Annotated in this window: 47 protein-coding genes, 2 tRNA genes, 2 rRNA genes and 1 riboswitch (2 of these 52 running past the window's edge); of the genes, 30 read left to right on the forward strand and 21 right to left on the reverse strand. The window is 62.9% G+C overall.

Annotated features, from left to right (window positions below; all coding sequences use genetic code 11):
• From YUO_RS0115965 to YUO_RS0115980, 4 genes are all read right to left on the reverse strand, one after another.
• Positions 1–508: the beginning of a DUF2855 family protein gene (locus YUO_RS0115965; protein ID WP_028348176.1), read on the reverse strand. 590 nt of this gene lie to the left of the window's left edge; only the first 508 of its 1,098 coding nucleotides appear in the window; the start codon lies at positions 506–508; its stop codon lies off the left edge, out of view.
• Between the two features lie 196 nt (positions 509–704).
• Positions 705–2,237, reverse strand: a complete 1,533-nt coding sequence (locus YUO_RS0115970; protein ID WP_028348177.1) for an acyl-CoA synthetase — start codon at positions 2,235–2,237, stop codon at positions 705–707.
• A 30-nt stretch (positions 2,238–2,267) separates the two neighbouring features.
• Positions 2,268–3,455 carry an ABC transporter substrate-binding protein gene (locus YUO_RS0115975; protein WP_028348178.1) on the reverse strand — a complete coding sequence of 396 codons (1,188 nt, stop codon included), beginning with the start codon at positions 3,453–3,455 and terminating at the stop codon, positions 2,268–2,270.
• A 52-nt stretch (positions 3,456–3,507) separates the two neighbouring features.
• Complete coding sequence (locus YUO_RS0115980; protein WP_028348179.1) at positions 3,508–4,482, reverse strand: NAD(P)H-dependent flavin oxidoreductase; 975 nt, start codon at positions 4,480–4,482, stop codon at positions 3,508–3,510.
• 211 nt (positions 4,483–4,693) lie between these two features.
• Between YUO_RS0115980 and YUO_RS0115985 the strand changes: the two genes are divergently transcribed.
• Complete coding sequence (locus YUO_RS0115985; protein WP_028348180.1) at positions 4,694–5,581, forward strand: LysR family transcriptional regulator; 888 nt, start codon at positions 4,694–4,696, stop codon at positions 5,579–5,581.
• Here the strand turns inward: YUO_RS0115985 and YUO_RS40880 are convergent.
• Positions 5,538–6,230, reverse strand: coding sequence for a DNA-3-methyladenine glycosylase family protein (locus YUO_RS40880; protein WP_035726796.1), 693 nt, complete (start codon positions 6,228–6,230; stop codon positions 5,538–5,540). The two genes, YUO_RS0115985 and YUO_RS40880, sit on opposite strands and share 44 nt — an antisense overlap.
• A gap of 110 nt (positions 6,231–6,340) precedes the next feature.
• On the opposite strand from YUO_RS40880, the gene YUO_RS0115995 reads away from it, so the two are divergent.
• The 3 genes from YUO_RS0115995 to YUO_RS0116005 all read left to right on the forward strand — a co-directional run bounded on the left by YUO_RS0115995 (position 6,341) and on the right by YUO_RS0116005 (position 9,446).
• On the forward strand, positions 6,341–7,222 hold the full coding sequence (locus YUO_RS0115995) for a nucleotidyltransferase domain-containing protein (RefSeq protein WP_235782724.1): 882 nt from the start codon (positions 6,341–6,343) through the stop codon (positions 7,220–7,222).
• The gene (gene gluQRS / locus YUO_RS0116000) at positions 7,222–8,106 is read left to right on the forward strand and encodes a tRNA glutamyl-Q(34) synthetase GluQRS (RefSeq protein ID WP_028348182.1); all 885 of its coding nucleotides are present in this window, start codon (positions 7,222–7,224) and stop codon (positions 8,104–8,106) included. Before YUO_RS0115995 ends, gluQRS begins: the two co-directional genes overlap by 1 nt.
• 83 nt (positions 8,107–8,189) lie before the next feature.
• The gene (locus YUO_RS0116005; protein WP_028348183.1) at positions 8,190–9,446 is read left to right on the forward strand and encodes an ATP-binding protein; all 1,257 of its coding nucleotides are present in this window, start codon (positions 8,190–8,192) and stop codon (positions 9,444–9,446) included.
• On the opposite strand, the gene YUO_RS0116010 is transcribed toward YUO_RS0116005, so the two are convergent.
• Positions 9,370–10,230 carry a YihY/virulence factor BrkB family protein gene (locus tag YUO_RS0116010; protein WP_430649543.1) on the reverse strand — a complete coding sequence of 287 codons (861 nt, stop codon included), beginning with the start codon at positions 10,228–10,230 and terminating at the stop codon, positions 9,370–9,372. The two genes, YUO_RS0116005 and YUO_RS0116010, sit on opposite strands and share 77 nt — an antisense overlap.
• 178 nt (positions 10,231–10,408) lie before the next feature.
• Here YUO_RS0116010 and YUO_RS0116015 point away from each other — a divergent pair, with 178 nt between their 5' ends.
• From YUO_RS0116015 to YUO_RS0116040, 6 genes are all read left to right on the forward strand, one after another.
• The gene (locus YUO_RS0116015) at positions 10,409–10,603 is read left to right on the forward strand and encodes a twin transmembrane helix small protein (RefSeq protein ID WP_028348185.1); all 195 of its coding nucleotides are present in this window, start codon (positions 10,409–10,411) and stop codon (positions 10,601–10,603) included.
• Positions 10,604–10,625: 22 nt separating this feature from the next.
• Positions 10,626–11,198 carry a cob(I)yrinic acid a,c-diamide adenosyltransferase gene (locus YUO_RS0116020; RefSeq protein WP_028348186.1) on the forward strand — a complete coding sequence of 191 codons (573 nt, stop codon included), beginning with the start codon at positions 10,626–10,628 and terminating at the stop codon, positions 11,196–11,198.
• A gap of 138 nt (positions 11,199–11,336) precedes the next feature.
• Entirely contained in the window at positions 11,337–12,086 is a 750-nt protein-coding gene (locus YUO_RS0116025) for an electron transfer flavoprotein subunit beta/FixA family protein (protein ID WP_028348187.1), read from the forward strand.
• Positions 12,086–13,030 carry an electron transfer flavoprotein subunit alpha/FixB family protein gene (locus tag YUO_RS0116030; protein ID WP_028348188.1) on the forward strand — a complete coding sequence of 315 codons (945 nt, stop codon included), beginning with the start codon at positions 12,086–12,088 and terminating at the stop codon, positions 13,028–13,030. The genes YUO_RS0116025 and YUO_RS0116030 overlap by 1 nt, the downstream gene beginning before the upstream one ends.
• Positions 13,031–13,181: 151 nt before the next feature.
• Positions 13,182–14,063, forward strand: a complete 882-nt coding sequence (locus tag YUO_RS0116035) for a 3-hydroxybutyryl-CoA dehydrogenase (RefSeq protein ID WP_028348189.1) — start codon at positions 13,182–13,184, stop codon at positions 14,061–14,063.
• A 224-nt stretch (positions 14,064–14,287) separates the two neighbouring features.
• Positions 14,288–14,476 carry a putative motility protein gene (locus YUO_RS0116040; protein WP_028348190.1) on the forward strand — a complete coding sequence of 63 codons (189 nt, stop codon included), beginning with the start codon at positions 14,288–14,290 and terminating at the stop codon, positions 14,474–14,476.
• Between the two features lie 175 nt (positions 14,477–14,651).
• On the opposite strand, the gene tlpA is transcribed toward YUO_RS0116040, so the two are convergent.
• Positions 14,652–15,329, reverse strand: coding sequence for a thiol:disulfide interchange protein TlpA (gene tlpA / locus YUO_RS0116045; protein WP_430649542.1), 678 nt, complete (start codon positions 15,327–15,329; stop codon positions 14,652–14,654).
• 123 nt (positions 15,330–15,452) lie between these two features.
• Here tlpA and argH point away from each other — a divergent pair, with 123 nt between their 5' ends.
• The 3 genes from argH (at position 15,453) to lysA (ending at position 18,509) form a co-directional block, all read left to right on the forward strand.
• Positions 15,453–16,850, forward strand: a complete 1,398-nt coding sequence (gene argH, locus YUO_RS0116050) for an argininosuccinate lyase (protein ID WP_028348192.1) — start codon at positions 15,453–15,455, stop codon at positions 16,848–16,850.
• Positions 16,851–16,972: 122 nt separating this feature from the next.
• Positions 16,973–17,236, forward strand: a complete 264-nt coding sequence (gene lptM / locus YUO_RS0116055) for an LPS translocon maturation chaperone LptM (protein ID WP_028348193.1) — start codon at positions 16,973–16,975, stop codon at positions 17,234–17,236.
• Between the two features lie 7 nt (positions 17,237–17,243).
• Positions 17,244–18,509 (forward strand): diaminopimelate decarboxylase, encoded by a 1,266-nt coding sequence (gene lysA, locus YUO_RS0116060; RefSeq protein WP_028348194.1) that lies wholly within the window; start codon positions 17,244–17,246, stop codon positions 18,507–18,509.
• Between the two features lie 160 nt (positions 18,510–18,669).
• On the opposite strand, the gene YUO_RS0116065 is transcribed toward lysA, so the two are convergent.
• On the reverse strand, positions 18,670–19,581 hold the full coding sequence (locus tag YUO_RS0116065; protein WP_028348195.1) for an NAD(P)-dependent oxidoreductase: 912 nt from the start codon (positions 19,579–19,581) through the stop codon (positions 18,670–18,672).
• Between the two features lie 137 nt (positions 19,582–19,718).
• On the reverse strand, positions 19,719–20,099 hold the full coding sequence (locus YUO_RS0116070) for a carboxymuconolactone decarboxylase family protein (protein ID WP_028348196.1): 381 nt from the start codon (positions 20,097–20,099) through the stop codon (positions 19,719–19,721).
• Positions 20,100–20,268: 169 nt separating this feature from the next.
• On the opposite strand from YUO_RS0116070, the gene YUO_RS0116075 reads away from it, so the two are divergent.
• Entirely contained in the window at positions 20,269–22,908 is a 2,640-nt protein-coding gene (locus YUO_RS0116075) for a TIGR02302 family protein (protein WP_028348197.1), read from the forward strand.
• 102 nt (positions 22,909–23,010) lie between these two features.
• On the opposite strand, the gene YUO_RS0116080 is transcribed toward YUO_RS0116075, so the two are convergent.
• Both YUO_RS0116080 and YUO_RS0116085 read right to left on the reverse strand, forming a co-directional pair.
• Positions 23,011–23,388 carry a response regulator gene (locus tag YUO_RS0116080; RefSeq protein ID WP_028348198.1) on the reverse strand — a complete coding sequence of 126 codons (378 nt, stop codon included), beginning with the start codon at positions 23,386–23,388 and terminating at the stop codon, positions 23,011–23,013.
• A gap of 38 nt (positions 23,389–23,426) precedes the next feature.
• Positions 23,427–24,320: an MJ0042-type zinc finger domain-containing protein gene (locus YUO_RS0116085; protein ID WP_028348199.1), complete on the reverse strand. Its 894-nt coding sequence runs from the start codon at positions 24,318–24,320 to the stop codon at positions 23,427–23,429.
• A gap of 252 nt (positions 24,321–24,572) precedes the next feature.
• On the opposite strand from YUO_RS0116085, the gene ftsE reads away from it, so the two are divergent.
• The 4 genes from ftsE to YUO_RS0116105 all read left to right on the forward strand — a co-directional run bounded on the left by ftsE (position 24,573) and on the right by YUO_RS0116105 (position 27,928).
• Positions 24,573–25,232, forward strand: a complete 660-nt coding sequence (gene ftsE, locus YUO_RS0116090) for a cell division ATP-binding protein FtsE (RefSeq protein WP_028348200.1) — start codon at positions 24,573–24,575, stop codon at positions 25,230–25,232.
• Complete coding sequence (locus tag YUO_RS0116095) at positions 25,225–26,196, forward strand: cell division protein FtsX (RefSeq protein WP_028348201.1); 972 nt, start codon at positions 25,225–25,227, stop codon at positions 26,194–26,196. The genes ftsE and YUO_RS0116095 overlap by 8 nt, the downstream gene beginning before the upstream one ends.
• 116 nt (positions 26,197–26,312) lie before the next feature.
• Positions 26,313–27,026, forward strand: a complete 714-nt coding sequence (locus YUO_RS0116100; RefSeq protein ID WP_028348202.1) for a YdcF family protein — start codon at positions 26,313–26,315, stop codon at positions 27,024–27,026.
• 149 nt (positions 27,027–27,175) lie between these two features.
• Positions 27,176–27,928 carry a sulfite exporter TauE/SafE family protein gene (locus YUO_RS0116105; RefSeq protein WP_028348203.1) on the forward strand — a complete coding sequence of 251 codons (753 nt, stop codon included), beginning with the start codon at positions 27,176–27,178 and terminating at the stop codon, positions 27,926–27,928.
• A 129-nt stretch (positions 27,929–28,057) separates the two neighbouring features.
• On the opposite strand, the gene YUO_RS0116110 is transcribed toward YUO_RS0116105, so the two are convergent.
• Positions 28,058–28,657 (reverse strand): gamma-glutamylcyclotransferase, encoded by a 600-nt coding sequence (locus YUO_RS0116110; RefSeq protein ID WP_028348204.1) that lies wholly within the window; start codon positions 28,655–28,657, stop codon positions 28,058–28,060.
• A 111-nt stretch (positions 28,658–28,768) separates the two neighbouring features.
• Between YUO_RS0116110 and YUO_RS0116115 the strand changes: the two genes are divergently transcribed.
• The gene (locus YUO_RS0116115; RefSeq protein ID WP_028348205.1) at positions 28,769–29,956 is read left to right on the forward strand and encodes a DUF2125 domain-containing protein; all 1,188 of its coding nucleotides are present in this window, start codon (positions 28,769–28,771) and stop codon (positions 29,954–29,956) included.
• 126 nt (positions 29,957–30,082) lie between these two features.
• Here the strand turns inward: YUO_RS0116115 and YUO_RS0116120 are convergent, their stop codons facing one another.
• Genes YUO_RS0116120 through YUO_RS0116130 form a run of 3 tightly spaced genes read right to left on the reverse strand, consistent with a single transcriptional unit; the run spans position 30,083 to position 32,996 of the window.
• A complete protein-coding gene (locus tag YUO_RS0116120) occupies positions 30,083–31,024 on the reverse strand; it encodes a prephenate/arogenate dehydrogenase family protein (RefSeq protein WP_028348206.1) in 942 nt (313 codons plus the stop codon).
• Positions 31,021–32,118 (reverse strand): histidinol-phosphate transaminase, encoded by a 1,098-nt coding sequence (gene hisC / locus YUO_RS0116125; protein ID WP_028348207.1) that lies wholly within the window; start codon positions 32,116–32,118, stop codon positions 31,021–31,023. The genes YUO_RS0116120 and hisC overlap by 4 nt, the downstream gene beginning before the upstream one ends.
• Positions 32,119–32,147: 29 nt before the next feature.
• Entirely contained in the window at positions 32,148–32,996 is an 849-nt protein-coding gene (locus YUO_RS0116130; RefSeq protein WP_028348208.1) for a chorismate mutase, read from the reverse strand.
• Positions 32,997–33,180: 184 nt separating this feature from the next.
• Positions 33,181–33,260: riboswitch (SAM riboswitch) on the forward strand.
• Between the two features lie 82 nt (positions 33,261–33,342).
• Here YUO_RS0116130 and metX point away from each other — a divergent pair.
• Both metX and metW read left to right on the forward strand, forming a co-directional pair.
• Positions 33,343–34,545 (forward strand): homoserine O-acetyltransferase MetX, encoded by a 1,203-nt coding sequence (gene metX / locus YUO_RS0116135; RefSeq protein ID WP_028348209.1) that lies wholly within the window; start codon positions 33,343–33,345, stop codon positions 34,543–34,545.
• Position 34,546: 1 nt separating this feature from the next.
• Complete coding sequence (gene metW, locus YUO_RS0116140; RefSeq protein WP_028348210.1) at positions 34,547–35,215, forward strand: methionine biosynthesis protein MetW; 669 nt, start codon at positions 34,547–34,549, stop codon at positions 35,213–35,215.
• 353 nt (positions 35,216–35,568) lie between these two features.
• Here metW and YUO_RS0116145 read toward each other — a convergent pair whose 3' ends face one another.
• Positions 35,569–36,438, reverse strand: coding sequence for an alpha/beta fold hydrolase (locus YUO_RS0116145; RefSeq protein WP_028348211.1), 870 nt, complete (start codon positions 36,436–36,438; stop codon positions 35,569–35,571).
• Between the two features lie 475 nt (positions 36,439–36,913).
• Here YUO_RS0116145 and YUO_RS0116150 point away from each other — a divergent pair, with 475 nt between their 5' ends.
• Entirely contained in the window at positions 36,914–37,558 is a 645-nt protein-coding gene (locus tag YUO_RS0116150; RefSeq protein WP_083754598.1) for a TIGR02594 family protein, read from the forward strand.
• Positions 37,559–37,736: 178 nt separating this feature from the next.
• On the opposite strand, the gene YUO_RS0116155 is transcribed toward YUO_RS0116150, so the two are convergent.
• Positions 37,737–38,012 carry a hypothetical protein gene (locus YUO_RS0116155; protein ID WP_035726798.1) on the reverse strand — a complete coding sequence of 92 codons (276 nt, stop codon included), beginning with the start codon at positions 38,010–38,012 and terminating at the stop codon, positions 37,737–37,739.
• Positions 38,013–38,967: 955 nt separating this feature from the next.
• On the opposite strand from YUO_RS0116155, the gene YUO_RS0116160 reads away from it, so the two are divergent.
• Both YUO_RS0116160 and fsrB read left to right on the forward strand, forming a co-directional pair.
• Positions 38,968–41,211 (forward strand): TonB-dependent siderophore receptor, encoded by a 2,244-nt coding sequence (locus YUO_RS0116160; protein WP_235782738.1) that lies wholly within the window; start codon positions 38,968–38,970, stop codon positions 41,209–41,211.
• Between the two features lie 96 nt (positions 41,212–41,307).
• Positions 41,308–42,600 (forward strand): siderophore utilization protein FsrB, encoded by a 1,293-nt coding sequence (fsrB, locus tag YUO_RS0116165; RefSeq protein ID WP_028348215.1) that lies wholly within the window; start codon positions 41,308–41,310, stop codon positions 42,598–42,600.
• Between the two features lie 382 nt (positions 42,601–42,982).
• On the opposite strand, the gene YUO_RS0116170 is transcribed toward fsrB, so the two are convergent.
• Positions 42,983–43,768 carry an MOSC domain-containing protein gene (locus YUO_RS0116170; protein WP_028348216.1) on the reverse strand — a complete coding sequence of 262 codons (786 nt, stop codon included), beginning with the start codon at positions 43,766–43,768 and terminating at the stop codon, positions 42,983–42,985.
• 324 nt (positions 43,769–44,092) lie between these two features.
• Between YUO_RS0116170 and clpB the strand changes: the two genes are divergently transcribed.
• Positions 44,093–46,732, forward strand: a complete 2,640-nt coding sequence (clpB, locus tag YUO_RS0116175; RefSeq protein ID WP_028348217.1) for an ATP-dependent chaperone ClpB — start codon at positions 44,093–44,095, stop codon at positions 46,730–46,732.
• Between the two features lie 70 nt (positions 46,733–46,802).
• On the opposite strand, the gene YUO_RS0116180 is transcribed toward clpB, so the two are convergent.
• Both YUO_RS0116180 and YUO_RS0116185 read right to left on the reverse strand, forming a co-directional pair.
• Positions 46,803–47,066: a hypothetical protein gene (locus YUO_RS0116180; protein WP_028348218.1), complete on the reverse strand. Its 264-nt coding sequence runs from the start codon at positions 47,064–47,066 to the stop codon at positions 46,803–46,805.
• A 77-nt stretch (positions 47,067–47,143) separates the two neighbouring features.
• Positions 47,144–47,503 (reverse strand): SPW repeat protein, encoded by a 360-nt coding sequence (locus YUO_RS0116185; protein ID WP_028348219.1) that lies wholly within the window; start codon positions 47,501–47,503, stop codon positions 47,144–47,146.
• Positions 47,504–47,690: 187 nt separating this feature from the next.
• Here YUO_RS0116185 and YUO_RS0116190 point away from each other — a divergent pair, with 187 nt between their 5' ends.
• Positions 47,691–48,101 carry a hypothetical protein gene (locus tag YUO_RS0116190; protein WP_028348220.1) on the forward strand — a complete coding sequence of 137 codons (411 nt, stop codon included), beginning with the start codon at positions 47,691–47,693 and terminating at the stop codon, positions 48,099–48,101.
• A 58-nt stretch (positions 48,102–48,159) separates the two neighbouring features.
• Here YUO_RS0116190 and YUO_RS0116195 read toward each other — a convergent pair whose 3' ends face one another.
• Positions 48,160–50,229 carry a M23 family metallopeptidase gene (locus tag YUO_RS0116195; RefSeq protein ID WP_028348221.1) on the reverse strand — a complete coding sequence of 690 codons (2,070 nt, stop codon included), beginning with the start codon at positions 50,227–50,229 and terminating at the stop codon, positions 48,160–48,162.
• Between the two features lie 840 nt (positions 50,230–51,069).
• Between YUO_RS0116195 and YUO_RS0116200 the strand changes: the two genes are divergently transcribed.
• The 4 genes from YUO_RS0116200 to YUO_RS0116215 form a co-directional block, all read left to right on the forward strand.
• Positions 51,070–52,558, forward strand: a 16S ribosomal RNA gene (locus tag YUO_RS0116200).
• A gap of 227 nt (positions 52,559–52,785) precedes the next feature.
• Positions 52,786–52,862, forward strand: a tRNA-Ile gene (locus YUO_RS0116205).
• A 108-nt stretch (positions 52,863–52,970) separates the two neighbouring features.
• Positions 52,971–53,046, forward strand: a tRNA-Ala gene (locus YUO_RS0116210).
• A gap of 384 nt (positions 53,047–53,430) precedes the next feature.
• Positions 53,431–54,410, forward strand: a 23S ribosomal RNA gene (locus tag YUO_RS0116215) (it continues 1,864 nt past the right edge of the window).
• Together the 16S and 23S rRNA genes with 2 tRNA genes alongside form the textbook arrangement of a ribosomal RNA operon.

The raw sequence follows: 54,410 nt of genomic DNA on the forward strand, positions 1-54,410 counted from the left end.
TCTCGGCGAGAAAGTCATCAACCAGGAACGACAGCATGAACAAGGGGCGCAGCAGCGCCTGATAGTCGCCTTGCCTGCCTGCGAACGCCGGATCGCCGCTGACGCGTGCATAGGCATTATAGACCGGCGCCACGCCCTGCCGGTGTGCGGCGGCATCGCGTAAGGCTCGCTTGGAGACGTCGGCAGCCTCGATCACGAGATGCGTCGACATCGGGAAGTAGCCGAACAGTATTTCGCCTGCGGCAATGCCGGGATGCTTCGAGGCGATCACCTCGCCAAACCCCCATACCGGAACGTTGCCGAAACCTTCGGGCGCCGGAAACAACTGCCAGTATTTTAGATGATCGCCGAGCACGGCATAAGTGATGTTGTTGGCGGTGAAGGCGAAGCGCGTCACCTTTACCAGCAGCGTCTCGTCAGGCAGCGCGGCCGCATCAGGCAGTTGCGTCTCGATGGTCTTGCATTGCTGCAGATCGTTCCGGGCGACGACGAAGTCGGTGGATAGCATTGTTTCGATCCCTGCGCTTCACATGCAGCGATCTTTGCGCCGACCGATGACCGTTTTGCAACAGTCATGATGTTTAAAACGGTGTTTGGAATCTCGTCGAAATCTCACCCCGTCATTCCGGGGCGACGCATAGCGTCGAACCCGGAATCTCGAGATTCCGGGTTCGCGTCTGCGACGCGCCCCGGAATGACGAACCTTAACCAGTCGCGCAGAGTTTTCCCTCCGCATACAGATCGCGCAGCTTGCGCTTAAAAATCTTGCCGGTGGCTTCGCGCGGCATGGCGTCCATGAACTGGATGTCCTTGGGCACCTTGAAGTTGGCGAGACGTCCGCGCAAAAATTCCTGCACGGCGGCCGGGGACAGCGACGCATTCGCTTCCGGCTCGATGCACGCAAAAAGCCGCTCGCCGAATTCGTCGTCGGGAACGCCGAATACCGCGCAGTCGCGCACGCCGTCCATGCCGATCAGCGCGTTCTCGATTTCGGCGGGATAGATGTTGACGCCGCCCGAGATCACCATATCGCGCTTGCGGTCGCACAGGAACAAATAGCCGTCTGCGTCGAGATAGCCGACGTCGCCGACGCTGACGAGGCCGTCGCGGCCGGCTTCGGCGCGGGCCCCGGCCTTGCCGTGGTAGTCGAAATCCGGCACGGACATTTGCCGCATGAAGATTTCGCCGGGCTCGCCAACGCCACACGGCTGGCCGTCGGGGCGGAAGATTTTCACGACGCCGCCTTCGATGGCGCGGCCGACGGTGCCGGGTTTTGCCAGCGCTTCTTCGGCCGAATGCCACACCGGGATGCCGGTTTCGGTCGAGCCGAAATATTCGTTGATGACCGGTCCCCACCAACCGATCATGGCACGCTTGACCTGCGACGGGCAGGGCGCGGCCCCATGCACGATGAAGCGCAGCGAGGACAGATCGTAACGACGCTTCACCTCATCCGGCAGGCGCAGCAGGCGGACGAACATCGTCGGCACCATGTGCATGTGGGTAACCCGATGACGCTCGATCAGTTGCAGCATGTCTTCGGGATCGAAGCGCGGTTCGAGCACGATTTGGCAACCGCTGCGGAATGCCAGCATGCCGTAAGAGTTCGGCGCCGAATGGTACATCGGCCCGTTCATCAGGACGACCTGGTCTTCGTTCGGCTTGACGCCATAGGCGATGCCGCCGACCCGCGCCGAAGCCGCAGCCTGTTCCGGCGTCATCGGCTTGCGGCGCACGCCTTTCGGCAGGCCGGTGGTGCCCGACGTATAGAACATCGGCGCGCTACCGATCGGCGATTCCTGCGAGGGCGCATGCGTGTCGCGCCAGCGGTCCCAGTCGGTCACGCCGTCGGGGACTCTCGTCAGTACGGGCGCGACGTTGAAGGCGGCCGCGATTTCCGGCGGCGTCGCCACCACCAGGAGCCGCACGTCGGCGGGCAGGCCGTCTCTGATCTGCGGCAGCAGGTCGGCATGGCAGACCAGGATTTTGGCGCCGCTGTCGGCGAGGATGTAGGCGACTTCCTCGGCCTTCAAATGCCAGTTGATCGGCACCACCGGGCTGCCCAGCGCGGCTGCGCCGCCCGAGACTTCGAAGAACGCAAAATCGTTGCGCAGCATCATGCCGACGGGCACGCCGCCACTGACGCCGAGCGCCTTGAAGCCCGTTGCCGCCCGCGCGATGCGGGCGTGTATGTCAGGGTAGCTGATCTGGCGTTCGCCGCTGATGATCGATGTCATGTTCTCTCCCGGGCTAACCGGACGCGCCGCTTAGCGGTCGTCCAGAATTTCACCGAAGCCGACCCAGCTCTTGCCGTCGAAGCGGCGCAGCCGTAATTGCTGGAACGGCAGGTAGTCATCGGCAGCGGTCGTTACCGTGATGCCCGGCAATAGCAGTGGAAGCGGCACATCACGCAACGAGGCGGCCTGCTTCATGATGTTCTCGCGGCTGAAATCGTCCTTGCAGGCCATCAGAACTTTCACCATCAGGTTCGCATAGTGATAGCCGGCGGCGTAGTTCGAATTGGAGAGGTCCGCATTCGGCAAATATTGCTTCATGAACGCGAAATACTCTTTCACGCCGGGGTCATTGGCCCATTGAACGTCCATCGTGTCCTTCTGGTTACTGGACGAGATCAGGCCGACGGCGTTCTCCAGCCCGGCCGGCTCCAGGAACGAGATCGATGACGCCGAGGTCGGCACAAAAAACAGATCCGGCTTCCAATTGATCTCGGCGACGCCCTTGATCATCTGCGAGGTGAACTTGCCGAGCACGACACCAAACATCACGTTGGCGCCCGAGGCCTTCAGTGTCGCAAGCTGCGAGCTGATGGTTGGCGCGCTGGTCTCGTAGGTTGCCTCCGACACGATCATGTTCGCGGCCTTGTCGCCGAGTGCCCGCTTGAATCCGGCGACGTAGTCGCGGCCGAAATCGTCGTTCTGCGACAGGATGGCGATCTTGGCGTCGGGCTTGGTCTGCAGGACATGCTTGGCGTAGACGACGCCTTCGGACTGATAGGTCGCCATTCCCGGCATGGTCCACGGAAAATTCTTCGGGTCGGCCCATTTGGTTGCGCCGCTCAGCACGAACAGCTGCGGCACCTTCTTGCTATTGAGGTAGCGATGCACGGCGTTGTTGGTGGCGGTGCCGAGCGAGCCGAAGGTCAGCAGCACCTCTTCCTGCTCGACGAGCTTTCGGGTCTGCTCGACCGTCTTGGGCGGCGAGTACGCGTCATCAAGGCTGAAGAACTTGATCTTGCGGCCGTTGATGCCGCCCTCGGCGTTGATCTTCTCAAAATAGGCTTCCTGCGCCCGGCCGATGATGCCGAAGCCGGATGCCGGGCCGCTATAGGGCAGCGTCTGGCCGATGCGGATTTCACCCTTGTCACCTTCGGCGAGAGCCGTGGTGCTTCCCAGCAACGCGAGCGCGATAGTCAACACAGGTCGCGACAGTCTCATGGTTCCCATCCCTCTGTTTATTTGATTGTCTTGTCGTTGAATTCGGCGCGTCTTAGGCGCGCGCTCGTTTTAGAAACTCCTCGCTGGCGTCGGCGAATTCGCATCTGAGCCGCTCCACCAACTCTGCGACCGGCGGCGCGTCGGCGATCTGGCCGATGCCCTGGCCGGAGCCCCAGATGTCGCGCCACGCCTTGGCCTTGGTATTGCCGCCGGAGCCGAAATTCATCTTCGACTTGTCGCTTTGCGGCAGATTGGCGGGATCGAGCCCCGCGGCCACGATCGACGGGCCGAGATAATTGCCGTGCACGCCGGTGAACAGGTTGGAATAGACGATGTCATGCGCGGCGTGGTCGATCAGCGCGGCTTTGTAGGCCGGATCGGCATTGGCCTCCTGTGTTGCGATGAAGCGCGTGCCCATGTAGGCCATGTCGGCGCCAAGCGCGAGCGCGGACGCGATGCCCCAGCCATCCGAGATCGCACCCGACAGCAGTACAGTGCCCTTGAACCACTGCTTCACTTCGCGCAGCAGCGCGAACGGCGACAGCGTGCCGGCATGGCCGCCGGCGCCGGCGCAGACCAGGATTAGGCCGTCGACGCCATGTTCGGCCGCCTTCCGCGCATGCTTGACGTTGATCACGTCGTGGAACACGACGCCGCCATAGGAATGCGCGGCCTCGACGATTTCGATCGGCGGGCGCAGCGAGGTGATGATGATCGGGACCTGGTGCTTCACGCAGGTCTCCATGTCCTTCATCAGCCGGTCGTTGGACGAATGGCAGATCTGGTTGACCGCGTAGGGCGCGACCTTCTTCTCTGGATGCAGCGCCTTGTACTCGCCCAGCTCGTTCTCGATTCGGCTCAGCCATTCGTCGAGCTTTTCGACCGGTCGCGCGTTCAGCGCCGGAAACGAGCCGACAATCCCGGCCTTGCACTGGGCGATCACGAGCTCGGGCCCGGACACGATGAACAAGGGTGAGCCGACCACCGGCAGTTCGAGCGAATTGGCAAGCGAAGCAGGCAACGGCATTCGGTCTCTCCCTTGCAACGCCCAGCCGGGACCTAAAATCCGGACTGCGTCGATGATGTTGATTGAGAGCGCCGTACCGCGGGCGGAGCCGCCGGCCGGGCGCTGTTGTTGCCGTCTACTATAAGGCTGGACGGCCGCCGCCATCCGTTCAATATTGAACAGATGCTCATCCAGTTATGAACAAGGCCGATCTGAAATCGCGGGAGCACCGATGGACTGGGACCTGTGCAAGACCTTCGTCGCCGTGGCCGAGACCGGCAGCTTCGCGGCGGCCGCGCGCCGGTTGCGCTCCAGTCATCCGACGGTCGGGCGTAAGATTGCCGAACTGGAAGGTCAACTCGGCATTCCCCTCTTCGCCCGGTCCAACGAGGGTCTTTCGCTGACTTCGCACGGCCAGAAATTTCGCGAGCATGTCGATGCGATGGCCGCGGCGGCGTTGCGCGCCGAAGCCGCGGTATCGGCGACCGGTGCGCAGGCGCGCGGCGTGGTCAAGCTGTCGATCGGCGCCACGCTCGCCTCGCACTGGTTGATGCCGCGGCTCGGGCCGTTCCTGCGCCAGCACGACCATATTCAGCTCGAGATCATTACCCATCCGTATCCGGCGAGCGTCCGCCGCCGCGAGGCCGATGTCGTGCTGCGCCCCGTCGATAGCGGCGAGGAGAACTTGATCGGCCGCAAGATCGGCCGGCTCGGCACCGGCTTCTACGCCTCACGCGACTATGCCGCGCGGCGGCGCCTGCCCGAGCGGCGCGACGAATGGAAGGGCCACAGCGTCATCGGCTTCGCCGACCGGCTGTCGAACGAGCGGCTGGCGCGCTGGAGCGATGCGATCACGCGGCAGGGCTCGATGGTGATGCGCTGTTCCTCTCAAGGCGACATGCTCGCCGCCGCACGCGCCGGTCTCGGAATTTCGACGCTGTCCTGCTTCGTCGCCGCCGCCTATCCGGAACTCGTCCGCGTCGCCCCGCAAAAACTCGTCAGCGTGGCCGATATCTGGCTGCTGGCGCATCCCGATCTCGTCGACCTCCCGGCCGTGCGCGCCGTGATCGACTTTGTTACCGCTTCCGCGCGGGAGGATCGGGTGAGGTTGCGGGGATGAGTTTGTCGGGAAGCACGCCTTCGCGTTTCTTCAGCACGCGATAATAGCTCCACCACAGATGCGCCGCCGCGCCGCGCAGGGGACGCCACGGTTCGGCCAGCGGCGCCATCTGCTTGACGGTCGGGCGCGTCTTTAGGCCAAGCCCGATCTTCACGGCCTCCTGCACCGCGAGGTCGCCGGCCGGCCAGGCGTCGCCATGGCCGAGGCAGAACAGCAAATAGATGTCGGCGGTCCACGGGCCGATGCCGGGCAGCGCGGTCAGCGTGTGGTGGGCGGCATCCGCATCCTCTTCCCCCAGCACCTCGAGATTAAGCCGCTCGGCGGCCAGTTCGCGCGCGATGTGTTTGAGGGTCTTGATCTTGGCGGCCGACAGCCCGAGCCGGCCGAGGCGGTCGGCGCGGGTCTTGCGGATCACCTCGTGATCGAACGGATCGAACGCCGCCGTCAGCCGCGCCCAGATCGCTCCGGCGCTGGCGATAGACAATTGCTGGCCGCAGACGATGCCAGCAAGCCCCGCGAACCCCGGCTCGCGCTGCCGCAGCGCCGGCATGCCCGTCAACTCAAAAATCGGCTTGAGCCTTGGGTCTTGCTTGACCAATGCATGGACGGCGTCTTCGAGATCGGACTGGCTGTTGAGGTGGACGGTCATTTCGGAATCTTCTTAGTCATGGCGGGGCATGGTAATCTGGCTTGTGCAGACTGCGAATAGCCGTCTGCGGTTTTCGGCTGTCGATATCTTTCTGCCTCGGCGGACAGGTCATGGCCCGCTTTCGAGTTGGAAAGATGAGTTTGAGAAGCATGCCGCCCGAGATGGATGGCGAGAAGGTCGCGCTGATCGATACGCTGCTCGACCGTGTCGCCAGCGAGCATAACGTATTCTTGCCGCTGGCCATCGAAAGCGGAAGCCGTGCATGGGGCTTTTCTTCGCCTGATAGCGACTACGACTGTCGTTTCGTTTTCGTGAGGCGTATTGCAGAACACATCACCCCTTGGCCTCCACGGGACGTGATCGAGTTCCCGCCCGAAGATGACCTTGACGCGAACGGGTGGGACCTTGGCAAGGCGCTCCGGCTGTTGCTGAAGGGCAATGCGGTGATTGTGGAGTGGCTGCGGTCGCCCGTGATATATCGCGGGCAGGCCTGGTTTCGGGACGGCTTCCTGGAGTTCGCGCGGCATACCGCGACCCGGGAGGCTATAGGTCGCCACTACCTTCATCTCGGAGAGCGCCAGAGGCGGGTCTACTTTGGTGATGGGACAAGCGTGGCGCAGAAGAAGATCTTCTATGCCTTGCGTCCAGCGGCGACCTTGCGCTGGCTGCGCATGCGACCGCGCGAAGCTATCGCACCAATGCACTTTCCCACACTCATGGAGGAATGTGATCCGCCGGCGGACTTGAGCAGGGAGGTTGCCGAACTTATGGACCGCAAGCTTGTGACGCGCGAGCTTGGGGCAGCTCCACTGCCTCCCGTCGTTGCGAGCTTCATCGATTCGGAATTCCAATTGGCGAGGGCATTATTTGAGGGCGGTCGCGCGCGGGCGCCCGACGAAGTCGTCGCGGAGGCCGAACGATTCTACCGAGCTGTCGTCGAACGCCTGGAGCGCGAGGGCGACGGCAGTCCGGTTATGACGAGACCCGTGTAATGCCGCCACCCGTTTTCCGATTTGCCCCCAGCCCGAACGGCTACCTCCATCTCGGCCACGCCTATTCGGCGCTCCTGAATTTCGACCTCGCGCGCGAGCGCGGTGGGCGGTTTCTGCTGCGGATCGAGGATATCGACGCGACGCGTTGCCGGCCGGAATTCGAGGCGGCGATCTATGAAGACCTCGCCTGGCTCGGGATATCCTGGGAAACGCCGGTGCGGCGGCAATCGGAGCATTTTGCGCGCTATCGTGAAGCGGTCGAAAAATTGGCAGGTTTAGGTCTGATCTATCCGAGCTTCGAGAGCCGCGCGGAAATCGCCCGTCTCGTCGCGCAGCGCGAGGCCGGCGCGCCCTGGCCGCGGGATCCCGATGGGGCGCCGGTCTATCCGGGCGTCGCGAAATCGCTGCCGCCGGACCGGCGCCAAGAGTTGATCGCGCAAGGCGTGCCTTACGCGCTGCGGCTAGACATGCAGGCAGCGCTCGCGCGCACGAAGGAACTGGCCTGGCAGGAAGAGGGTGCAGGGCCCGGCGGCGAGACCGGCGTCGTCGCCGCGCGCCCTGAAGCGTGGGGTGACGTCATCCTGGCGCGCAAGGAGACGCCGACCAGCTATCATCTCTCCGTCGTGATCGACGACGCCCTGCAGGGCGTGACCGACGTTGTACGGGGCAGGGACCTGTTCTGGTCGACGAGCGTCCACCTGGTGTTGCAGCGGTTGCTCGGTATCCCGCAACCGGTGTATCGGCATCACCGCCTCATCGAGGATGCGTCGGGACACAAGCTATCGAAATCGACACAAGCCACGGCCTTGCGCGAATTGCGTGGGCAAGGTGTCACCCCTGCGGGTATTCGCAGCCTCGTCGGCTTGTCCCGACGATTCCTGTAGTACCACTGCGGGTTGTTGAAAACGTCTCCGTGACACCGGCCGCCATCGCGTGTCATGCTGGTCGCGGCAGAGGAAGGGGGACCATGGCGGCAAAGCGGCGCTCACCAGGCACCACGGGAACAGTCAAGAAGCGGCGAGCGAAAAAGCGCGTATCCGGCGCCGCGGTCAAAAAACGCGCCACGCGCAAGTCCGCCATCGCTGCGCCCGGCATGGTCGAGAGCGCGCTGGCGGCCTTTGCGCACGAGGTCCGCACGCCGCTGACCGGCATTCTCGCGATCAGCAATCTGCTCGCGACCTCGGACCTCGACGAACGCGAACGGCGCTGGGTCGATACCATCAAGGCCGGCGCGGAACATCTGGCGAGCCTTGCGACCCTGTTCGTCGACGCCGCGCGCAGCGGCGGCCCCGGGCTCGAGGTGCGGCAGGACTTCTTCGACCTGCATACGCTCGCCCGCAATGCCGGCGATTCGCTGACCGGGCGCGCCGCGGCCAAGGGCCTGGAGTCGTCGGTCGATATTTCCGAAAAGCTTCCAGGGTTTGCAATCGGCGATCCCGTCCGCCTGCGCGCCGCGCTGGAGAACCTGATCGACAATGCGGTAAAATTCACTGAACAGGGCAGTGTTGGGCTGCAGGTCACGCCGGTGCGGGGTCCGAAGGGCAAGGTCGCCGTTTCATTCGCGATCTCCGACAGCGGGATCGGCCTTGCGCTGAACGAAATCAAGCGCTTGTTCCGGCCGTTCTCACAGGCCAATGTCTCCATTGCATCGCGCTTCGGCGGCGCCGGTCTCGGATTGTCGTCGGTCAAGCAACTGGCACGTGCCATGGGCGGCGACATCATCGTGACGCAACGCCGGGGCGGCGGCACCACCTTTATCCTCAACGTCGTGATGTCGCCCGCCAAGGACGCCGTGACGGCGGCGTCCGGTGCCGAAGGCGAGGTATCGATCAGTTCGCCTCGGCCGTTGCGCCTGCTCAGCGTCGAAGACAATCCGTTCGGCCGCGTCGTGCTCAACACGATCCTGACCGAACTCGGTCATCAGACCGACTTCATCGGCCAGGGCGAGGCGGCGCCCGAGCGGCTTGCGCAAGGCGCATTCGATGCGGTGTTGATGGACATGGTCCTGCCGGGTATCGACGGTGTCGAGGCGATCAGGCGCATTCGCGCGCTGGAGCCGCCGCTCGGCCGCATTCCGATCATCGGCATATCAGGCCGCAGCGAAGACGAGGCGGCGTCGCGCGCCGCCGGCGCCGAGATCTTTCTGGTCAAGCCTGTGAGCCCGCGCGCCCTGGCGACTGCGCTGCATGCAGCGACATCCCCTTCGGCAACCGCGATTTCATGATGGCTGCGTTCAGTTCGCCGCCGAAGACGAAAATCGCCGAAATGAAATACAGAAACACCAGCGCGATGATGACCGAGGCAAGCCCCGCATACATCGTCACATAGTTGCTGGCGAAGCGCGCCAGATATTGGCCGAACACGACGCCCGAGATCAACGATCCCACCATCGTGAAGACGATGCCCGGAAGGATCTGCAGAAAACTCCGCCGGCCACACGGCAGCCAGGCATGCAGCACGAACAGCGCTACCGTCATCGCGGTGATCGTGATGCCGTAACGGGCGAAGGTGAGAAGGCCTTCGTTGGACTCGACGAAGAACGGAATGTGGCGGCGCGCCGTCTCCAGGATCAGCGGACCGAGCACGATCAGGAACGCCATCAAGAGCGACGTGACGGCGGCGACCAGCGTATAGCCGATCGATTCCAGCCGCAGCCAGTACCACGCCCGCGGCTCGACCACCGAATAGGCGCGGTTCAGCGCGACCCGCAGCGCCTCGACGCCGTTGGAGGCGAAATAGACCGCCAGCACCGCGCCGACGGTCAGGATGTCGCCGCGCGTCGTCGTCAGCACGTCGTGGATTTCGCCTGAGAGCGCGTCGGCGACCTGTTGTGGCCAGGTTTGCAGCAACAGTCCGACGGCCCCATCGGCCAGTTCCTTGGAGCCGAAAAAGCCAGCCAGCGACGTCAGCACGATCAGGAACGGAAATAGCGCCATCAACGTGGACAGCGCGATGTGGCTCGCGATCGCCCAGCCGTCATCGGCGAGGAACGTATAAAACGCCTCCATGACGACGAGGTAGACGTAGCGAATGAGCTTCACATCTCACCTCGATCGGGGTATTGCGGTCCGGTCCTAAGCCGGGGCTAGCATCTGATATTATTGGGTTAAAAGCCAGATCGTCGAGCGGTAGTGCGAGAGTTGTGATCGTGTGGAAGTCGGCGCCGCACGGTGTTATGTACCGCCGATGACATCCTTTCTGAGTTCGATTGTTCTCCCCATCGCGCTTGCGGCCGTGGCTATCGTGCTGTTGCTCGGCCTCGTCAACATGATGCGGGGCGGCTCGCCGAACCGCTCCCAGAGCCTGATGCGGCTTCGGGTGCTGCTGCAGTTCATTGCCATCGTCATCACCATGGTCGTGGTGTGGGCGTTGGGTAGATAAGGGCAGGAAAGGGGAAGCGGCTATGGTCGTGCTCAACCGCATCTATACGAAGACTGGCGATGACGGCACCACGGCGCTCGGCAGCGGCGAGCGCCGCCCGAAATACGATCTGCGCATTAGCGCCTACGGCACCGTCGATGAAACCAACGCCGCCATCGGCGTGGTGAGGCTGCATCTCGGCGATGCCCGCGAACTCGATGCGATGCTCGGCCGGATCCAAAACGATTTGTTCGATCTCGGGGCCGACCTTGCGGTGCCACAGCGCGACGGCAAGGCCGAGCGGCTCCGGATGCTGTCGAGCCAGGTCGAGCGGCTCGAGCGCGACATCGACGCGCTGAACGATCATCTCGCGCCCCTGACCTCGTTCGTGCTGCCCGGCGGCACCCCCGCTGCCGCATACCTGCACCTCGCCCGTACCATATGCCGCAGGGCGGAACGGATCATGGTGGAACTCGCCGCGCGGCCGGAGGAGCCGGTGAGCGCGGCCGCCATTCAGTATATGAACCGCCTGTCCGATTTCCTGTTCGTGGCCAGTCGCGCAATGAACGATAATGGGGCCGGAGACGTGTTGTGGGTGCCGGGTCAGAACCGTTAAGGTAGGCCCTGAAGGCAGGGCCTTCCGGGGCCGATTTTTGGCTTTCGCGCGTTGACCGCCGATAGCGGGACCTTTAGGTTCCGCGCCCAAGCTAATAACAAGCTGATCAAACCCCAGAATTCAAGCGAAAGAGGATCGATGAAGGTTCTTGTGCCGGTAAAGCGGGTGGTCGATTTCAACGTCAAGGTCCGCGTCAAGAGCGACGGAACCGGCGTGGAACTCGCTAACGTGAAGATGTCGATGAATCCGTTCGACGAAATCGCTGTCGAGGAAGCGTTGCGGCTGAAGGAAGCCGGCAAGGCGACTGAAGTCGTGGTGGTGTCGATCGGCCCGGCGCAGGCCTCGGAGACGATCCGGACCGGTCTCGCCATGGGCGCCGACCGCGGCATCCTCGTCAAGGCCGAAGGCAATGTGGAGCCGCTGGCGGTCGCGAAGCTTCTCAAAGCAGTAGCGGATGCCGAGAAGCCCGGCCTCGTCATTCTCGGCAAGCAGGCGATCGACGACGATTCGAACCAGACCGGCCAGATGCTGGCCGCGCTGCTCGGGTGGCCGCAGGCGACGTTTGCCTCCAAGCTCGAAGTTGAAGGCTCCGACTTCAAGGTCACGCGCGAGGTCGACGGCGGCCTGCAGACCGTGAAGCTGAAGGGACCGGCGATCGTCACCACCGACCTGCGGCTGAACGAGCCGCGTTATGCGTCGCTGCCCAACATCATGAAGGCGAAGAAGAAGCCGATCGACGACAAGAGCGCCGCCGATTACGGCGTCGATCTCACGCCGCATCTCGAAGTGCTCAAGACGGCGGAACCGCCCGGCCGCAAGGGTGGCGTCAAGGTTAAGGACGTCGCTGAGCTTGTTTCCAAACTCAAGACCGAAGCCGGGGTTCTCTGATGACGACGCTATTGATTGCCGAACACGACAACGCGTCGATCAAGGATGCGACCAACAAGACGCTGACGGCAGCCGCTGCGCTCGGCGCCGATGTGCACGTGCTGGTCGCCGGCGCGAACGCCAAGGGTGCGGCCGATGCCGCAGCCAAGCTTGCCGGCGTCAAGAAGGTGCTGCTCGCGGACAATGCCGCCTATGCCCATGATCTCGCCGAGCCGCTGGCCGCGCTGATCGTGTCGCTGGCCTCCGGTTACGATGCTCTCGTCGCGCCTGCGACATCGCGCTTCAAGAACGTGATGCCGCGCGTCGCAGCTCTGCTCGACGTGATGCAGGTGTCCGAGATCATCAAGGTGGTTTCGCCCGATACCTTCGAGCGGCCGATCTATGCCGGCAACGCGATCCAGACGGTGAAGTCCAAGGACGCCAAGAAGGTCATCACGGTGCGGACTTCGACCTTTGCCGCGGCGGGTGAGGGCGGCAGTGCGCCGGTGGAGGACGTCGCCGCTGCGGCCGATCCGGGCCTTTCCAGCTTCATCGGCGAAGAGGTGGCGAAGAGCGACCGTCCGGAACTGACCTCAGCAAAGATCATCGTTTCCGGCGGCCGCGCCATGCAGAGCCGCGAGAACTTTGCCAAATATATCGAGCCGCTCGCCGACAAGCTCAGCGCCGGCGTCGGCGCCTCGCGCGCCGCGGTCGATGCCGGCTATGCGCCCAACGACTGGCAGGTCGGTCAGACCGGCAAGGTGGTCGCTCCGGAACTATATGTCGCAATCGGTATCTCCGGCGCGATCCAGCATCTCGCCGGCATGAAGGATTCCAAGGTGATCGTTGCGATCAACAAGGATGAAGACGCGCCGATCTTCCAGGTTGCCGATTACGGCCTGGTCGCTGACCTCTATCAGGCGGTTCCTGAACTGACCGATGCGCTCGGCAAGCTCGGAAAGTAACCACAGCGATAAACAGCGGCCGGATGCGTAACATCCGGCCGGTGTTTTATGCTAAAGCGAAGTAGATTTGCGGCTTCGCATTAATATAGCGTGCCAAAACGGGACCAGGACGAACAGGCGCGATGTGCGCGCCGTTCCGGTGGATGACAAGATGGCGGTGACAATCAAGAAGGTCGGCGTGATCGGCTCGGGCCAGATGGGCCACGGGATTGCGCATGTGGCGGCGCTCGCCGGCTTGGACGTGGTGCTCAACGACGTCTCCGACGAACGGCTGAAATCGGCGATGGCGACCATCAACGGTCATTTGTCGCGCCAAGTTGCCAAGCAGATCATCACCGAGGACGCGCGCAAGAAGGCGCTGGAGCGGATTTCCTCCACCGAGACGCTCGACGGGCTTTCGGATTGCGACCTCGTAATCGAGACCGCGGTCGAAAAGGAAGAGGTCAAGCGCAAGATCTTTCACGAACTCTGCGCAGTATTGAAGCCGGAAGCGATCGTCGCCACCAACTCCTCGTCGATCTCGATCACCCGGCTCGCCGCCTCGACCGATCGTCCCGAGCGCTTCATCGGCATTCACTTCATGAATCCGGTGCCGCAGATGGAACTGGTCGAGCTGATCCGCGGCATCGCCACCGACGATTTGACGTTCGACACCGCCAAGGAATTCGTCACGAAACTCGGCAAGCAGATCGCGGTGTCCGAAGATTTCCCGGCCTTCATCGTCAACCGCATCCTGCTGCCGATGATCAACGAGGCGATCTACACGCTCTATGAAGGCGTCGGCAACGTCGAGGCGATCGACGCCGCCATGAAGCTCGGCGCGCACCATCCGATGGGGCCGCTGGAACTGGCCGATTTCATCGGGCTCGATACCTGTCTGTCGATCATGCAGGTGCTGCATGAGGGGCTGGCGGATTCAAAATACCGGCCGTGCCCGCTACTCGTGAAATATGTCGAGGCCGGCTGGCTCGGCCGCAAAACACAGCGTGGTTTCTACGACTACCGCGGCGACAAGCCGGTCCCGACGCGCTAGGCGTCATCGCGTCTTCTTAGGATGGGTAGAGCGCAGCGAAACCCATCACGCTTCCGCGCACGAATTGATGGGTATCGCTTCGCTCCACCCATCCTACGAATTCCGGACGCGCGCAGCGTGTCACCTGACGTGTATTCGCGCGCCCGCCCAACTTTTCTTCGATCGCCAAGCATTCATTAACCGGTGCCGGGGTACGGTGCCCTCAGGTTTGAGGAGTGCTGCGTATGGATATGATGGCTATGGTTTCGAGCATGCTCGCGATGCAGGCAGCGGGCACGCAGCAGCAGATTCAGACCTCGATCATCAAGCAGAATGCGGACGCCGAGAAGGCCGCAGTCCAGACGCTGCTCGGCACGCCCTCGACCGCCAATCTTGCCCCGGGCGTCGGCGGCAACCTCAATATCGCGGCCTAAGCTCGCCCCCGACGCAACTGTTAAACCCTCATGGTGAGGAGGCGCTTTAGCGCCGTCTCGAACCATGTGGCCCCGCTAGTGCCATTCATCCTTCGAGACGCCGCTGACGCGGCTCCTCAGGATGAGGTCTGACGGGTCAGACCGGGAGCAACGCCTCCGCCACTGCGTGGCCCCGCTAACTCCCCGCCTTCATCGGCTGCATCGCGCCCTTGATCAGCTTGATCGCGTCCTCGCTGGCCCATTCGGCGGGGCCGGCAAGGGTGGCGATCTCGCAGCCCTGGGCGTCCACCAGCACTGAAGTGGGCATGCCCAGCGCCTTGCCTACACCCTTAAGATCCTGAAAGACCTTGGCTTTTGGGTCGGCGAAATAGCCGAGCCGGGTCAGATTGGCCTCTTTCAGGAAGTTCTTCGGCTTCTCGGGGTCGCGGGTGTCGATGTTGATGGCGACCACCTCGAAATCCTTGCCGCCGAGCTTGGCCTGCAGGTGCTCCAGCGCCGGCATTTCCTTGCGACAAGGCACGCACCAGGTGGCCCACAGGTTCACCAGCACGGTCTTGCCGCGCCATTCCGACAGCTTCCTCGGCTTACCCTCGGCATCCTCGAAGGCGAGGTCGGGCAACCGCAACGGTGTCGTTGCCATGGTCAGCGCGGCCACCTCGCCATGCGCCAGTGGCGATATCTTGCGGGCCAGTTCGACGGCTGCCGCACAGGACGGATCGCCACCCATTCCGCGCTTGAAGCTGCCGAGTCCGTAAAACGCGCCCAATCCGACCACGCCCGCAGCCGCCACCGCGCCGATGGCGATCGGGATCCGGCGCCTCGTGGCGGGGCGGGGCGGGGACATTTCGGGCATATCGTTTGTCATCCTGTGTCAGATACGGCTATGCAGGGCTCAAGGTTACGGTCGAATTACGGTCGAAACCGGCGCGGCGTTTCGCGTAACTCCGACGATATAGATGGCAGGGCTTGGGAAGTCATGAGCAACAAGATGTGGGGCGGCCGGTTCAGCGAGCGCCCCGATGCGATCATGGAGGAAATCAACGTCTCGATCGACGTCGATCGTCACCTCTATGCCCAGGACATTGCCGCGTCCAAGGCCCACGCGGCAATGCTGGCCGCGCAAGGCATTATCACCGCGAGTGATGCGAAAAATATCGGCAAGGGTCTAGACACGATTTTGTCAGAGATCGGCAAGGGCGCGTTCGATTTCAAGCGCGCGCTCGAAGACATCCATATGAATGTCGAGAGCCGGCTTTCCGAACTGATCGGGCCGGCCGCCGGGCGGCTGCATACCGCGCGTTCGCGCAACGACCAGGTCGCGACCGATTTCCGGCTCTATGTCCGCGACACGATCGACGAGACGGACGCGGCGCTAGCCGCCTTCCAGCACGCTTTGGCTGCCCGCGCGCTGGAGCATGCCGCAACCGTGATGCCGGGCTTCACCCATCTGCAGACCGCCCAGCCGGTCACGTTCGGGCATCATCTGCTCGCCTATGTCGAGATGGCGGCGCGCGACCGCGGCCGTTTTGCCGACGCGCGCAAGCGGCTGAACGAATCGCCGCTCGGCGCCGCGGCGCTCGCCGGAACTTCGTTTCCGATCGATCGCCCTGCCACCGCCAAGGCGCTCGGCTTCGACCGCCCCATGGCCAATTCGCTGGACGCAGTATCGGACCGCGACTTCGTGCTCGAAACCCTGTCGGCGGCGTCGATCGCGGCCGTGCACATGTCGCGCTTTGCCGAGGAGATCGTGATCTGGACGTCGCCGCTGGTGGGGCTGGTGCGGCTCTCCGACAAGTTCACCACCGGCTCCTCGATCATGCCGCAGAAGCGCAATCCGGACGCGGCCGAGCTGGTGCGCGCCAAGACCGGCCGGGTGATCGGCGCGCTCAACGGGCTTTTGATCGTGATGAAGGGGCTGCCGCTCGCCTATCAAAAGGACATGCAGGAGGACAAGCAGGGCGCGATGGAGGCGTTTTCCGCGCTCTCGCTCGCGATTCGCGCGATGACCGGCATGGTCCTCGATCTCGTCCCCGACGAGGCGCGGATGAAGGCCGCGGCCGGCGAGGGCTACGCCACCGCCACCGATCTCGCCGACTGGCTGGTGCGGACGCTGAAAATGCCGTTCCGCGACGCCCATCATGTTACCGGGCGAATCGTCGCGCTCGCGTCGAAGCAGGGCGTGGCGCTGCACGAATTGCCGCTCAAGGCGATGCAGGAGGTCGAGCCTGACATCACCGCGGACGCCCTGCGCGTGCTATCGGTGGAGGCCTCGGTCAAAAGCCGGACCAGCTATGGCGGTACCGCGCCGAAGAACGTGCTTTCGCAGGCCAAAGCCTGGCTGAAACGGCTGGAAAAAGAGCAAAACTCGGGCTGAGCGAAATTTTCGCTGCAATTTCTTGGGTTTTTCCTTGGGTTTTCTTGGGTTTCCGTGGCCGATCGGCACTCGCCAGACTGCGGCAACCTTTGTATGGTGCGGCGCGCATTGGGGATTTCGTCGTGATCAGTAACTACCGCCCGTCATCGTCGGGATGGGCCATCATCCTGTTGAGCGTGACCGCGCTCTCACTCGCCGGCTGCGGACGCAAGGGCGGGCTCGATCTGCCGCCGAGCGCACCGCCGCAGGCGCAGGCCACGTCGGATACCGAGGCCGAGCGTGCGGCGCAGCCCGGCGTCTTCAATTCGACCTATGGATCCGAGGCGGGCCCCAGCGCACCCAAGGGCGGCAAGAAGAAATTCGTTCTCGATCCGCTGCTGGACTGAGCACGCCATGAATCACTTCGACTATCGCAACGGCGTGCTGCACGCCGAGGCCGTGAATCTGTCCGACCTCGCGGACGCCGTCGGCACGCCGTTTTATTGCTATTCGACGGCGACGCTGGAGCGTCACTACCGCGTCTTCACCGAGGCCTTTGCCGGCGAGAAGGCGCTGGTCTGCTACGCCATGAAAGCCAATTCCAACCAGGCGGTGCTGCGCACCCTGGCGAAACTTGGCGCCGGCGCCGATGTCGTCTCCGGCGGCGAATTGAAGCGCGCGCTGGCGGCCGGGATTCCACCGAGCAAGATTCTGTTCTCCGGCGTCGGCAAGACCGAAGCCGAGCTGCGCGCCGCGCTTTCGGCCGACATCCTCTGCATCAACGTCGAGTCCGAACCCGAACTGGAACTGCTGTCGAAGCTAGCAGTCGAGACCGGAAAGACCGCGCGGATTTCGTTGCGCGTCAACCCTGACGTCGACGCCGGCACGCATGCCAAGATCGCCACCGGCAAGTCCGAGAACAAGTTCGGCATTCCCATTGCACGCGCACGCGAGGTCTATGCCCTTGCAGCGAAGCTGCGTGGGATCGAGGTGACCGGCACCGATATGCACATCGGCAGCCAGATCACCGATCTCTCCAAAATGGAAACCGCGTTCCGGATTCTTTCCGATTTCGTGCAGACGCTGCGCGCCGATGGCCACAGGATCGAGCATATCGATTTCGGCGGCGGGCTCGGCATCCCCTATCACGCCGACCGCGAGGCGCCGCCATTGCCGTCGGCCTATGCCGCGATGGTCAAGCGTGTCACGCACAATCTCGGCTGTACGCTGATGTTCGAGCCCGGGCGGATGATCGTCGGCAATGCCGGCATCCTGGTCTCCCGCGTCATCTATGTGAAGCCGGGCGAAGCCAAGAACTTCGTCATCATTGACGCTGCGATGAACGATCTGATCCGCCCGACGCTTTACGAGGCCCACCACGACATCCTCCCGGTTCGCGAGGCGGCCAAGGGTGCGCAGACGATCACGGCCGACGTGGTCGGGCCCGTCTGCGAGACCGGCGACTATCTCGCGCTCGATCGCAATTTGCCCGAGCCCAAGGCCGGCGATCTCCTGGCCATCATGACCGCCGGTGCCTATGGCGCGGTGCAGTCCGGCTTCTACAATACGCGGCCTTTAGTGCCGGAAGTCCTGGTCAAGGACGATCAGTACGCGATCGTCCGCCCCCGCATCGAGGTCGATGAACTGATCGCGATGGATAGGCCGGCGCCGTGGTTGTAATGACACTGGTGGCGCCACAATAACCCCGTCGTCCCTGCGAACGCAGGGACCCATAACTACAGGCGTTAATTGTTTCGCGACCTGCTCGTTATCGTTCTTTTCTAAACAACACCGGCCGCAGAGTATGGGTCCCTGCGTTCGCAGGGACGACGACGGAGCTTTATTCCGCCGTGTGACTGCCCTTCGTACCACCGCTGACCACCACGCCGGCCGCCTTTTCGATCGGCTTGATCGCCGCGGTGAAATCCGACTCCGCGCCCTCGTCGCGGATGATGACTTCCCACAAGCGCCCGACCGCTTCGGCGACTTCCATCGACAGTCCCAGCGATTTCATCTCTTCCAGCGCAAGCCGCACGTCCTTCACCATCAGTCCCGTGGCGAAGCCGAAGTCGAAACTGCGCGGCAGCACCGAGCGCGGAAACTTGTCGCGGCTCGCCGTGTTCAGTCCGGAACCTGCGTTGATAACGTCGATCATCACGGCCGGATCGAGCCCAGCCTTGACGCCCATCACAACCGCTTCCGATGTCGCCACCATCGCGGTCGCCGACAGGAAATTGTTGGCGAGTTTCATGGTCTGCGCCGAGCCGGGCTTTTCGCCGATGAAAAACACTTTCCCGATCACGTCGAGCGCGGGTTTTGTCAGCTCGTAATCGGCGCGCGGACCGGAGACCATCACGGCCAGCGTTCCCTTCTCGGCGCCGCCGACGCCGCCGCTGACAGGGCTGTCGATCTGCACGATGTTATTCTTCGCCAGAAGACCGTGAATCTTGGCCGCCATTTGCGAGCCGACGGTGGAGAGATCGACGAAGCGTTTGACGCGTTTGCCCTCGATCACGCCGCCTGCGCCGGTCGCAACCTCGAGCGACGCCTGCAGCGACGGCAAGCTCGCCAGCACCGTCTCGCAGCGATCGGCGATATCCTTCGGCGACGATGCCGCCTGCGCGCCGAGCGCGACGAGCTTGTCTATGGCTTCCCGCCGCGTATCGAACACGGTGAGTTCATGCCTGGCCTCGATCAGGCGGCGCGCCATCGGGAAGCCCATCTTCCCGAGGCCGATGAATCCGATTTCCATGGTATCTCTCCGAATTCGTCATTGCGAGGAGCGAAGCGACGAAGCAATCCATCTATCCGCTTGTGGCGTCATGGATTGCTTCGCTTCGCTCGCAATGACGGAATTATGTTGCTGTGCTGTCGAATTGGAGAAAGCGTTCACCCCTGATCCAACTCCGCGAACACCTCGCGCGCGATGCGAAAGCTGTCGACGCCGGTCGGGATGCCGGCATAGATCGAAACCTGCATGAAGATCTCGCGGATCTCGTCGCGACTGACACCGTTGGTCAGCGCGCCCTTGATGTGTGCCTTCAGTTCATGCGGGCGGTTCAGGATTGAGATCATGGCCAGATTGAGCATGCTGCGGGTCTTGCGCGGCAGTTCCTCGCGGCCCCACACCGCGCCCCAGCAATATTCGGTGACGAGTTCCTGGAACGGCTTGTTAAAACTGTCGGCGCTCTTCAGCGCGCTGTCGACATAGGCCTCGCCGAGCACCGCTTTGCGAATTTCCAGTCCCTTGTCGTGTGTCTTCTGATCCATGTCGCTTCCTCGTAGTTTTACGGTTCGGCGCGAACGTTACGGGGAGGGACGCCCGCAGTCACGCCTTCGTGTAATGTTATGCGTATTTCCGGGTGTGGGTTACCCCGGGAACGGGTGCCTCATTGCCGCCGTTGTGCTACGCTGACTTGTGGACAACCCGGAGAGATTGTTGAGCGGCGCCACCCCCGACCCCACAAAGCCAGCGCGCGAGCCGGATGTCGTCGCGCGGCTTCAACTGACGCAGGCTCTGCAACGGGCCCAATACGCGATTGCGTGGGAACGTACCTGGCCAGGGCTCGTCCGGTTTCTGAGCGTCATTGGGCTGTTTCTGGTGGCATCCTGGGCCGGATTGTGGCTGGCGCTGCCGTTCCTTGCACGTGCGGTCTGCCTTGGCCTGTTCGCCCTTGCGGCGCTGGCCGCATTGTTCCCGCTCGCGCGGTTTCGCTGGCCGAGCCGCGAACAGGCGTTGAGCCGGCTCGACCGCGGCACCGGCGTTCGCCATCGCCCGGCGACCGCGCTGACCGATACACTCTCGACCAAGGATCCGATCGCGCAGGCGCTGTGGCGGGAGCAGCGCGAGCGCACGCTGGCCTCGATCAAGCGGATCCGCGCCGGGCTGCCTTCGCCGCGGCTGGCGATCCACGACCCCTGGGCGCTGCGTGCGCTGATCATGGTGATGCTGGCGGCCGCCTATGTCGCCGCCGGCGACGAGCGCCGGCTACGAATTGCCGCGGCGTTCGACTGGAACGGCGTGCTGACGCCGGCCAACGTCCGGGTCGATGCCTGGGTCACCCCGCCGCTCTATACCGGCAAGCCGCCGGTCATTCTGTCTGCCGCCAACAGGGATGCGGCTTCTCCCGATGGCGGGGCACCATTGCCGGTGCCTGCAGGCAGCACGCTGCTGGTGCGCTCCAGCGGCGGCAATATCGACGTCGTGGTCGGCGGCGGCGTGACCGAGGTCGCGCCCAGCGAGCAGGCGCCGAAGGGCACCAACGAACGGCATTTCAAGATCAACGGTGACGGCACCGCGCATGTCCGCGCGCCCTCCGGCCAGCCGCTGTGGCGCTTCGCGGCGATGCCCGACCGTGCCCCGACCATCTCGCTGGCGAAAGATCCGGAGCGCCAGGCCCGCGGCTCGCTGCAGACGTCCTACAAGCTCGAGGATGATTACGGCGTCACCGAAGCGCGCGCGCAATTCGCCGTCCGTGCTCCCGATGCCGGCAAGGAAGGGAATAAGGAAGGCAACAAGGAAGACAAGAGCAAGGAGGCCGAGAAGGCCGAGCCACGGCCGCTGTTCGAGCCGCCGCAGTTTGCGCTGGTGCTGCCGAATGCGCGCACCCGCAACGGCGTCGGCCAGACCGTGAAGGATCTCAGCGAGGATCCCTATGCCGGCGCCGATGTGACGCTGACGCTCACGGCCAAGGACGAGGCCGGCAATGAGGGCAAGAGCGAGCCGTTCAACATGCGGCTGCCGGAACGGCTGTTCACCAAGCCCCTCGCCCGCGCCCTGATCGAACAGCGCCGCATTCTGGCGCTCGATGCCAATCAGAATTCGCAAGTCTATACCGCCCTCGATGCGCTGATGATCGCGCCGGAATTGTTCACGCCCGAAGCCGGTCACTATCTCGGTCTCTTCAGTGTCAAGCACCAACTGGAGGAGGCGCGCACCGATGCCGCGCTGCGCGAGGTCGTCGCTAGCATGTGGGCGCTTGCCGTCACCATCGAGGACGGCAACATCACCGATGTCGAGAAGGCGCTGCGCGCGGCGCAGGACGCGCTCAAGCAGGCGCTGGAGCGTGGCGCCACCGACGAGGAGATCAAGAAGCTGACGGATAATCTGCGCGCTGCGCTGGACAATTTCCTGCGCCAGCTCGCCGAGCAGTTCCGCAACAACCCGCAGCAACAGGCGCGCCCGCTCGATCCCAACACGAAAGTGCTGAGCCAGCAGGATCTCAAGAACATGCTTGACCGGCTGGAGCGGATGTCGCGTTCCGGTGACAAGGATGCCGCCAAGCAGCTATTGGAACAGCTCCAGCAGATGCTGGAAAACCTGCAGATGGCGCAGCCCGGCCAGGGCGGCGACAACGAGATGGAGCAGGCGCTGAACGAGCTCGGCGACATGATCCGCAAGCAGCAGCAATTGCGCGACAAGACCTACAAGCAGGGCCAGGATTCGCGGCGCGACCGCATGCGCGGCAAGCAGGGTGACAAGCAGGGCGATCAGAGCATGGGCGATCTGCAACAGGACCAGCAGGGCCTGCGCGACCGCCTGAAGAAGTTGCAGGAAGAGCTTGCCAAGCGCGGCATGGGCCCGGGCCAGCGCGGCCAGCAGGGCCAGCGTGGCGACCAGCAGGGGCAGCAGGGCCAACAGGGTCAGGGTCAAGGCGGCGAGCAAGGCGACGGCGAGGACGGGCTCGATCAGGCCGATTCGGCCATGGGCGATGCCACCGGCCGGCTCGGCGAGGGCAATGCCGAGGGCGCAGTGGACTCGCAGGGCCGCGCGCTCGACGCGCTGCGCAAGGGCGCCCAGAGCCTTGCGGAAGCCATGCAGCAAGGTGACGGCGACCAGCCGGGCGACGGCCCCGGCAACCCGAGAGGCCGCCAGCAGGGCGCTGCCAACTCGACCGATCCGCTCGGCCGGCCGATGCGCCATAACGAATTCACCGACGACTACACGGTGAAGATCCCCGGCGAGATCGACGTGCAGCGGGTCCGCCGGATTTTGGAAGAACTGCGCCGCCGTCTCGGCGATCCGGCCCGTCCGCAGATCGAACTGGATTACATCGAGCGGCTGTTGAAGGATTATTGATCTTGTAGGGTGGGCAAAGGCGCATTTGCGCCGTGCCCACCATTTTTGTTCTCATCGAGAAGGTGGGCACGCTTCGCTCTGCCCACCCTACGGACTAACGGGTCACCCCGCCTTCCTCGCCGCCAGCGCGTCCGCCACCGCGGTGCGGATGTCGTGCACCGAAAACGGCTTCGTCACCACGTCGTGCACGATCGCATTGAGGCCGGAGGCGCGTTCGCGCTGGTCGGCGAAGCCTGTCATCAGCAGGATCTTCAGGTTGGGAAAATCCCGCGCCGCCGTCAGCGCCAGCGCGATGCCGTCCATGACCGGCATCTGGATGTCAGTCAAGAGCAGGTCGAACAGGCCTTGCTCGCGCGTCAGGATATCGAGCGCGTCGGCGCCGTCCCCGGCGGTGACGGTCTCGTGGCCATCCATGGCGATGGCGCGTGCCACCAGCGAGCGCATGGAGTCTTCGTCATCGGCAATCAGCACGCGTGGCATGAAGTCTTGATCTCTCGCCTTGCGGAAGCGGGCCAGGTTCAGGCGTGGCCGGCCAGATCCCGCTTGTTGAAAAAGCGTACGTCAATATTACGGCCTTCGGGCGGCGGCGAAGCCAGCCGCGACTTGAAATAGGCGCGCTCGCCGGGCTTGAGCACCGGCTGTTCCAATACCGCGTTCCAGGCATAGATCTCGGCGCCCTGCGCGTCGCGGACGGAGAAGCGCAGTCGCGGCAATTCGACCGGCTTTTTGGTCTCGCCGACGATCACGCCCTCGATGACCAGAACCGGCTTGCCGTCCACGGTCTCGTTGGTGATCTTGATGTCCTTGAAGGCGAGACCGCGCAGGTTCACTTCCAGCCCGACCATCTTGTAGAACGTCGCGGTTTGCGGTAGCAGCCGCACGATTTCGGTACGCCAGATCATCAGCGCCAGTATCAGCGCGCCCATTGCGGCGCAGGCGGTCGGCAGGCCGATGGACGGGATGAACGGAATGCCGGGCAGGGAGGGCAGCCGGAAAAGACGGGCCAGCCGCTCGCGGTGCGTGGTGATCGGGATATCCCCATGGTCTTCCGCATCGTACCGGGCAACCGATGGCCAGTCGCTGTCGCCGCCTTGGCGCGATCCTTCGCCCTCGGCCGGCCAACGGGGTGAAATCGAGGGACTGTCAACCACGGGGGTGTCCTGTTCCTCTTCCTCGCGCGCCATCGCCTCCCATTCGGCCGCGGCATCGGTTGCGGCCGGCTGGCTCGATTGCGCCGGAACTGGCGGAGCGCTCGGCATGGCTGCCGGCATGGCGGCCAGTTCGATCGCGTCCTCGGGCCGCGCCAGCCAGGTTTCCTTGCAGCGGGAGCAGCGGACGGTGCGCCCAGCGGTGCCCAACGTGGCCGGATTGATGGCGTAAGATGTTGTACAATGGGGACAAACGATATGCATGGAGCCCATCTCACCAGTGTCTTCGCCCGGATGCTACATACCGACCGTTAACGAATCGGAAACCATAACGGCCGCAAAACCGTTTTGTCCGGTTGGCGCCCAAACCAGCGGGCCACGAGCCCAAAGTTCAGGTTCAGGTCCAGGTTCAGGTTCAAGTCCGGGGTTTCCGGCCACGGTCCACGCCGAGCGGAGCTCGGCCACGGTCCATGCCGAGCGGAGCTCGGCCATGGTACATGTCGAGCGGAGCTGAGCTTGGTTCGGTTCGAAAATGTCGGTTTGCGGTACGGGCTCGGCCCGGAGATTTTGCGCGACCTTTCCTTCGTGATTCCCGCCCATTCCTTCCAGTTTCTCACCGGTCCCTCCGGCGCGGGCAAGACCTCGCTGCTGCGGCTGTTGTTTCTGTCGCTGCGGCCGACCCGCGGCCTCGTCAACCTGTTCGGCCAGGATGTCTCGCTGCTGGGCAAGGATCAGATTGCGGGTCTGCGCACGCGCATCGGTATCGTGCTGCAGGATTTTCGTCTGCTTGACCACATGACGACCTACGAGAACGTGGCGCTGCCGTTCCGCGTGATGGGCCGTGACGAATCCAGCTATCGCCGCGAGGTGATCGACCTCCTGAAGTGGGTCGGCCTCGGCGAGCGCATGGACGCGCTGCCGCCGATCCTGTCGGGTGGTGAGAAGCAGCGCGCGGCGATCGCGCGCGCGGTGATCTCGCGGCCGCAATTGCTGCTGGCGGACGAGCCGACCGGCAGCGTCGATCCGACGCTCGGCCGGCGCTTGCTACGGTTGTTTATCGAATTGAACCGGCTGGGCACCGCGGTGATCATCGCGACCCACGATATCACGCTGATGGACCAGTACGAGGCGCGGCGGATGGTGCTGCACCAGGGACGGCTGCACATCTATGAGTAGGGCCGGTGACGAGCATGGGCCGCTGGTGGACCTCGGCGACGAACGTCCGCAGGTGCCGGCGCGCGCGCGCAACATGTCGCCGATCGTGCCGCGGGCGTCGATCTCCGGCCGCGCGCTGGTCGCCGTCGTCGCCATCATGACGTTCCTTGCTTCCATCACCACCGGCACCGTGCTGCTCGTCAGCGCATCGGCGGCGGAATGGCAGTCCGAAGTCGCCAGCGAAATCACCGTTCAGGTGCGCCCGCAGGCCGGGCGCGATCTCGAGCGCGACGCGGCCGCGGTGGTGGAGGCGATGCGGACGCAGCCCGGCATCGTCCAGGTCAAGCCGTTCAGCAAGGATGAATCGGCCAGATTACTGGAGCCGTGGCTCGGCAGCGGGCTGTCGATCGAGCAGTTGCCGGTGCCGCGCGTCGTCGTCGCGCGCGTCCAGCCCGGCACCATACTCGACCTCGCTGCATTGCGCTCCAGGGTAACGCAAGTGGCGCCGTCGGCGAGCGTCGACGATCACCGCGCCTGGATCGAGCGCATGCGCTCGATGACTGGCGCCACCGTGTTTGCTGGCATTGGCATTCTCGCACTGGTGATCGTCGCGACGATTATTTCGGTGTCGTTCGCGACCCGCGGCGCGATGGCGGCGAATCGCCCGATCGTCGAGGTACTGCACTTCGTCGGCGCCGGCGACCGCTATATCGCCAACCATTTCCTGCGGCATTTTCTCCGGCTCGGGCTGGAGGGCGGGGTGATCGGCGGCGGCGCCGCGATGCTAGGTTTCGGCTTCTCCGAATCGATCGCCGGCTGGTTCTCGGGGACCCCTGTCGGCGATCAGTTCGCAGCGCTGCTCGGGACATTTTCGCTGCCGCCGTCTGGCTATCTGGCGCTGGCAGTACAGGCCGTGGCGATTGCCGCCATTACCGCCTGGGCGTCGCGGCGGACGCTGTTTGCGACGCTGGACGATATCGATTGAGGTGGGCCATTGGTATTTTCAAGTGAAGCAAGTCACGGACTTGACCCGCGGACCGGGACTCCACTTCGCGTGAAAACGTTCTAGAATTATGCGCGGGACGAGGGTTGCCGGACGATATGGATTTGCAGCACGACGATAGTACGCCGAGGGCGGGTGCCGCGCGGCCGCGCGGATGGCTGCGTGCGGTCATCGTCGGCTCCATGGCGATCCTGTTCGTCGGTGCGGCGGTGGGCTTCATCGCCTTCCTCTCGCAATTGCGCGGCGCCGAAATCAAGCCGGCGCGCAGCGCCGACGGGATCGTGGTCTTCACCGGCGGCTCGTCGCGGGTGTCGGATGCAATGGAATTGCTCGCCGGGGGCTACGGCAAGCGGCTGTTGATTTCGGGCGTGCATCCGACCAACGCCGCGCGCGACATTTCGCGCTCGTTGCCCGATAACCACTCGCTGCTCGGCTGTTGCGTCGATCTCGACCGCTCTGCGGTCAACACGCGCAGCAATGCCGCCGAGACGCGGCGCTGGGCGCAGGAGCGCGGCTTCAAGTCGCTGATCGTGGTGACGTCGAATTACCACATGCCGCGGGCTATTCTGGAATTGTCGCATGCGATGCCAGATGTCACGCTGATTCCGTTCGCGGTGATCGGCGACAAATGGCGCGACGAGCCGTGGTGGACCAGCGGCGCGACGCTGCGTCTGTTGCTGTCGGAATATGCGAAATACGTCGCCGCGGAGGTGCGCGTGCGCCTCGCCAGTGCGGGCATCGATCTCGTGCCCGAACTTTTCGATCAGCCCATGCCGGCGCCGCGCCCGCCGGCGACGGCGCAGGTCAACTAGACTAAAGCGATTCTGCGGAACAGCAGTGCGCGTTGTTGACGAAATTGGGGACGCCTTTGGCGTGTTGAAGCATATGAGGTCGATAGTGTGAACGCCGTGCGCGCTGCTGGCGTTCGTAACCGGCGGAAACAAGTCGATCGGGGATTCCCATGTGGGACGACGTACTTCTTTACGTCATCATAGGCTTCGTCGCGCAAATGATCGATGGTGCGATCGGCATGGCCTACGGCGTAACGGCTACCTCTGTGCTCCTCGGCCTGGGCGTGCCTCCCGCCACCGCAAGCGCGTGTGTGCATGCGGCGGAGACATTCACCACCGGCGCCTCGGGTCTCGCCCATTGGCGCTTTGGCAATGTTGACCGCAAACTGCTCCTGCGTCTTGCCATTCCGGGAATGATTGGTGGGGCAATCGGCGCCTATGCACTCTCCGAACTCCCCGGCGAAGCCTTGAAGCCTTTCATCAGCGCTTACCTCCTTCTGCTTGGCGCATTTATCGTCTGGAAGGCGCTAGCGGCTCGCCCAATTGAGGCACCTACTCCGCGCGCAGTCGGTCCTCTGGGTTTGTTCGGCGGCGTCCTCGACGCCATTGGCGGAGGGGGATGGGGCCTGACCGTGACCTCTACACTCCTTGGCCAAGGCGCGACGCCGCGCTACGCCATCGGCTCAGTCAACTTGGCCGAGTTTTTCGTCACTTTGACCATATCAACGACTTTCTTTCTCACCGTTGGCCTGAGCCTGTGGCCTATCATCGCCGGTCTTATCATCGGGGGGGTCATCGCGGCGCCGTTCGCAGCGCTTGCGACCAAACACATCCCGGATAAAGTCCTGATGCTTCTGGTCGGCTGCGTCGTAGTGCTCTTAAGCCTGCGCACAATCCTCATGGAACTCGCATCCGGTCCATAGGTCGGCTAAGGGTCGGCCATTAACAGACATGCGCGGCCCCGACCTTCGAGGTCCGCTTTGCCTCCAATGGCGAATACTATCGCGGCCACCGGATTTCATTCCAGTCCGCTTATGAGTACACACCCCAGCTCAACGGTCGCTGTTCTCCGCGGGAAGAGGCGGTGGATGCTGGGTGTGCAGCATCGCCGCGAGCCGGTGCAGTTGCGAATCGCGAAAGCCTTCCGCTTCGATGGCTTTCACGGTAGCCAAAACGTAATCGCGGTTGACGCCGGACTGGCCGTGTCCCTGCAGCACATGACGTAGCTGCTCGGTGAGCGACAGCCGGCCGGCATATTGCACGTGGCCGCGGTCGACCACATAGACAAGCGCGCTGACGCGTTGACGCGCATCGTTCTCCAGCCACACCGACCGCATCACCTCGCGGTAGACCGAAGTGACCTGCTCGCGCTCGCGCAAATAGGCGATGGTGGCGGCGCGGTACTTCTCCGCGACGCGGAATGCGATGCCGCGGCAGGCGCCGCCGCGGTCGAGTCCGAGAACGAGGCCGGGCTTTTCCGGCGTGCCCCGATGGACGAAGGAGTAGACGCAGAGCGCGCGGTGCTCGCCGATCAGCCGTGCCGGAACCCGTTCGATGAATTCGAAGCCCGGGCGCCACATCAGGGAGCCGTAGCCGAACACCCAGAGGTCGCCTTGCGAGAATTCCGTATCGTTGAACTCAATTGCGGGCATGCCACGTGCACCGCTACCAGAACGGCGCGACAAAGCGAAGTGGATTCAATGCCTTTTGTTGCGACGAGCGGATACTTACATTCGCCAAAATCGCTAGCCAAAGGACGCCGCATGCCTGACATGATCCCTGCGCCGCGCCGGCGCCCGCTGTGGCGCCTCTTCATCGCGCCTGCACTGCTCCTTGTTATTGCCGCGGCATGGAGCGCGTTCTGGTTCTATGCCGCTTCCGAAGTCGGCGTGCGCGCCGATGCGTGGGCGCTGCAGGAGGCGAAAGCCGGTCGGGTCTATGCGTGCGGCAAGCGTTCAGTGGCCGGCTTCCCGTTCCGCTTCGAAGTCCGCTGCGACGACGCCAGCGTTTCGCTGATCTCGCAGACCGCCGGCGCGCAGGTGCCGTTCACCGCGCGGCTCGGCGAGATCATGGTGATCGCGCAGATCTACCAGCCGAGACTCCTGATCGCCGAATTCAAGGCGCCGGCTACGCTCGCCGATCGCGGCCAGCCGCCGTCGATGAAGGTGAACTGGACCTTGGGCCGCAGCAGCGTGAGCGGATTGCCCGATGTGCCGCGGCGCGCTTCCATCGTGTTCGACAATCCCTCGATCGACCGCGTCAACGGACCGGTCGAGACGCCGCTGGCGCGCGCCCGCCATGTCGAGCTGCACGGCCGTCTTGCCGAAGGCTCGACGAAGGATCAGCCCGCGATCGAAGCCGTGCTGCAGATATCCGGCGGCAATGTGCAGGAGGTGCACCCGGTGCTGGCGCAGCCGTTCGACGCCGACATCCAGACCAAGCTCACCGGTTTGAAGGATTTTACACCGAAGCCGTGGCCCGAACGTTTCCGGGAATTGCAGGCGGCGGGCGGCCATGTCGAGATCGTCCGCTCGCGGATTCAGCAGGGCGATCTGATCTCGCTGGCCGCCGGCACGCTGCGCCTCAATGCGCAGGGTCGGATCGACGGCGAATTGCAGATGACGGTGACGGGACTGGAGCGCGTGATTCCGGCGCTTGGCATCGAGAAGATGCTGGAGGAGGGCGTGCCGCAGGCAACGCTTGATCGCGTCGCACCCGGCGTCAAGTCTCAGGACCTCAACAATCTGTTCGGCGCGCTCGACAAGGCGATCCCGGGGCTCGGCAAGGTCGTCAAGCAGAACGCCAATGCCGGCGTCGCGGCCGGCATCAATTCGCTCGGCAAGGAGGCGGAGCTGGAAGGCAAGAAAGCGCGAGCCTTCCCGCTGCGCTTTGTTGACGGCGCGGTGTTTCTGGGGCCGTTGAAAGTGGGCCAGGTGCCGCCGCTGTTTTAGCGTTCATTGCGCACCGCTCTATCCACGTCATTGCGAGCGCAGCGAAGCAATCCATCCCATCTTTCCCCGTGCGGAGGCATGGATTGCTTCGCTTCGCTCGCAATGACGGCTGAGAGAGCGGCGCCTCTAATCCGCCTTCTTCTCCAGCGGCGGATGCGGGCGCCCGAAATCCGGCGCGGCGGAATCCTGGCCGATCTCGACGATGCCGCGGCGGATGGCGCGGGTGCGGGTGAAATGCTCGAACAGCGCCTCGCCGTCGCCCCGGCGGATGGCGCGGGTGAGCTTTGAAAGGTCCTCGTTGAAGGTGCCGAGCATTTCCAGCACGGCCTCCTTGTTGTTCAAGAACACGTCGCGCCACATCGTCGGGTCCGACGCCGCGATGCGGGTGAAGTCGCGAAAGCCGCCAGCAGAAAACTTGATGACCTCCGATGAGGTCACCTGCGCCAGCTCGTCGGCAGTGCCGACGATGGTGTAGGCGATCAGATGCGGCAAATGGCTGGTGATCGCCAGCACCAGGTCGTGATGATCAGGCGTCATGGTCTCGACCCTGGCGCCCATGCCGGCCCAGAACGCGCGCAGTGTTTCGACCGCCATGGGGTCGGCACCCTCGGGCGGGGTGAGAATGCACCAGCGATTGATGAACAGTTCGGCGAAGCCGGAATCGGGACCCGAATGCTCGGTGCCGGCGACCGGGTGCGCCGGAACGAAATGAACATGGCCCGGCAAATGCGGCGCCATCTCGCGGACGATGGCGCCCTTGACTGAGCCGGCGTCGGAAACGATCGCGCCCGCTTTCAGGAACGGCGCGATCTCCTGCGCCACCTGCCCGCAGGCGCCGACGGGGATGCAGAGAATCACGAGGTCGGCGTCTTTGACGGCCTCCACGTTGGTCTCCAGCACGCGATCGACGATGCCGAGCTCCACCACGCGTGCGCGCGTCTTTTCCGAGCGCGCGGTGGTGACGATTTCGCTGGCGAGCCCCTGGGCCCGCACCGCGCGCGCGATCGAGCCGCCGATCAGGCCGAAGCCGATCAGCGCGACGCGTCGGAAGATCGGTACCGGACTCACTTGACCGCCATGAAGTCGCGCAGGGCGTCGACGACGAGGCGGTTGGCCTCCTCGGTGCCGATGGTCATGCGTAGCGCATGCGGCAGGCCGTAATTGTTCAGCGCCCGCAGCACCAGGCCACGTTTGGTCAGGAACGCGTCCGCGTCGGCCGAGGTCTTGCCCTTCTCGGTCGGGAAGTGGATCAGCACGAAATTGGCGACGCTCGGCGTCACCTTCAGTCCCAGTTTGCCGATCTCCTCCGTCAGCCAGTTGCGCCACTGTTCGGTGAACGCCTTCGACTTCTGTACATGCGCAGTGTCCTCGATCGCGGCGACCGCCGCCAGCATCGCCGGCGTCGAGACGTTGAAGGGACCGCGGATGCGGTTGACGGCGTCGACGATGTGCGCCGGGCCGAACATCCAGCCGATCCGCAGAGCCGCCAGCCCGTGAATCTTGGAGAAGGTATGCGTCATCACGGTGTTTTCGGTGGTGGCCACCAGCTCCAGGCCGAGCTCGTAATCGTTACGCGACACGTAGTCGGAGTACGCAGCGTCGAGCACCAGCAGCACATTCGACGGCAGGCCAGCGCGCAGCCGCTTGACCTCGTCGAACGGCACGTAGGTGCCGGTCGGGTTGTTCGGGTTGGCGAGCCATACCAGTTTCGTGCGCGGCGTCACGCGCGCGAGAATGGCGTCGACGTCGGCGGTAAAATTGGTCTCGGGCGCAATAACGTTCTTGGCGCCGTTCGCCATCGTCGCGATCGGATAGACCAGGAAGCCGTGGGCGGTCGAGATCGCCTCATCGCCCTGGCTGAGATAGGTGTGCGCTAAAAGATTAAGGATTTCGTCCGAGCCGGCGCCGCAGATGATGCGGTTGGGATCGAGTCCGTAGGCGCGCCCAATCGCTTCGCGCAGCACCCGCGAGGTTCCTTCCGGATAGTCCTCCAGATGATCAGCCACGTGCTTGTAGACTTCGATCGCCTTCGGCGACGGCCCGAACGGGGTCTCGTTGGCCGACAGCTTGAACACCTTGCGGCCCGGCTCCGGCACCGGGGTCTTGCCGGGCGTGTAGGGCGCAATATCGAGAATGCCGGGATTCGGCACGGGGCGGTTCATCTTCAACTCCGGAATTTCGGGCGGCGTTTTTAAGGCTTTGCCGACCCGTTCGGGGGCACCGTATAGCGTGTTGCGTGGCTTCCGACGAGAGCCGACGAGCGCACCGAGGCGCCGGCCTGGATCAGCGCGGTCTTGATCTTCTCGAACCCGGTGCCGGCATCCGATACCAAAAGCGCCGCGCCGTCGAAAGCGGTATCGGGCACGGCGACGATTTCGGCGAGCGGGGCGAGTGCGCGAGCGATATCGGCGTTCCACCCCGAGACGCGGACGCTCCACATCTGCACCTCCGTCACCTTGGCATCATCGGCCACGCGCGAGATCAGGAATACCGGCAGCGCCGCGGGATGATCGGCGCGTTCGAGGAACGGCAGCCGGGCAATGATTTTTGGCGCGCCTTCGGCTTCCAGCGCGCTCCACCACGGTGTGCGGCTCGAGACCGCCGAGACCAGCGCCAGATCGCCCTTGGATTTCGCCACGGCTTCAACCGCGGCCTGTGCGCTGAAATGGCCGACATAGGGCACGACAAAGCCGAAGTGAAACCGCGCCGAATCCCGCATCGCCGGCTCGCCGACCGAGACGTCCGCATGCACCGAGAACGGCGCCTGAACGTAAGTGAAGGTCGAGATGATGACGCGCCAGATGCTCTCGATGGTATCGAGCGGCAGGATGCCGCGATGGCGCTCGACCAGGCTGCGCATCATGCTGGCCTCGCGCGCGGGCCGGAACGCCGAGCCCACTTCCTGGGTCTGCTTCACCTGGATCAGCCGGTCGATGATGTCGCCGCGCGCCATCAAGAGGCGATGGACCTGCTCGTCGATCGCGTCGATCTCCTTGCGCAATTCCTGCAGCGAGGGCGGAGCCGGGGGAGCCTTGGACATTGGGCGTAACCTGATGAGAGCTTTACCTCATCCTGAGGAGCAGCGCATGCGCCGCGTCTCGAGGGATGAAGCCCGTTCTCCCTCATGGTTCGAGACGACGCAAGGGCGCCTCCTCACCATGAGGTCTGCGAGCCCGGTTAACCATGCGGCTGCCTTGACGGGGGACCTGCTTCGGACTAGCTTTGTTCCATTCCGTGGTCATTTGAGCCGGCCGGCTTGCAGCCACGTTAAACAACTCGCTAAACAGGCCGGGGACAGATTGATCCCGGCCGAACCTTTCGTTCAGGCCGGGTTTTTTGCGGCCTGATTTCTGTCGTTAAGGACCTCCGCGAGGAGGAAGGTCGGGATGACACAATTGCAGTCGGTATCCAGTCCGTCGATTCACAGCGAGGACCGCGCCCATGAGGCCGATCATCCGACCTCGCCGGTGGAAAAGTTTGGCATCGAGCAGCCCTTGAAGCTCGATTGCGGCATCGATCTCGCGCCATTCCAGATCGCGTACCAGACCTATGGTGAGTTGAACGCCAACCGCTCCAACGCGATCCTGATCTGCCACGCGCTGACGCTGGATCAGCATGTCGCCAACGTGCATCCTCTGACCGGCAAGGCCGGCTGGTGGGAAATCATGGTCGGTCCCGGCCGTCCGCTCGACACCGACAAATATTTCATCATCTGTTCGAATGTGATCGGCGGCTGCATGGGATCGACCGGTCCGGCCTCGACCAATCCAGCGACCGGCAAGGCGTGGGGACTGGATTTTCCGATCATCACCATCCCCGACATGGTCCGCGCGCAGGCCATGTTGCTCGACCGGCTGGGCATCCAAACATTGCTATGCGTGATCGGCGGCTCCATGGGCGGCATGCAGGTGCTGCAATGGACGGCAGCCTATCCGGAACGGGTGTTTTCCGCGCTGCCGGTCGCCTGCTCAACGCGCCATTCGGCGCAAAACATCGCGTTTCACGAACTCGGCCGGCAGGCCGTGATGGCTGATCCGGACTGGCACCATGGGCGCTATTTCGAACGCAGCACGCATCCGCATCGCGGACTGGCGGTGGCGCGGATGGCGGGGCACATCACCTATCTTTCCGACGCCGCGCTGCATCGCAAGTTCGGGCGGCGGATGCAGGATCGCGAACTACCGACGTTTTCGTTCGACGCGGATTTCCAGGTCGAAAGCTATCTGCGCTATCAGGGCTCGTCCTTTGTCGAGCGCTTCGATGCCAACAGCTATCTCTATTTGACGCGCGCGATGGACTATTTCGATATCGCCGCCGACCATGATGGCGTGCTGGCGGAAGCGTTTCGCGGCATCAAGACCCGCTTCTGCGTGGTGTCGTTCACCTCCGACTGGCTGTTTCCGACCTCGGAATCGCGGGCGCTGGTGCATGCGCTGAACGCATCGAGCGCGCGGGTGTCGTTCGCCGAGATCGAGACCGACCGCGGCCACGATGCCTTCCTGCTCGACGTGCCCGAGTTCTTCGACATTTCTCGCGCCTTCCTGGAATCCGCAGGGAACGCGCGCGGCCTTGACGGTACAGGCGGTTGATATGGCCCTTCAGGAACAAGCGTTGCCGCTCGGCGGCATAGCGCCCGATCGCACCGGCAAATATCGCACCGATCATCTCCTCGTCGCCGAGATGATTGCGGCCGGCTCGAAAGTGCTCGACGTCGGCTGCGGCGACGGCGAATTGCTGCAACTCCTGGAGAGCCGCGGCATCGATGGCCGCGGCATCGAATTGTCGCGCGAGGGCGTCAACCGCTGCGTTGCCCGGGGTCTCGCCGTGGTGCAGGGCGACGCCGATACCGACCTCGTCAATTATCCGGACGATGCCTTCGATTACGTCATCCTGTCGCAGACGCTGCAGGCGACGCGGCAGCCGAAGCCGGTGTTGGAAAACCTGCTGCGCATCGGCCGGCGCGCGATCGTGTCGTTTCCGAATTTCGGCTTCTGGAAGATGCGGCTGCAACTACTCGTCGGCGGCCACATGCCGCGTACCGAAAACCTGCCGGCGACCTGGTACGACACGCCGAACATCCATTTCTGCACGATCAAGGATTTCGTCCAGCTCTGCGACGAGATCAACGTCAAGATGGAGCGCGCGGTAGCGCTCGATCTCTACGGCCGTCCCGTGCCGCTGAACCTGCCCTGGTGGGTCTGGAACATGTTCGGCGAGCAGGGCGTGTTTTTGCTGAGTAGGGGCGGGAAGGGGAAGTGATGCCTTCGGCGTCATTCCGGGGCGCGTCGAAGACGCGAACCCGGAATCTCGAGCACAATCGCGCACCATTGTGAGGTAAGCACCCTGCCAGGTCTCCCTCCCCCCTTGCGGGGGAGGGTTGGGGAGAGGGGTAAGCCGCGAGCGATGGAGGGAGAAGAAGTCCAACGGTGCGCCAACGAGACATGTGTAGCGGCAGCAAATCGTGGAGCGTCTTGTTCTTGCTCGTCGTCATGCAGCGGAGCAAGCGGCACCCCTCTCCCTAACCCTCTCCCGCAAGGGGAGAGGGAACCCTTCCGCCGGTGCGTCTCTCACACGTGCTCGCCAGCGGGAGAGGTGGTGCTCCGCCGCTGTGGCTAAACCGCCGCCACCATCGACCGCGGATCGCGCGCCGGCCATCGCCCGGCTTCCGCCAGCGCGATGAACCGCTCCACCATCTCGTTGAACAGCGCCGGCTCTTCCAGATTGAGCACGTGGCCCGATTTCGGAAAGAACGAAAGCCCCGCTGCCGGCAAATGGCGCTTCAGGAACAGGCTCGGTTCAATACAATTGTCGTCCTCGTCGCCGCACAGGATCAGCGCCGGCGTCGGCACGCGTCGGATCGCATCCGTCATGGTGTAGATCGACGGTCGCTTGCCCTGAAAGCTGCGCATGGTGTTGGCCGAGCCCCTGGCATCATGCCGCGCCAGCGCGGCGTAGAAATCGGCGTGGCCGCGCGGGTCCTTCAGCAAAAACGGAATCCGGCTCGGCGCCTCACGCGTCACCTTGGCGACTTCAACCGATCCGATCGCCTCATATTGCTCGGCATTGGCGACGCATTGCGCGCGGAAGGCGTCGAGCTGTTCGAGTGACGAGCCGGCGCCGACGGCGGCGAGCGTCATCGACAGCGCGCGCTCCGGCGCATTGAGGCCGACCTGCAGCGAGGAATAGGAGCCCATCGACAGGCCGACGAAATGCGCTTTGGCAATGCCGAGGTGATCGAGCACGGCGAGCGCGTCGGTGTAGAAATACTCGTAGGTGTAGACCTCGGCCGACGGCGGCACGTCGGATGGCGTATAGCCACGCGCCGAATAGGCGATGCAGCGATGGCCACGCGAGAAGTAGCGCATCTGCGGCTCCCAATTGGTGTGGTCGGCCGCGAACTCGTGCAGGAAGATGATCGGCGTCCCGCTTCCGGCCTCCTCGAAATAGAGACGCACGCGATCCTTGGCGACGGCATAGGGCATTTCGGATTCCTCTCGATTTTCTTGTTGTTTCGTAACTTCCTTGCGCAGCTAACCCACAAAATTGCAATTAATTCTCGGGGCTGCAATGCGGCAGGAAGGGGTCACTTTCGCCATCGAATCGTCGCGGAATCACCCCGAAATTGTTTCCTCTCCGCCACAGAAAATCTTCCTCTCGTCACACCGCCAAACGCAAAACGCCGGCCGCGTTCGTTCGTAGACGAACGCAACGTGTGGGAGTGTTAGAGGTTCAAGTATGAGTCAGTTGTTTGCGTTTCGCCGGTCGCTTCGTTTCATTGCGCTGGCACTGTGTTCGGCTTCCATCTTCGTATTCGTCTCTCCGGCTTCAGCAAGACCACATCACGGCGCAGGGCGACACGCTCGCGCCTATCACGCCGTCCATCACGTCAAGCATTATGCATATCGCCACCATCGCCATGCTCTCAGAATGTCGCGCTGGAAGCGCAGGGTTGCACAAATGCAGGCAGGCGGCCTTGCCGAGAATAACCCGAGTTTCCTGGGAAGCAGCGCCGAGATGGTGACACCCGGCGGTTTCGTCTCGTCCAACACAGTCAAGGCAGCGCGCGCCGATCGCGCCGGCCGTCGCGCCCGGATCCGGCACGCCGCGCACACATCGCGCTGGGAGCGCGCGGTCACGCAGATGCACGCGCGCGGTCTGGCCGATGCCAACGCAAGCGTCACGCCGGGAACGAGCGTCGAATCCAATTCAACGGTAACGCCGAACAGCGGCGCGATGGCCTCAGGATACACATCCTCGAACGTCGTCGCCGAAGCACGGAAATATCTCGGCGGCAACCCGACGGGGCGCGGCAGGCTGTGGTGCGCGCGGTTCATGAACATGGTGCTACAGCATTCCGGCTATCGCGGCACCGGCTCGGACATGGCGAGCTCGTTCGCGAAATACGGCCAGCGCGTTTCCGGCCCGCAGGTCGGCGCGATTGCGGTGATGTCGCGCGGCCGCCGCGGCGGCCATGTCGGCATCATCACCGGCATCGACGCCAAGGGCAATCCGATCATGATCTCCGGCAACAGCGGCAACCGCGTCCGCGAGATGCCAGTCTCGCGCGGCCGCATCTACGCCTACGTGATGCCGACGAGTTGAGGCGCGGCTAAACGGCAGGGTGGGCAAAGGCGCGCGTGCGCCGTGCCCACCATTCATCCCCGATCGTGCTGCTTGATGGTGGGCACGCTTCGCTTTGCCCACCATACAGCGCTGACGGGGGAGTGGCCGAGGTCAGCGGAAACCCGACGGCGCCCAGCTTTGAGCGAAGGTCATTCGCTTACGGGAGCACTTCGACCTTCGCCGCCATGTCGGGGGCGCGTGTGACGCGGTATGTCGCGTTGCTACATTTGAGGACCCAGACGGCGCGGTCCGGCTGTGAGCGCTTCCTGTCCCTGGTGGCGCCGAGCGCCTTGTCACAGGTAAACCCCTGCGTACGAATCTGAGCCGACAGCATTGTTTGCGGCGTTTCGGCAGGAGCCTGCTGCGCCCCTACCGGTGGGCTGAAAAGGGCAGCAGCGATAGCCAGGACGAACGATCCCTGTGTTTTGCCCATGATCTCAATCCTCCGAACAGACATCCCGCGCGTCTGAGTACTGAACTATATGTCAAGAACGCCGGCGTTGTCTGCCTTGGGTTAATAGGCGAAGTGATCAAGTGGACGCCTAAGCTGCCTTGGTGATACGCGCGATTGCTCAACAGCGTTCGGTAGAGCCCTATGGTGTCTTCCATTGCCACTGCCCTCCGTTCGCTAATCTGTAATGCGGGGCGCTGCAGCGGCGTATGAACTACGCCACATCTCGGAAACCCGAACCCTTGTTGCGTGGCGCGGCGTATCCCTGTGCTGCGCCGGCTTCCCAGTTTCGTGAGGACGTTTCGTGGGAACTCTGGGACGTAACAGCAGGACCTTCCGACGAAGTCGTTTTCTCAGTCCGACGAAGACACGCTGAAACAAACCAATGGTTTGATGGCTCTCCCCAAACAACCGGAGGCTATTTGAGACTCTCTGGGGCGAGGTTCAGGCTCACGCGAGAGGCGGTAGGTGTCGTCATGCGCGAAGATTTTGCTTCATCCAGTTTTCTTGCGGTTATCGTCGTCAGTTTGATTGTGGTTTGTACTGGCCTTATTGCGCTTGGAATCTGAAATCCAGTTCGAGGCGACCCGTACGTCGGCGCGACGCTGCCGCGCGTCACAATTGAAGGCGACGCGATCGCACGTCTCTCCCGCTGTTGCCATTGGCAAACCGGCGCTTCTCTCCAGTCGCATTGACGTTGATGATGAGATCGCCGCCGCACGTCGCGGCTGTCTGCAAGACGACGGGCGCGCATTAAATTCCGATCGATCGCGCAGTCTGGAGCAATTCTAGCAACCGCCCATCGAACTCCGAAGATGCCTGCGCTAGAGCGGGGCATCAAAAATCATACCGGCCAAGCCGGCAGACTTCGGGGTATCTAAGGGTGACACTGGCAGCATTTCATTCGTTTTCCGCCACTCGACTTCAACTGATGCGAATGATCTGCCTCGGGGCAGTCAGCAGTTTCACCCTTTCCCTGCCGACAGGTGGTGCGCTGGCGCAGTCGTCACTGCCGCCGGTCACCGTGGACGCGCCGCAGCAGCGCGCGCGTCCGGCCGCGGCCCAGCCATCCCGCCGTGCTGCGACCACGCGCGCTACGCGCGTCACTCGCGCCGCCGCCAATCCGCAGGCGGCACCGGCTGTGCCTGCATCGGGCCCAGGTGCCGGCGAACGCGCCAACGGTCCCGTGCGCGGCTTTGTCGCAACCCGCACGGGCACCGCGACCAAAACCGACACGCCGATCATCGAAACCCCGCAGTCGATCTCCGTCGTCACCACGGACCAGGTCAAAAACCAGGGTGCGGAATCGGTCGGCGCGGCGCTCCGCTATACCGCGGGAGTCAGCGGCGACGTCAACGGCGGTTCCGACACGCGCTTCGGCGGGTTGCAGATCCGCGGTTTCGACATGACCATGCCGGGCCTCTATCTCGACGGCCTCCGGCTGCCCAGCAGCCAATACGTGCATTTCCTCGGCCTCGAGCCCTACGGCGCCGAGCGACTCGAAGTGCTGAAGGGGCCGTCCTCGGTGATGTACGGCGGCAGCGGCACCGGCGGCATTCTTAACTACGTCAGCAAGCTGCCCACAGCCTACCAGTTCGGCGAGGTTTCTGTCTCCGGCGGCAGCTTCAATCGCTACCAGGGCCAATTCGACGTTGGCGGCCCCGCCAACAAGGAAGGCACCGTGTTGTGGCGCCTCACCGGTGTCGTCCGCGACGGCGAAACCCAGGTCGACTTCACCAAGGACAATCGCGTCTTCATCGCGCCGGCGCTGACGTTCAAGCCGAACGACGCCACCACCATCACGTTGCTGGCCAATTATCAGAAGGACACTGCCGGCTGGGGCCTGCAGTTCCTGCCGGCGTCGGGCACGGCGTTTGCCAATAACGGCCGCTTCATCCGCAATACGTTTTTCGGCGGCGAACCCAATTTCAACCGATTTGATACCGAACTGGCCACGGCCGGATACCTGCTTTCGCACGATATCAACGATGCCCTCACGTTCCGGCAGAACCTGCGCTATGCGTGGATGCACAACGAGCAGCAGAGCTTCTATGGCACCGGCTATGCGTCGGCGACCGACGAAGCCGTAGGCCTGATGTCGCGCTATGGCGCCGGCGGTGCATCGACCATCAACTCCTTCGCGGTCGATAATCAGCTCCAGGGCAAGTTCGTCACCGGCATCCTGAGCCACACCACGCTGTTCGGTATCGACTACCGCAACACCTCGTTCCAGGACGCCGCTTCAGGGTACAGCACCGGCAAGCTCAACGTGTTTGCGCCTGTCTACACCAACACATGGACCAATGACGGGCCCTACGACGACAAGCACATCAAGCAGTCGCAGATGGGGGTCTACGCGCAGGACCAGATCAAACTCGGCCGGCTCTCGTTCCTGGTGGGCGGCCGGCAGGATTTCGTGACGACCGATCTCGACGACCGATTCAACAAGTCTTTCGCCACGACCGATGCTTCGGCATTCACCGGCCGTGCCGCCGTGATGTACAGTTTCGACAACGGGATCGCGCCGTACTTCAGCTACGCCGAATCGTTCCTGCCGGTGCTCAACGTCAACGCCGCGGGCGAACTGCTGAAGCCGGAAACCGGCGTCCAGTATGAAGTCGGCGTGAAGTACCAGCCGGTCGGGATCAATGCGCTGATCACGCTGGCGGCCTTCGACCTGACGCGGGCCAACGTCGTCGCCTTCGGGGCGCCCCCGGCATATATTCCCGAGCAGACCGGAGAGGTGAAATCGCGCGGCATCGAGCTTGAGGGCAGCGCCACGCTGGTGGATGGCTTCAACATTCGCGGCGCCTACTCCTATATCGACGCCGTGGTCACAAAGGATCCCGTGAACGTCGGCAAGGCGCCGACCACGGTGCCGCTGAATCGGTTCTCGCTGTGGGGCGACTACACGATGCAGGGTGGCCCGCTCGCCGGCGTGCAGGTCGGCGGAGGCATTCGCTATGTCGGCTCGACCTTCGGCGATGACGCCAACACCTTCAAGGTATCGGCGTCGACCGCGGTCGACGCGCTGCTGGCCTACACCAAAGACAACTATCGCCTGGCGCTGAACGTCACCAACATCGCCGACACCCGCTATGTCGCGGCCTGCTACGGCTACACGAGCTGCTTCTATGCCGAAGGCCGCAAGGCGATCGCCAAGCTGACCTATCGATGGTAGGTCTGCCGCGAAATGCGACGGATACATCACTGCCGGTCGGTCGACCGGCGGTGATGATGTTTGCTCATTGAGGTACCCAACAGCACGGGCGAAGCCATGAAATCAATCTTCGGGCGACTGCATCGCTGGGCCGGCCTTCTCACCGCCGGCTTTCTGTTTTTTTCCGGCATCACGGGCGCGATCATCTCGTGGGATCATGAGATCGACGACCTCTTGAACGCGCATCTGTTCGATGTGACCAGCAGCGGTCCCGCGATTCCTTCCGTCGAACTTGTCAAGCTGATCGAGCAACGCGATCCGCGTGCGCGCGTGGTCCACATGTTCATGACGCCCGAGAAAGACCATTCGCTGTGGTTCTTCGTGCTGCCGCGGATCGATCCCGCCACCGGCAAGCGATTTAATCTCGACTACAATCAGATATTCCTCGATCCCAACACCGGCGCCGAGCTCGGGCGGCGCTACTGGGGCGCGGTGTGGCCGGTGACGCGTGCCAACTTCGTCTCGTTCCTCTACAAGCTGCACTACACCATGCACATCCCGGAATTCTGGGGCAGCGATCGCTGGGGGATGCGCGTGCTTGGCGTCATCGCAATCATCTGGACCATCGATTGCTTCGTCGGTTTCTATCTCACCCTGCCGTCTCGTCGTCGCGCCAGGGCAGAACGGGCGCCTGCCGTTGCGCGCGAACTCGGCCGAGGCTTCTGGGCACGCTGGGCGCCGGCCTGGAAGATCAAGACCTCGGGCAGTGCCTATCGAATCAATTTCGATATCCACCGCGCTTTCAGCCTGTGGACCTGGGCGCTGCTGTTCGTCATCGCCTTCACCGCATTCTCGCTCAACCTGTATTTCGAGGTGTTCTCGCCGCTGATGAAGACGGTATCGAACTATACCCCGACGCCGTATGAGCAGCGTCCGTATCGGCATCTCGACGATCCGATCGAACCCAAGGTCACGTATGCCGATATCGCCGCGCGCGCCGCGGCCGACGGCAAGAGCCGGGGTTGGACCACGCCAGTCGGTTCGATCAATTACGGCCCGGCCCACGGCGTGTATGCCGCGGCCTTCTTCCATCCCGGCGACGATCATGGCGCCGGCGGCGTCGGCCCGGCGCAGCTTTACTATGACAGCGAGGACGGACGCCCGATCGGCGAGCGACTGCCGTGGGTCGGCACCGCCGCCGATATCTTCGTGCAGGCGCAATTCCCGCTGCATTCCGGCCGTATCCTCGGGCTGCCCGGCCGCATCCTGATCTCGGTGATGGGGCTGGTGGTTGCGGCGCTGTCGGTGACCGGCGTCGTGATCTGGTGGCGCAAGCGCCGCGCCCGTGTCCGGGTGCGCGAAACCGCTGCAGCACGCTCGAGCAGGGGCCAGCTTGCGCCGGCGGAGTAGCTCTATCGAGCGTCGTCATCGACGTGCATCGGGTGTTGTATGTCTTGCTTACCCTCCCCTGGCGCCCTCTCAACGAGAGGGCGGGAAGTGAAGAGCAAACCTCGGGCGAAATGCGTCGCAAGAATGCGAACTCATACTCAATTGTCGTCACCCGCGAAGGCGGGTGACCCAGTATTCCAGAGACGTCAATGATAGAACCGATAAGCCGCGGCGTACTGGATACCCGCATTCGCGGGTATGACAGTCATTGTGCTGCTTGAGAATCGTAGGATGGGTGGAGCGCAGCGATACCCATCGGATCGCGACCGGTATCGATGGGTATCGCTTCCGCTCGTTGAGCTACGGCGGACAAGTCGCTCCACCCATCCTACCGGGAACGGAATCACAACAACTCCGCCTGCTCCGCCGCGATCGCATCGCCAGTGCTGATGCTGCCGCCGGTGATTACCTCGGCATAGATCCCGCAATCGCCGTGGCCGAGCCGGCGCTGCAGCGCCGGGGGGATCGCCAGGTCGCGCTGGGCGGTATCGGGATCGACATTGACGGCGGCGCAGCGGACGATGCGTTTCACCACCTTCAGCCTGACATCGCCGATCGCAAGCGTCCGGTCGAGCAGGTCGAATTCGTGCCAGGCCGGCCAGCCCTCGACATAGAGATTGGCGCGGAAGCGAAGCGGATGAACGGGGGCGCCGACGATGTCCTCGATGGCGCGGACGCTGGCGAGGTTGATGATCGAAAGGACCTTGCGGGCGACGTCCGAAAAGCTGTGGCCGGGGCTTTCCAGCACCTTCGGCGGGCCCTTGATCTGGCCGGCAAAGGCGGTGGCAAAGAAGTTCTCGATTGTCCGCCGGCCCTCGGCAGTCGTGAGGTCGCCCTGGGCTGCAATCTCGCCGTTCCGGCGGATCGAGAGGACGTTGCTCGCATCGTCGAAATGGGAGTGCAGGCCGGCCAGCCACTCATCCCGCATCAGCATCAGGAAGTGCGGCTTCGGCAGCCATTTCGGCTGCGCCGGATCGAAACCGGAGGGGCCGTTCTCGATGGCGTAGCGGCGGTCAGCCAAAAGGGTTTGCCCACGCTTGAGCTCGGCGTGGTCGAGCTGCTCCGGGGTCAGACCTTTGACGGGGTAACGGTAAATCCCGGCGATCCGGGCGGGGGAGGTAGCGTCCATGCGGCTTATTAAGAGATTCCTTTGGCTTTCGCCAACTGTTCCCGAATTTGTGAGTGGGCCTCTTCCGTTTTTCCCCGCGATGCCCACATTCGAGGCAAGCCTGAAAAGCGGGCGACGATCGCGGCCGGTTGAGGAATGTCAACGCGGTCCGCGAATACCCAATGAAGATGCCGCAATCATGCCACGCGTGACCCGCGAAAGTGTGTGCGGTTTCGCGTCAAGGTCACGCGCCAAACATAAATGGGGCGCGATCGGACGCAAAACCAGTTTCCACTTTTGCTGATCGCGCCCCGGGTGGGAGCGGCATGCCGAGGGAAGCAAAAGATGAATATTGAAAAATACACCGAGCGGGCGCGCGGCTTCATCCAGTCTGCGCAGTCGCTCGCCATGCGCGACGGGCACCAGCAGTTCTCGACGCTGCATGTGCTCAAGGTGCTGCTGGACGATAGCGAGGGGCTTGCCGGCGGGCTGATCGACCGCGCTGGCGGTAATTCCCGCGCCATCCTCAAGGCCACCGAGGACGCCCTGAAGAAGCTGCCGAAAGTCTCGGGAAGCGGCGCCGGGCAGATCTATCTTGCCCCAGATATGGCGCGCGCCTTCGACGCGGCGGAAAAAGCCGCCGAGAAGGCCGGCGACAGCTTTGTCACGGTCGAGCGGCTGCTGCTGGGGCTGACGCTCGAGAAGAGCGGCGAGGCCGGTACCATTCTGAGCAAGGGCGGCGTCACGCCGCAAAACCTCAATGCCGCAATCGAATCGATGCGCAAGGGCCGTACAGCCGATAGCGCATCGGCCGAAAACGCCTATGACGCGCTGAAGAAATATGCTCGCGACCTCACGCAAGCCGCGCGTGACGGCAAGCTCGACCCAGTCATTGGCCGGGACGAGGAAATCCGCCGCACCATCCAGGTGCTTTCCCGCCGCACCAAGAACAATCCGGTGCTGATCGGCGAGCCCGGCGTCGGCAAGACCGCGATTGTCGAGGGCCTGGCGCTGCGTATCCTCAATGGCGACGTGCCCGAGAGCCTGAAAGACAAGAAACTGCTCTCGCTCGACATGGGCGCGCTGATTGCAGGCGCCAAGTACCGCGGCGAGTTCGAGGAGCGGCTGAAGGCGGTGCTGCAGGAAGTTACCTCCGCCGAAGGCTCGATCATCCTGTTCATCGACGAGATGCATACGCTGGTCGGCGCCGGCAAGGCGGATGGCGCGATGGACGCGTCCAACCTCTTGAAGCCGGCGTTGGCGCGCGGCGAGCTGCACTGCATCGGCGCGACCACGCTCGACGAATACCGCAAGCATGTCGAGAAGGACGCCGCGCTGGCGCGGCGCTTCCAGCCGATCTTCGTCTCCGAGCCGACGGTCGAGGACACCATCTCGATCCTGCGCGGCCTGAAGGACAAGTACGAGCAGCACCACGGCGTTCGCATCAGCGATTCCGCGCTTGTCGCCGCGACCACGCTGTCGAACCGCTACATCACCGATCGTTTCCTGCCCGACAAGGCCATCGACCTCGTCGATGAGGCCTCGGCGCGGCTGAAAATGCAGGTTGATTCCAAGCCGGAAGAACTCGATTTGATGGATCGGGAAATCATCAGGCTGAAGATCGAGCAGGAGGCCCTGAAGAAGGAAACTGATCTCGGCTCGAAAACCCGCCTGCAGACGCTGGAAAAGGAACTTGCCGAACTCGAGAAGCAATCGGCCGACCTGACTTCGCGCTGGAGCGCGGAGAAGAACAAGCTGTCGAACGCGCAGAAGCTGAAGAGCGAACTCGACACCTTGCGCATCGAACTCGCCAATGCCCAGCGCCGCGGCGAATTCCAGCGTGCGGGTGAGCTCGCCTATGGCCGAATTCCCGAACTCGAAAAGAAGCTCGCCGAACTCGAAGCCAAGGAAGACGTGGGCGAGATGATGGAGGAGGCAGTAACCGCCAACCACATCGCGCAGGTGGTGTCGCGCTGGACCGGCGTTCCCGTCGACAAGATGCTGGAAGGCGAAAGGGACAAGCTCCTGAAGATGGAGGATAGCCTCGGCAAGCGCGTGGTCGGCCAGGCCGAAGCCGTGCGAGCGGTGGCAACCGCCGTGCGCCGTTCGCGCGCCGGCCTGCAGGACCCGAACCGCCCGATGGGTTCGTTCATGTTCTTAGGCCCGACCGGCGTCGGCAAGACCGAACTGACGAAGGCGCTGGCGGAGTACCTGTTCAACGACGAGACCGCGATGGTCCGCCTCGACATGTCCGAGTTCATGGAAAAGCACTCGGTGTCGCGGCTGATCGGCGCGCCTCCCGGCTATGTCGGCTATGACGAGGGCGGGGCGCTCACCGAAGCGGTGCGGCGGCGGCCCTATCAGGTGGTGCTGTTCGACGAGATCGAAAAGGCGCATCCCGACGTCTTCAACGTGCTGCTGCAGGTGCTTGACGACGGCCGGCTGACCGACGGCCAGGGCCGCACCGTCGACTTCCGTAATACGCTGATCATCATGACCTCGAACCTCGGTTCGGAGTTTTTGGTGAACCAGCCGGAAGGCGAGGACACAATGGCGGTGCGCGAACAGGTGATGGGGATGGTGCGGGCGCATTTCCGGCCCGAATTCCTCAACCGCGTCGACGAGATCATCCTGTTCCACCGCTTGCAGAAGAGCGAGATGGGCCGGATCGTCGAGATCCAGTTCGCTCGCCTGCAGAGGCTGCTGGAGGATCGCAAGATCACGCTGACGCTGGATGCCGCCGCACGCGACTGGCTGGCCGCCAAGGGCTGGGATCCGGCCTACGGTGCCCGCCCGCTGAAGCGGGTGATCCAGCGCAACCTGCAGGATCCCCTGGCCGAGATGATCCTCGCCGGCGAGATTGCCGACGGCGACGGCGTCGTGATCTCGAGCGAAGGCAACGTGCTGACGTTCAACGGCACGGCTGCGCAGACCGCGGAGATCGCCCAGTTCGAAGCGCCGGTGCCGAAGCGCAAGCTGAATTGAGGCGCCCTACCAACGCAAAAGCCCCGAACACGCAATGTTCGGGGCTTTGGCTAAGGAGCCTGTGACTGTGTCATTCCATTGAACTGACGGCAGGCCCCGGCTGACCGGGATCATCGTCCTCGGGCTCGAGTTCCGTCAGTATATCCACGAGTTCGCGGACCCGGCCGGTCGCCAGCGGCCGGCCTGCATTCAGCATCGGCTCGTCGTTGGCCATCCAGGCTTGAGCCTCCGCCAGCTCGTCCACTGTGGCGCCGGTTCCGATAATCTGGGCAATCGTGACTTCGTCAGCCCCGCTGACTGCCTTGATGATGTCGTCCCGGGTAATGCGGTTCATTGCTGCTCATCCCCTTCACGTCGCACCAACAACCGCCCGCCGCATGCTCGCGGCGGACGGTACGAGGGCAAGGCGCCTCAGCGGCCCGTAGTAAGCCGCGGCGGGTATTGCGTCATGAGCCAGATTTCGATCGCCGCCAGCACCGCAACCGCAGCGCCGATCAACACGTGCACCGTCATCGCCGTGGTCCCCTGGAAGCCCAGTACCCAAGGCGATACCAGCGCCCACAGTCCGACGATCAGGTTCAGCCATTCCTCCCACACCGCGAACGCTGCCAGCGCCGCTATCGCAAGGATCGCGATTACGAGGCCTGTGACATAGGCGTTGTTGGAAACCGTTCCGGCGTCAAAGCCGAACATCCACGGCGAAAAGAACAGTATCGCGCCGAGGACCAGGTTCGCGACGTCGCACAATTTTGCGTTGCTCCAATTCTCCATGGCATCCTCCATTGAAGATTTTGCCAGTTAGTCAACTGGATACCGGCCGTTCCGGTTCCATCGGGGCCGCGGCTGAACGCAAATTAATGAAACCGCGGGGCGGCGCTGCGATTGCCCTTCTAGGTGATCGGCGTCGGCTACTGCCGGGAACATCGGCCCAGAGTAACCAGAGACAGGGTTCCCTCCGATGACGAAAGAAATAGTTCTACGCAACAGACCCGTCTTCGATCAGATCCACCCCAGTATCTATGGGGCCGCCGTCGGGCTTGTGGCGTGGTTCGCCGCAGCGGCCTGGATATTGTTCGACCGCCAGAGCGACATCGGACTTCTGCTGGCCATGGTCAGCGTATTGCTGCTGGTTGCCGTCCTGCTTCCGTGGTCGCTGTCGCTGGTCTGGAAGCGACACGCGAAGCCACATCAACCGCACTCCGACGAGACCTCGTTTCATGATTGGAGAGTTGGCGACTTCGCGGTCTGGGACAGCAAGATCCATGGTACGCACGCGGCAATCGACATGCTGCTGCCGCTGGCGGCCGTTGCCTTCGGACTTACGGCGATCGGAATCGTCTTCCTGATCAGCGCTCACACGGCGCCGTAGGCAAGTTGCCGCTCGGGGCGGCGCTTTCCCTGGTAGCGTCCAATCTGGACGAGCAGTGTCAGCGGCTGACCTGGCGGGTCTGCGGCGTGGTGCCGGTGGCTTCGGAAACCCGCGCCGAGTTGCCGCGGTTGCTCATCTGGGCGTCGAGACGGTCGCGTTCCTTTTCGAAGCTCGCCAGTATTGAGCCTTCGAGCGAGCGGCCGCGCGGCAGCTTGACACGCATCGGGTCGACGAAGCGGCCGTTGACGAGAATTTCGTAGTGGACATGGGCGCCGGTCGACATGCCGGTCGATCCGACGAAGCCGATCACCTGGCCCTGGCGCACGCGCTTGCCGGGCTCCATGCCCTTGGCGAACGCCGACATGTGGCCGTAGGCGGTCTCGTAGCCGTTGTTGTGTTTCAGGCGAACATATTTGCCGTAGCCGCCTTCCCAGCCGACCTTCTCGACCACGCCGTTGCCGGAGGCGAAGATCGGCGTGCCGTAGGGGGTCGCCCAGTCCACGCCGGTGTGCATCTTGGTAAAGCCCAAAATCGGGTGGCGGCGGCCGCCGAAGCCCGACCGCATGATGGCGTTGTTGACGGGTTTGCGGACCAGGAACTTCTTCGCGCTCTTGCCGGTCTCGTCGTAAAAATCGACGACGGAATCGTCCGGGGTCTGGAAGCGATAGTATTTTTTGGTCTCGCCACCGACGGTGAGGGAAGCGAACATCACCTCGGTCTTTTCGGTGCTGGGGGTGGCTTCGTCGTCGCCGGCGAAGAACACATCGAAGGAGTCGCCCGGCTGCACCTTGCGCTGGAAATCGACATCGTAGGAATAGATGCGGACCATGTCCTCGATCACGGCGGCCGGCACCTTGTTGCGCATGGCGGTCTCGTAGATGCTCTGGTAGAGCCGGACGCCGCTGCCATCGTCCTCGTCGTCATCGTCGTCATCTTTGCCGGCGGGGGCTTCAGCGACGGTATTCATGCTCTGCACGTCGACCGCGACATATTTGCCGACGTCCGACAGCGCGGCCACGGCTTCGACGGTGGTGTCGTTGGCGACGATCACGCGATAGGGCTGCAGCCGGGCGGCGGGGCCGAGGCCCGAGGGCGCCATCAGGATGCGCAGCTTCTGGCCTTCCTTCAGGCCGCCGTCGCGGCCGCGGGCGCCAAGGGTCAACGCGATCGCCCTGGCTTCATCCGGCGTCGCGCCCTGGTCGCGCAGGATTGAAGCGACGCTGTCGCCCTTCCTCACGATGTGAACGCGTTCGCCGGTGGGGTGGCCGCCGGTGATCTGGTCCTTGGTCTTCGGCAGCAGGGTGACATTTTCCGGCACGATGCGGGTTTCAAAGCCGGCATAGGGATCGGAGACGTTGCCTTCGGTGGCATAGGCGAGCTTGAGATCGGACTGGACGCCGCTGGCGTCGGCGGCGGCATTGGCAAGCGCCGTGTAGCGGACGCCGCCCGAGCCGCGCCAGTTCGCGGCATCCCGCACCCGCATCAGGACTTCGTCCAGCGCGACCACGGCGGAGACTTTCGCCTTCGGCAGCACCGTTGCGAGATCCTTGGTCACGAAGGAAACCTCGGCGTCAGGTTCGACCGCCTCGGGATTGTTCGGATCCTCGGAAGCCGGCTGTGTAGGGCTGCCGACATCGGTCAGCATGCGCTGGGCGTTGAACGGCGGGATCTTGGCGGCGAGATCGTTCGTCGTCATCGATAGATTGCCGGAGATGCGAACGAATGGCCGCACCCGCATCACGTCGCGGTTCCCGACGCGGGTAACCGTCGATACCCGCATCACATTGCGCGAGGCGGTGGATTCGCCGGGCGGCGGCAGGCGGTCGCTCTTATGCAGGGTGGCGGAGCGGTCATTGGCTCCGAATGCCCCGCGCAACGTGCCTTCGACCCGCTCCGGCAACTTGGCAAAGGTCATTTCGCCGTCGAGGGACGCAAAAACGGCGCCGCCGATGAGGGCCGCGCCGCACAGACCGGTAAGGATAGTGCCGCTGAACCATTGTACAGAGACACGGCGGCGATCGATCACCGCGGCTTCGGAGCCATCGACGGAAAGCGGCGGCTCGTGACCGAGATCAATGATCCCGATCTCGCGTCCATAGCCGCTTCCGCGTGGCGCCTTCTGGCTCAACCCTGTCTCCCCCCAAATTCCATCGACATCGACAAGACCTCGCCCGATCCAGACCCCACGTTTCCCCTTTTGAGGGAGCGATTCCGGAGCATGGCGTTGCCGCACGCATGGAAATTCGGGAATCAGAGGCCAGAAGAAGACCGGCCGCAGTCTCGAACGTCAATGGTCAGCAGATCTCTCGAAGTTTCCTGGCCGCGTAGGGAAAGGCGACGGGTTCCTCGAGATCGCCTGTCCCGGGTAGATGAACACACCGGGCAGCCCCCACTGGCATCCGGTGATTCAATGCTTACCTTATAGTCAGAACGTCGCAGGATTGTGGCTCAAGTGCGGCCAAAGGCCCGAAACATAGGGACTTCTTGGCGTCCCAAAATTCTTGCGAGTGATGCGACAATTTGTTGACGAAGGGCGTTGACAACCCCGATCGGGCGGGCCTATAACCCGGCCACTGAGCGCGGCGATGCATTGGCCACGAGGCCAAGGCATCTCTTCGCGCCCCGTAAGCTCCTCATTACGATGAGTGACTCAACAGCCGATACCAATCGGTTGTTATTTGTCGTCGGATGGGTGGCAACGGAACCTTCCTGAGATGGAAGGGTGGGACCCCAGCGGTCCCGGGCTGTTTGACAAGTGAAGATGAAGAAAGAGAAACGTGGACGGCGGAGTCCTTGCGAGTCTCGATCGCTTGAATACGCAAGTATTGAAGCATTGAGGCTGGACGAAAGACTTCGGCGGTACACGTTTTAAAGGTTACACCATCGTCGTCAGCGATGTGAATCGCGGGCGATAAATATGGTGGGACCTCGTCAAACGTTGTGATCAGCCGGTTCAAGGTTTCAAGTCCAACTTGAGAGTTTGATCCTGGCTCAGAGCGAACGCTGGCGGCAGGCTTAACACATGCAAGTCGAGCGGGCGTAGCAATACGTCAGCGGCAGACGGGTGAGTAACGCGTGGGAACGTACCTTTTGGTTCGGAACAACCCAGGGAAACTTGGGCTAATACCGGATAAGCCCTTACGGGGAAAGATTTATCGCCGAAAGATCGGCCCGCGTCTGATTAGCTAGTTGGTGAGGTAATGGCTCACCAAGGCGACGATCAGTAGCTGGTCTGAGAGGATGATCAGCCACATTGGGACTGAGACACGGCCCAAACTCCTACGGGAGGCAGCAGTGGGGAATATTGGACAATGGGCGCAAGCCTGATCCAGCCATGCCGCGTGAGTGATGAAGGCCCTAGGGTTGTAAAGCTCTTTTGTGCGGGAAGATAATGACGGTACCGCAAGAATAAGCCCCGGCTAACTTCGTGCCAGCAGCCGCGGTAATACGAAGGGGGCTAGCGTTGCTCGGAATCACTGGGCGTAAAGGGTGCGTAGGCGGGTCTTTAAGTCAGGGGTGAAATCCTGGAGCTCAACTCCAGAACTGCCTTTGATACTGAAGATCTTGAGTTCGGGAGAGGTGAGTGGAACTGCGAGTGTAGAGGTGAAATTCGTAGATATTCGCAAGAACACCAGTGGCGAAGGCGGCTCACTGGCCCGATACTGACGCTGAGGCACGAAAGCGTGGGGAGCAAACAGGATTAGATACCCTGGTAGTCCACGCCGTAAACGATGAATGCCAGCCGTTAGTGGGTTTACTCACTAGTGGCGCAGCTAACGCTTTAAGCATTCCGCCTGGGGAGTACGGTCGCAAGATTAAAACTCAAAGGAATTGACGGGGGCCCGCACAAGCGGTGGAGCATGTGGTTTAATTCGACGCAACGCGCAGAACCTTACCAGCCCTTGACATCCCGGTCGCGGACTCCAGAGACGGAGTCCTTCAGTTCGGCTGGACCGGAGACAGGTGCTGCATGGCTGTCGTCAGCTCGTGTCGTGAGATGTTGGGTTAAGTCCCGCAACGAGCGCAACCCCCGTCCTTAGTTGCTACCATTTAGTTGAGCACTCTAAGGAGACTGCCGGTGATAAGCCGCGAGGAAGGTGGGGATGACGTCAAGTCCTCATGGCCCTTACGGGCTGGGCTACACACGTGCTACAATGGCGGTGACAATGGGATGCTAAGGGGTGACCCTTCGCAAATCTCAAAAAGCCGTCTCAGTTCGGATTGGGCTCTGCAACTCGAGCCCATGAAGTTGGAATCGCTAGTAATCGTGGATCAGCACGCCACGGTGAATACGTTCCCGGGCCTTGTACACACCGCCCGTCACACCATGGGAGTTGGTTTTACCTGAAGACGGTGCGCTAACCGAAAGGGGGCAGCCGGCCACGGTAGGGTCAGCGACTGGGGTGAAGTCGTAACAAGGTAGCCGTAGGGGAACCTGCGGCTGGATCACCTCCTTTCTAAGGATGATCCTTCAGATAGCTTGCTATCTATCGGATCGTTTTAGAAACATCAGTGGCCAACAATCGTCAGGATTGTTGAGCTGCATTGGCGGGATTTCGCCGTCTTCGTTTCTCTTTCTTCGCGGACGAACACGCGCCAGGGCTTAGCGCTGTGCGAAGGTTTGGCGCTTGTGCGATGCATCGGCGTGAGGCGATTGCGCGCGAGCTTGAGTCCTTCGTGTTAGGGGCTTGTAGCTCAGTTGGTTAGAGCGCGCGCTTGATAAGCGTGAGGTCGGAAGTTCAAGTCTTCCCAGGCCCACCAGCCTTCGCTGCTACGCAGCTTCGGCTCGGCAGGCCTTTCTTGAACGAAGGCTGCTGCGCCGTAGCGCCAGCGAAGGCGAGCGCGAAAAAGACATTCGTCTTCTGGTACGGGGCCATAGCTCAGCTGGGAGAGCGCGTGCTTTGCAAGCATGAGGTCGTCGGTTCGATCCCGTCTGGCTCCACCAGATGAAATCGAAGATCGGGAATGCCTCGAATAATCGTCCGCGAAACATCACTTCGCATGCGCAGTCCGGATGGATAGCGTCATGCGTGATATCTGACATCGTAAAGAGGAGATCGATCCGAGTTTGGGATCTGCAAAGCAATTTGCAGGCTCTCATTCCTAATCTCCAGATCATTTCGGCGCTCGCTCATCGCAAGATGAGTGAGTTGTAAATGATCTTTGTAGCGAAGCTTGACCGCCTCGCTATCGGTTCGATCTTACGAAGCAAGCTGGTCTTTCTAATCAGTGTCCGGCTGTTGCAATCGCATTCATCGAGGATGCGTGCCTTCAATGGCTGTTGCGCAGACAACATTCTGCCGAGTGTGTGGACATTGATAATGAGAGCAATCAAGTGCCTTAAGGGTGTTCGGTGGATGCCTTGGCGCTGAGAGGCGATGAAGGACGTGCTACGCTGCGATAAGCCGTGGGGAGCTGCGAAGAAGCTTTGATCCACGGATTTCCGAATGGGGAAACCCACCTTCGATAGCTGGAACTCCAAGATCTCTATCTTGGGGTTCGTACAGCAATGTGTGAGACCAAGCCGTGAGGTTTTGGATTTCCAGTTATCAAGTGAAGGTATGAAATCTCTGAATTCATAGGAGGTTTTAAGCGAACCCAGGGAACTGAAACATCTAAGTACCTGGAGGAAAGGACATCAATCGAGACTCCGTTAGTAGTGGCGAGCGAACGCGGACCAGGCCAGTGATACATCAAAGACAACCGGAACCTGTCAGGAAAGCAGGGCCTCAGAGGGTGATAGCCCCGTACGGGTAATGCGATGATGTATCCTTGAGTAAGGCGGGACACGTGTAATCCTGTCTGAACACGGGGGGACCACCCTCCAAGCCTAAGTACTCCTCAGCGACCGATAGTGAACCAGTACCGTGAGGGAAAGGTGAAAAGCACCCCGACGAGGGGAGTGAAATAGACCTGAAACCGGACACCTACAAACAGACGGAGCCCAAGATACGTTCTGGGTGACGTCGTACCTTTTGTATTATGGGCCAGCGACTTAATTTAACGAGCAAGCTTAAGCCGATAGGCGTATGCGCAGCGAAAGCGAGTCTGAATAGGGCGCCAAGTTCGTTGTATTAGACCCGAAACCTAGTGATCTAGCCATGAGCAGGTTGAAGGTGAGGTAACACTCACTGGAGGACCGAACGGGTGTCTGTTGAAAAAGACTCCGATGACTTGTGGTTAGGGGTGAAAGGCCAATCAAACTGGGAAATAGCTGGTTCTCCGCGAAAGATATTTAGGTATCGCCTCGCATGAATGCTTCGGGGGGTAGAGCACTGGATGGGCTAGGGGGACTTACCGTCTTACCAA

Origin of the sequence: Bradyrhizobium murdochi (genome assembly GCF_000472965.1) — a bacterium.
Lineage (GTDB): Bacteria > Pseudomonadota > Alphaproteobacteria > Rhizobiales > Xanthobacteraceae > Bradyrhizobium > Bradyrhizobium murdochi.

Excerpts from the sequence above, each read along its gene's own strand:
- metW (WP_028348210.1), top strand. The coding sequence starts at position 34,547 with ATGGCCCTTCAGGAACAAGCGTTGCCGCTCGGCGGCATAGCGCCCGAT.
- clpB (WP_028348217.1), top strand. The coding sequence starts at position 44,093 with ATGAATATTGAAAAATACACCGAGCGGGCGCGCGGCTTCATCCAGTCT.
- hisC (WP_028348207.1), bottom strand. The coding sequence starts at position 32,118 with ATGAACCGCCCCGTGCCGAATCCCGGCATTCTCGATATTGCGCCCTAC.
- YUO_RS0115975 (WP_028348178.1), bottom strand. The coding sequence starts at position 3,455 with ATGAGACTGTCGCGACCTGTGTTGACTATCGCGCTCGCGTTGCTGGGA.
- YUO_RS0116155 (WP_035726798.1), bottom strand. The coding sequence starts at position 38,012 with ATGGGCAAAACACAGGGATCGTTCGTCCTGGCTATCGCTGCTGCCCTT.
- YUO_RS0116100 (WP_028348202.1), top strand. The coding sequence starts at position 26,313 with ATGGATTTGCAGCACGACGATAGTACGCCGAGGGCGGGTGCCGCGCGG.
- YUO_RS0116095 (WP_028348201.1), top strand. The coding sequence starts at position 25,225 with ATGAGTAGGGCCGGTGACGAGCATGGGCCGCTGGTGGACCTCGGCGAC.
- YUO_RS0116080 (WP_028348198.1), bottom strand. The coding sequence starts at position 23,388 with ATGCCACGCGTGCTGATTGCCGATGACGAAGACTCCATGCGCTCGCTG.
- YUO_RS0115995 (WP_235782724.1), top strand. The coding sequence starts at position 6,341 with ATGGCCCGCTTTCGAGTTGGAAAGATGAGTTTGAGAAGCATGCCGCCC.
- YUO_RS0116145 (WP_028348211.1), bottom strand. The coding sequence starts at position 36,438 with ATGCCCTATGCCGTCGCCAAGGATCGCGTGCGTCTCTATTTCGAGGAG.
- YUO_RS0116040 (WP_028348190.1), top strand. The coding sequence starts at position 14,288 with ATGGATATGATGGCTATGGTTTCGAGCATGCTCGCGATGCAGGCAGCG.
- YUO_RS0116085 (WP_028348199.1), bottom strand. The coding sequence starts at position 24,320 with ATGCATATCGTTTGTCCCCATTGTACAACATCTTACGCCATCAATCCG.
- YUO_RS0116005 (WP_028348183.1), top strand. The coding sequence starts at position 8,190 with ATGGCGGCAAAGCGGCGCTCACCAGGCACCACGGGAACAGTCAAGAAG.
- metX (WP_028348209.1), top strand. The coding sequence starts at position 33,343 with ATGACACAATTGCAGTCGGTATCCAGTCCGTCGATTCACAGCGAGGAC.
- YUO_RS0116020 (WP_028348186.1), top strand. The coding sequence starts at position 10,626 with ATGGTCGTGCTCAACCGCATCTATACGAAGACTGGCGATGACGGCACC.
- YUO_RS0116180 (WP_028348218.1), bottom strand. The coding sequence starts at position 47,066 with ATGAACCGCATTACCCGGGACGACATCATCAAGGCAGTCAGCGGGGCT.
- YUO_RS0116105 (WP_028348203.1), top strand. The coding sequence starts at position 27,176 with ATGTGGGACGACGTACTTCTTTACGTCATCATAGGCTTCGTCGCGCAA.
- YUO_RS0116030 (WP_028348188.1), top strand. The coding sequence starts at position 12,086 with ATGACGACGCTATTGATTGCCGAACACGACAACGCGTCGATCAAGGAT.
- YUO_RS0116170 (WP_028348216.1), bottom strand. The coding sequence starts at position 43,768 with ATGGACGCTACCTCCCCCGCCCGGATCGCCGGGATTTACCGTTACCCC.
- YUO_RS0116115 (WP_028348205.1), top strand. The coding sequence starts at position 28,769 with ATGCCTGACATGATCCCTGCGCCGCGCCGGCGCCCGCTGTGGCGCCTC.
- YUO_RS0116025 (WP_028348187.1), top strand. The coding sequence starts at position 11,337 with ATGAAGGTTCTTGTGCCGGTAAAGCGGGTGGTCGATTTCAACGTCAAG.
- YUO_RS0116010 (WP_430649543.1), bottom strand. The coding sequence starts at position 10,230 with ATGGAGGCGTTTTATACGTTCCTCGCCGATGACGGCTGGGCGATCGCG.
- YUO_RS0116035 (WP_028348189.1), top strand. The coding sequence starts at position 13,182 with ATGGCGGTGACAATCAAGAAGGTCGGCGTGATCGGCTCGGGCCAGATG.
- YUO_RS0116065 (WP_028348195.1), bottom strand. The coding sequence starts at position 19,581 with ATGGAAATCGGATTCATCGGCCTCGGGAAGATGGGCTTCCCGATGGCG.
- YUO_RS0116160 (WP_235782738.1), top strand. The coding sequence starts at position 38,968 with ATGATCTGCCTCGGGGCAGTCAGCAGTTTCACCCTTTCCCTGCCGACA.
- YUO_RS0116070 (WP_028348196.1), bottom strand. The coding sequence starts at position 20,099 with ATGGATCAGAAGACACACGACAAGGGACTGGAAATTCGCAAAGCGGTG.
- fsrB (WP_028348215.1), top strand. The coding sequence starts at position 41,308 with ATGAAATCAATCTTCGGGCGACTGCATCGCTGGGCCGGCCTTCTCACC.
- YUO_RS0116110 (WP_028348204.1), bottom strand. The coding sequence starts at position 28,657 with ATGCCCGCAATTGAGTTCAACGATACGGAATTCTCGCAAGGCGACCTC.
- YUO_RS0115985 (WP_028348180.1), top strand. The coding sequence starts at position 4,694 with ATGGACTGGGACCTGTGCAAGACCTTCGTCGCCGTGGCCGAGACCGGC.
- tlpA (WP_430649542.1), bottom strand. The coding sequence starts at position 15,329 with ATGCCCGAAATGTCCCCGCCCCGCCCCGCCACGAGGCGCCGGATCCCG.
- YUO_RS0115970 (WP_028348177.1), bottom strand. The coding sequence starts at position 2,237 with ATGACATCGATCATCAGCGGCGAACGCCAGATCAGCTACCCTGACATA.
- YUO_RS0115980 (WP_028348179.1), bottom strand. The coding sequence starts at position 4,482 with ATGCCGTTGCCTGCTTCGCTTGCCAATTCGCTCGAACTGCCGGTGGTC.
- lysA (WP_028348194.1), top strand. The coding sequence starts at position 17,244 with ATGAATCACTTCGACTATCGCAACGGCGTGCTGCACGCCGAGGCCGTG.
- YUO_RS0116130 (WP_028348208.1), bottom strand. The coding sequence starts at position 32,996 with ATGTCCAAGGCTCCCCCGGCTCCGCCCTCGCTGCAGGAATTGCGCAAG.
- YUO_RS0116185 (WP_028348219.1), bottom strand. The coding sequence starts at position 47,503 with ATGGAGAATTGGAGCAACGCAAAATTGTGCGACGTCGCGAACCTGGTC.
- YUO_RS0116190 (WP_028348220.1), top strand. The coding sequence starts at position 47,691 with ATGACGAAAGAAATAGTTCTACGCAACAGACCCGTCTTCGATCAGATC.
- YUO_RS0116015 (WP_028348185.1), top strand. The coding sequence starts at position 10,409 with ATGACATCCTTTCTGAGTTCGATTGTTCTCCCCATCGCGCTTGCGGCC.
- gluQRS (WP_028348182.1), top strand. The coding sequence starts at position 7,222 with ATGCCGCCACCCGTTTTCCGATTTGCCCCCAGCCCGAACGGCTACCTC.
- YUO_RS40880 (WP_035726796.1), bottom strand. The coding sequence starts at position 6,230 with ATGACCGTCCACCTCAACAGCCAGTCCGATCTCGAAGACGCCGTCCAT.
- argH (WP_028348192.1), top strand. The coding sequence starts at position 15,453 with ATGAGCAACAAGATGTGGGGCGGCCGGTTCAGCGAGCGCCCCGATGCG.
- YUO_RS0116150 (WP_083754598.1), top strand. The coding sequence starts at position 36,914 with ATGCAGGCAGGCGGCCTTGCCGAGAATAACCCGAGTTTCCTGGGAAGC.